At 49.7% G+C, this 56,876-nt stretch carries 60 protein-coding genes and 2 pseudogenes; 38 read left to right on the top strand and 24 right to left on the bottom strand.

Going from position 1 to position 56,876, the window contains the following annotated elements; translation table 11 throughout:
- Positions 1–53: 53 nt before the first annotated feature.
- The 6 genes from FAH67_RS00305 to FAH67_RS00280 all read right to left on the bottom strand — a co-directional run bounded on the left by FAH67_RS00305 (position 54) and on the right by FAH67_RS00280 (position 4,380).
- A complete protein-coding gene (locus FAH67_RS00305; protein WP_003680106.1) occupies positions 54–488 on the bottom strand; it encodes an ExbD/TolR family protein in 435 nt (144 codons plus the stop codon).
- Positions 489–491: 3 nt separating this feature from the next.
- Positions 492–1,151 (bottom strand): MotA/TolQ/ExbB proton channel family protein, encoded by a 660-nt coding sequence (locus tag FAH67_RS00300; RefSeq protein WP_003680108.1) that lies wholly within the window; start codon positions 1,149–1,151, stop codon positions 492–494.
- Positions 1,152–1,253: 102 nt separating this feature from the next.
- The gene (locus tag FAH67_RS00295; protein WP_003680110.1) at positions 1,254–2,183 is read right to left on the bottom strand and encodes an energy transducer TonB; all 930 of its coding nucleotides are present in this window, start codon (positions 2,181–2,183) and stop codon (positions 1,254–1,256) included.
- Between the two features lie 352 nt (positions 2,184–2,535).
- The gene (locus tag FAH67_RS00290) at positions 2,536–3,432 is read right to left on the bottom strand and encodes a tyrosine recombinase XerC (protein ID WP_039863761.1); all 897 of its coding nucleotides are present in this window, start codon (positions 3,430–3,432) and stop codon (positions 2,536–2,538) included.
- Between the two features lie 218 nt (positions 3,433–3,650).
- Positions 3,651–3,899 (bottom strand): hypothetical protein, encoded by a 249-nt coding sequence (locus FAH67_RS00285; protein WP_003680115.1) that lies wholly within the window; start codon positions 3,897–3,899, stop codon positions 3,651–3,653.
- Between the two features lie 61 nt (positions 3,900–3,960).
- Positions 3,961–4,380 (bottom strand): acyl-CoA thioesterase, encoded by a 420-nt coding sequence (locus FAH67_RS00280; RefSeq protein WP_003680116.1) that lies wholly within the window; start codon positions 4,378–4,380, stop codon positions 3,961–3,963.
- Between the two features lie 150 nt (positions 4,381–4,530).
- Between FAH67_RS00280 and fba the strand changes: the two genes are divergently transcribed.
- From fba to FAH67_RS11960, 3 genes are all read left to right on the top strand, one after another.
- Complete coding sequence (fba, locus tag FAH67_RS00275) at positions 4,531–5,595, top strand: class II fructose-bisphosphate aldolase (RefSeq protein WP_003680118.1); 1,065 nt, start codon at positions 4,531–4,533, stop codon at positions 5,593–5,595.
- Positions 5,596–5,723: 128 nt separating this feature from the next.
- Positions 5,724–6,446, top strand: coding sequence for a glycosyltransferase family 2 protein (locus tag FAH67_RS00270; protein WP_003680120.1), 723 nt, complete (start codon positions 5,724–5,726; stop codon positions 6,444–6,446).
- Entirely contained in the window at positions 6,410–6,652 is a 243-nt protein-coding gene (locus tag FAH67_RS11960; RefSeq protein ID WP_232500807.1) for a hypothetical protein, read from the top strand. Before FAH67_RS00270 ends, FAH67_RS11960 begins: the two co-directional genes overlap by 37 nt.
- A 3-nt stretch (positions 6,653–6,655) precedes the next feature.
- On the opposite strand, the pseudogene FAH67_RS11650 reads toward FAH67_RS11960, so the two are convergent.
- Together FAH67_RS11650 and FAH67_RS00265 are read right to left on the bottom strand one after the other, a co-directional pair.
- Positions 6,656–6,763 (bottom strand): annotated as a pseudogene (locus tag FAH67_RS11650) (IS5/IS1182 family transposase); the annotation flags it as partial.
- A 52-nt stretch (positions 6,764–6,815) separates the two neighbouring features.
- Complete coding sequence (locus FAH67_RS00265) at positions 6,816–8,492, bottom strand: formate--tetrahydrofolate ligase (protein WP_003680125.1); 1,677 nt, start codon at positions 8,490–8,492, stop codon at positions 6,816–6,818.
- A 178-nt stretch (positions 8,493–8,670) separates the two neighbouring features.
- Here FAH67_RS00265 and FAH67_RS00255 point away from each other — a divergent pair, with 178 nt between their 5' ends.
- Positions 8,671–9,102, top strand: a complete 432-nt coding sequence (locus FAH67_RS00255; RefSeq protein ID WP_003680126.1) for an EamA family transporter — start codon at positions 8,671–8,673, stop codon at positions 9,100–9,102.
- 74 nt (positions 9,103–9,176) lie between these two features.
- On the opposite strand, the gene FAH67_RS00250 is transcribed toward FAH67_RS00255, so the two are convergent.
- Positions 9,177–10,319 carry an extracellular solute-binding protein gene (locus FAH67_RS00250; RefSeq protein ID WP_003680128.1) on the bottom strand — a complete coding sequence of 381 codons (1,143 nt, stop codon included), beginning with the start codon at positions 10,317–10,319 and terminating at the stop codon, positions 9,177–9,179.
- Between the two features lie 308 nt (positions 10,320–10,627).
- Here FAH67_RS00250 and rpsT point away from each other — a divergent pair, with 308 nt between their 5' ends.
- The 12 genes from rpsT (at position 10,628) to lpxH (ending at position 18,927) form a co-directional block, all read left to right on the top strand.
- Positions 10,628–10,891 carry a 30S ribosomal protein S20 gene (gene rpsT, locus FAH67_RS00245; protein ID WP_002212556.1) on the top strand — a complete coding sequence of 88 codons (264 nt, stop codon included), beginning with the start codon at positions 10,628–10,630 and terminating at the stop codon, positions 10,889–10,891.
- Between the two features lie 168 nt (positions 10,892–11,059).
- Positions 11,060–12,199: a phospholipase A gene (locus FAH67_RS00240; protein WP_003680129.1), complete on the top strand. Its 1,140-nt coding sequence runs from the start codon at positions 11,060–11,062 to the stop codon at positions 12,197–12,199.
- 148 nt (positions 12,200–12,347) lie between these two features.
- Complete coding sequence (locus FAH67_RS00235; protein ID WP_003680130.1) at positions 12,348–13,049, top strand: DUF502 domain-containing protein; 702 nt, start codon at positions 12,348–12,350, stop codon at positions 13,047–13,049.
- A gap of 64 nt (positions 13,050–13,113) precedes the next feature.
- Positions 13,114–14,922 (top strand): aspartate--tRNA ligase, encoded by a 1,809-nt coding sequence (gene aspS / locus FAH67_RS00230; RefSeq protein ID WP_003680131.1) that lies wholly within the window; start codon positions 13,114–13,116, stop codon positions 14,920–14,922.
- 238 nt (positions 14,923–15,160) lie between these two features.
- Positions 15,161–16,018, top strand: coding sequence for a PIG-L deacetylase family protein (locus tag FAH67_RS00225; RefSeq protein ID WP_003680134.1), 858 nt, complete (start codon positions 15,161–15,163; stop codon positions 16,016–16,018).
- Positions 16,012–16,419 (top strand): hypothetical protein, encoded by a 408-nt coding sequence (locus FAH67_RS12355; protein WP_003680136.1) that lies wholly within the window; start codon positions 16,012–16,014, stop codon positions 16,417–16,419. Before FAH67_RS00225 ends, FAH67_RS12355 begins: the two co-directional genes overlap by 7 nt.
- A gap of 48 nt (positions 16,420–16,467) precedes the next feature.
- Entirely contained in the window at positions 16,468–16,677 is a 210-nt protein-coding gene (locus tag FAH67_RS12350) for a hypothetical protein (protein WP_003680138.1), read from the top strand.
- Complete coding sequence (locus tag FAH67_RS00215) at positions 16,658–16,966, top strand: hypothetical protein (RefSeq protein WP_081451152.1); 309 nt, start codon at positions 16,658–16,660, stop codon at positions 16,964–16,966. The genes FAH67_RS12350 and FAH67_RS00215 overlap by 20 nt, the downstream gene beginning before the upstream one ends.
- On the top strand, positions 16,944–17,270 hold the full coding sequence (locus FAH67_RS00210; protein ID WP_232500809.1) for a filamentous hemagglutinin: 327 nt from the start codon (positions 16,944–16,946) through the stop codon (positions 17,268–17,270). The genes FAH67_RS00215 and FAH67_RS00210 overlap by 23 nt, the downstream gene beginning before the upstream one ends.
- Positions 17,271–17,300: 30 nt before the next feature.
- Entirely contained in the window at positions 17,301–17,657 is a 357-nt protein-coding gene (locus tag FAH67_RS00205) for a hypothetical protein (protein ID WP_198400921.1), read from the top strand.
- Positions 17,608–18,063, top strand: coding sequence for a hypothetical protein (locus FAH67_RS00200; RefSeq protein ID WP_039863762.1), 456 nt, complete (start codon positions 17,608–17,610; stop codon positions 18,061–18,063). The genes FAH67_RS00205 and FAH67_RS00200 overlap by 50 nt, the downstream gene beginning before the upstream one ends.
- A 153-nt stretch (positions 18,064–18,216) precedes the next feature.
- On the top strand, positions 18,217–18,927 hold the full coding sequence (gene lpxH / locus FAH67_RS00195; protein WP_415881245.1) for a UDP-2,3-diacylglucosamine diphosphatase: 711 nt from the start codon (positions 18,217–18,219) through the stop codon (positions 18,925–18,927).
- A 71-nt stretch (positions 18,928–18,998) separates the two neighbouring features.
- On the opposite strand, the gene serB is transcribed toward lpxH, so the two are convergent.
- Entirely contained in the window at positions 18,999–19,829 is an 831-nt protein-coding gene (gene serB, locus FAH67_RS00190; protein ID WP_039863764.1) for a phosphoserine phosphatase SerB, read from the bottom strand.
- Positions 19,830–20,218: 389 nt separating this feature from the next.
- On the opposite strand from serB, the gene FAH67_RS00185 reads away from it, so the two are divergent.
- From FAH67_RS00185 to argC, 6 genes and pseudogenes are all read left to right on the top strand, one after another.
- Positions 20,219–22,426, top strand: coding sequence for a TonB-dependent siderophore receptor (locus tag FAH67_RS00185; protein WP_003680149.1), 2,208 nt, complete (start codon positions 20,219–20,221; stop codon positions 22,424–22,426).
- 137 nt (positions 22,427–22,563) lie between these two features.
- The gene (locus tag FAH67_RS00180) at positions 22,564–24,237 is read left to right on the top strand and encodes an ABC transporter ATP-binding protein/permease (RefSeq protein ID WP_003680150.1); all 1,674 of its coding nucleotides are present in this window, start codon (positions 22,564–22,566) and stop codon (positions 24,235–24,237) included.
- A gap of 351 nt (positions 24,238–24,588) precedes the next feature.
- A pseudogene (locus FAH67_RS00175) lies at positions 24,589–24,771 on the top strand (adhesin); the annotation flags it as partial.
- A gap of 210 nt (positions 24,772–24,981) precedes the next feature.
- Positions 24,982–25,218, top strand: coding sequence for a hypothetical protein (locus FAH67_RS00170; RefSeq protein ID WP_134982918.1), 237 nt, complete (start codon positions 24,982–24,984; stop codon positions 25,216–25,218).
- 3 nt (positions 25,219–25,221) lie between these two features.
- Positions 25,222–25,839 carry a hypothetical protein gene (locus FAH67_RS00165; protein WP_003680153.1) on the top strand — a complete coding sequence of 206 codons (618 nt, stop codon included), beginning with the start codon at positions 25,222–25,224 and terminating at the stop codon, positions 25,837–25,839.
- A gap of 232 nt (positions 25,840–26,071) precedes the next feature.
- The gene (argC, locus tag FAH67_RS00160; RefSeq protein WP_003680154.1) at positions 26,072–27,118 is read left to right on the top strand and encodes an N-acetyl-gamma-glutamyl-phosphate reductase; all 1,047 of its coding nucleotides are present in this window, start codon (positions 26,072–26,074) and stop codon (positions 27,116–27,118) included.
- A gap of 77 nt (positions 27,119–27,195) precedes the next feature.
- Here argC and FAH67_RS00155 read toward each other — a convergent pair whose 3' ends face one another.
- Positions 27,196–27,471: a hypothetical protein gene (locus FAH67_RS00155; RefSeq protein ID WP_003680156.1), complete on the bottom strand. Its 276-nt coding sequence runs from the start codon at positions 27,469–27,471 to the stop codon at positions 27,196–27,198.
- A 261-nt stretch (positions 27,472–27,732) separates the two neighbouring features.
- Between FAH67_RS00155 and FAH67_RS00150 the strand changes: the two genes are divergently transcribed.
- The 4 genes from FAH67_RS00150 to FAH67_RS11640 all read left to right on the top strand — a co-directional run bounded on the left by FAH67_RS00150 (position 27,733) and on the right by FAH67_RS11640 (position 29,732).
- Positions 27,733–28,419: a S24 family peptidase gene (locus FAH67_RS00150; RefSeq protein WP_003680158.1), complete on the top strand. Its 687-nt coding sequence runs from the start codon at positions 27,733–27,735 to the stop codon at positions 28,417–28,419.
- A 132-nt stretch (positions 28,420–28,551) separates the two neighbouring features.
- A complete protein-coding gene (erpA, locus tag FAH67_RS00145) occupies positions 28,552–28,890 on the top strand; it encodes an iron-sulfur cluster insertion protein ErpA (RefSeq protein ID WP_003680162.1) in 339 nt (112 codons plus the stop codon).
- A gap of 204 nt (positions 28,891–29,094) precedes the next feature.
- Positions 29,095–29,253 carry a transposase gene (locus FAH67_RS11645; RefSeq protein ID WP_112890726.1) on the top strand — a complete coding sequence of 53 codons (159 nt, stop codon included), beginning with the start codon at positions 29,095–29,097 and terminating at the stop codon, positions 29,251–29,253.
- Positions 29,254–29,270: 17 nt separating this feature from the next.
- Positions 29,271–29,732: an IS5 family transposase gene (locus FAH67_RS11640; RefSeq protein ID WP_112890756.1), complete on the top strand. Its 462-nt coding sequence runs from the start codon at positions 29,271–29,273 to the stop codon at positions 29,730–29,732.
- Between the two features lie 3 nt (positions 29,733–29,735).
- On the opposite strand, the gene FAH67_RS00130 is transcribed toward FAH67_RS11640, so the two are convergent.
- The 8 genes from FAH67_RS00130 to FAH67_RS00095 all read right to left on the bottom strand — a co-directional run bounded on the left by FAH67_RS00130 (position 29,736) and on the right by FAH67_RS00095 (position 36,712).
- Positions 29,736–29,990, bottom strand: a complete 255-nt coding sequence (locus tag FAH67_RS00130; RefSeq protein ID WP_112890757.1) for a hypothetical protein — start codon at positions 29,988–29,990, stop codon at positions 29,736–29,738.
- A 38-nt stretch (positions 29,991–30,028) separates the two neighbouring features.
- Complete coding sequence (locus FAH67_RS00125; protein ID WP_003682122.1) at positions 30,029–31,204, bottom strand: replication initiation factor domain-containing protein; 1,176 nt, start codon at positions 31,202–31,204, stop codon at positions 30,029–30,031.
- 301 nt (positions 31,205–31,505) lie between these two features.
- A complete protein-coding gene (locus tag FAH67_RS00120; protein ID WP_003682125.1) occupies positions 31,506–32,876 on the bottom strand; it encodes a chloride channel protein in 1,371 nt (456 codons plus the stop codon).
- 83 nt (positions 32,877–32,959) lie between these two features.
- On the bottom strand, positions 32,960–34,180 hold the full coding sequence (gene argJ / locus FAH67_RS00115) for a bifunctional glutamate N-acetyltransferase/amino-acid acetyltransferase ArgJ (protein WP_003682128.1): 1,221 nt from the start codon (positions 34,178–34,180) through the stop codon (positions 32,960–32,962).
- A gap of 42 nt (positions 34,181–34,222) precedes the next feature.
- Entirely contained in the window at positions 34,223–34,915 is a 693-nt protein-coding gene (locus FAH67_RS00110; protein ID WP_100066442.1) for an LrgB family protein, read from the bottom strand.
- Between the two features lie 5 nt (positions 34,916–34,920).
- A complete protein-coding gene (locus FAH67_RS00105) occupies positions 34,921–35,265 on the bottom strand; it encodes a CidA/LrgA family protein (RefSeq protein WP_003682131.1) in 345 nt (114 codons plus the stop codon).
- Positions 35,266–35,451: 186 nt separating this feature from the next.
- On the bottom strand, positions 35,452–36,198 hold the full coding sequence (locus tag FAH67_RS00100) for a HesA/MoeB/ThiF family protein (RefSeq protein ID WP_172459151.1): 747 nt from the start codon (positions 36,196–36,198) through the stop codon (positions 35,452–35,454).
- 49 nt (positions 36,199–36,247) lie between these two features.
- Entirely contained in the window at positions 36,248–36,712 is a 465-nt protein-coding gene (locus FAH67_RS00095; protein WP_003682134.1) for a cyclic pyranopterin monophosphate synthase MoaC, read from the bottom strand.
- 187 nt (positions 36,713–36,899) lie between these two features.
- Between FAH67_RS00095 and ppc the strand changes: the two genes are divergently transcribed.
- From ppc to tyrS, 4 genes are all read left to right on the top strand, one after another.
- Entirely contained in the window at positions 36,900–39,602 is a 2,703-nt protein-coding gene (gene ppc, locus FAH67_RS00090) for a phosphoenolpyruvate carboxylase (protein ID WP_115287598.1), read from the top strand.
- Between the two features lie 864 nt (positions 39,603–40,466).
- Positions 40,467–41,558, top strand: coding sequence for a redox-regulated ATPase YchF (gene ychF / locus FAH67_RS00080; RefSeq protein ID WP_003682141.1), 1,092 nt, complete (start codon positions 40,467–40,469; stop codon positions 41,556–41,558).
- Positions 41,559–41,561: 3 nt separating this feature from the next.
- Positions 41,562–42,110, top strand: a complete 549-nt coding sequence (locus FAH67_RS00075; RefSeq protein WP_232500837.1) for a hypothetical protein — start codon at positions 41,562–41,564, stop codon at positions 42,108–42,110.
- Positions 42,107–43,402, top strand: a complete 1,296-nt coding sequence (gene tyrS / locus FAH67_RS00070) for a tyrosine--tRNA ligase (protein WP_003682146.1) — start codon at positions 42,107–42,109, stop codon at positions 43,400–43,402. The genes FAH67_RS00075 and tyrS overlap by 4 nt, the downstream gene beginning before the upstream one ends.
- 170 nt (positions 43,403–43,572) lie before the next feature.
- Here the strand turns inward: tyrS and hslO are convergent, their stop codons facing one another.
- A complete protein-coding gene (gene hslO, locus FAH67_RS00065) occupies positions 43,573–44,469 on the bottom strand; it encodes an Hsp33 family molecular chaperone HslO (protein WP_003682148.1) in 897 nt (298 codons plus the stop codon).
- A 260-nt stretch (positions 44,470–44,729) separates the two neighbouring features.
- Here hslO and FAH67_RS00060 point away from each other — a divergent pair, with 260 nt between their 5' ends.
- Both FAH67_RS00060 and FAH67_RS00055 read left to right on the top strand, forming a co-directional pair.
- Complete coding sequence (locus FAH67_RS00060) at positions 44,730–45,359, top strand: C40 family peptidase (protein ID WP_003682150.1); 630 nt, start codon at positions 44,730–44,732, stop codon at positions 45,357–45,359.
- An 8-nt stretch (positions 45,360–45,367) separates the two neighbouring features.
- Entirely contained in the window at positions 45,368–45,589 is a 222-nt protein-coding gene (locus FAH67_RS00055) for a hypothetical protein (protein ID WP_004519529.1), read from the top strand.
- Positions 45,590–45,668: 79 nt separating this feature from the next.
- Here FAH67_RS00055 and FAH67_RS00050 read toward each other — a convergent pair whose 3' ends face one another.
- Positions 45,669–47,069: an L-serine ammonia-lyase gene (locus FAH67_RS00050; protein ID WP_003682156.1), complete on the bottom strand. Its 1,401-nt coding sequence runs from the start codon at positions 47,067–47,069 to the stop codon at positions 45,669–45,671.
- A 65-nt stretch (positions 47,070–47,134) separates the two neighbouring features.
- The gene (dxs, locus tag FAH67_RS00045) at positions 47,135–49,024 is read right to left on the bottom strand and encodes a 1-deoxy-D-xylulose-5-phosphate synthase (protein WP_003682163.1); all 1,890 of its coding nucleotides are present in this window, start codon (positions 49,022–49,024) and stop codon (positions 47,135–47,137) included.
- A 133-nt stretch (positions 49,025–49,157) separates the two neighbouring features.
- Between dxs and orn the strand changes: the two genes are divergently transcribed.
- The 6 genes from orn to FAH67_RS00015 all read left to right on the top strand — a co-directional run bounded on the left by orn (position 49,158) and on the right by FAH67_RS00015 (position 53,964).
- On the top strand, positions 49,158–49,715 hold the full coding sequence (gene orn, locus FAH67_RS00040) for an oligoribonuclease (RefSeq protein WP_039864333.1): 558 nt from the start codon (positions 49,158–49,160) through the stop codon (positions 49,713–49,715).
- A 63-nt stretch (positions 49,716–49,778) separates the two neighbouring features.
- Positions 49,779–50,201 (top strand): 6-carboxytetrahydropterin synthase QueD, encoded by a 423-nt coding sequence (queD, locus tag FAH67_RS00035; RefSeq protein WP_115287597.1) that lies wholly within the window; start codon positions 49,779–49,781, stop codon positions 50,199–50,201.
- Between the two features lie 73 nt (positions 50,202–50,274).
- Positions 50,275–50,646, top strand: a complete 372-nt coding sequence (locus FAH67_RS00030) for a DUF1304 domain-containing protein (protein WP_003682167.1) — start codon at positions 50,275–50,277, stop codon at positions 50,644–50,646.
- A gap of 106 nt (positions 50,647–50,752) precedes the next feature.
- Positions 50,753–51,388 (top strand): 7-carboxy-7-deazaguanine synthase QueE, encoded by a 636-nt coding sequence (locus FAH67_RS00025; RefSeq protein ID WP_003682169.1) that lies wholly within the window; start codon positions 50,753–50,755, stop codon positions 51,386–51,388.
- Between the two features lie 330 nt (positions 51,389–51,718).
- Entirely contained in the window at positions 51,719–53,305 is a 1,587-nt protein-coding gene (locus FAH67_RS00020; RefSeq protein ID WP_003682171.1) for an L-lactate permease, read from the top strand.
- A 296-nt stretch (positions 53,306–53,601) separates the two neighbouring features.
- Complete coding sequence (locus FAH67_RS00015; RefSeq protein WP_003682173.1) at positions 53,602–53,964, top strand: ACP-like domain-containing protein; 363 nt, start codon at positions 53,602–53,604, stop codon at positions 53,962–53,964.
- A 139-nt stretch (positions 53,965–54,103) separates the two neighbouring features.
- Here the strand turns inward: FAH67_RS00015 and dnaN are convergent, their stop codons facing one another.
- The gene (dnaN, locus tag FAH67_RS00010; RefSeq protein ID WP_003682174.1) at positions 54,104–55,207 is read right to left on the bottom strand and encodes a DNA polymerase III subunit beta; all 1,104 of its coding nucleotides are present in this window, start codon (positions 55,205–55,207) and stop codon (positions 54,104–54,106) included.
- Positions 55,208–55,313: 106 nt separating this feature from the next.
- Positions 55,314–56,876 carry a chromosomal replication initiator protein DnaA gene (gene dnaA / locus FAH67_RS00005; RefSeq protein ID WP_039864336.1) on the bottom strand — a complete coding sequence of 521 codons (1,563 nt, stop codon included), beginning with the start codon at positions 56,874–56,876 and terminating at the stop codon, positions 55,314–55,316.

The raw sequence follows: 56,876 nt of genomic DNA, 5'->3' as shown, positions 1-56,876 counted from the left end.
GGCCGTCTGAAACTTTACTCAAATTTCAGACGGCCTTTACTGTGCTCAAAAGATTATTGCGCTTTGGTTTCCGTTACAAAACCGATTTTACTGATACCGGCTTCGCGCGCCGCTTGCAGGGCTTGGTTAACGTAATCGTATTCAACCGCTTTATCCGCCGCAATCGCCACAATCACATCTTCGTTTTTCGCTTTAGCCTCTTTCAGCTTGGCAGTTACCGTTGCCAAATCCACTTTGGTATCCGAATCGCCGCCAACGACATAAGCACCACTGGCATCAATGCTCAAACGCAAAGGATCTTTAGACTGCTTATCCTCTTTTGCCGCTTTTTCCGAAGCAGTCGGCAACTCCAAAGGAATCGAGTGGGTCAGCACCGGCATGGTAATCATAAATACAATCAGCAACACCAGCATCACGTCCACCAAAGGTGTAACGTTGATATCCGACATCGGCGCATCATCGCCTGAATTCATTGATCCGAAAGCCATGGTTTAATCCTTTTGGTTCAGAAGGCGGACATGCAGGTCATGTGCAAATGCGTCCATATCTTGCGCGATGGTTTTTGTACCGCGGTTGAGGAAGTTGTACGCCAATACGGCCGGAATCGCCACAAACAGGCCGACAGCAGTCGATACCAAAGCTTCGCCAATCGGGCCGGCTACCGCAGCAATGCTCATTTGGCCGCTTTCGCTGATGCCGATCAGGGCATGGTAAATACCCCAAACCGTACCCAACAGGCCGATAAACGGAGCGGTTGCACCGATAGAGGCCAAAGCGGTCATACCGTAGTCGAACTGGCGCATGGTTTGGGTCAAACTGTTACGGATGTGAACAACCAAGTATTCGTTCAAAGGCAATTCGTCAATCAGCGATTTGCTTGTCGTTTGACGGTAATTTTGGTATGCGCGCAGAGACTCATCGGCAACATTGCTCATCGGAGCTTCTACCGCTTTGGCTTTTTGTACGGCATCAGCCAGCGTAAACGCATTCAGCATCAACTCTTTTACCTGAGCATTGCCTTTTTTCGCTTTGCGGTATTTGATGCAGCGGATCACAATGACGCTCCAAGTCACCACACTCATCAACAACATCAGGACAAATACACCAATCAGTACCACATCACCTGATTTGAAAACTAAACTTAAATCCATAATTTTTCCAAGTTAAAAATAAAATTAAAATTTCTATCGGGTCATTTAAAATCATTCCCCAACAGCATATATTTTCCAATCAATCAGCTTAGGCCTAGATACTTATTCGAGCATGAATTTGACAGGTACTTTAAATTCAGTCCAAACGCTTGCATGACAGCTGCCATTTTTAACGGCTTTACGCGCTGCATTATCCAGACGACTATAACCACTTGATTTATTCACACTAATTGAATCCACTTTACCGCTGGGACCAACCAAGACTTTCAAAACAACCAAGCCCTCTTCACCATTTTCAGTGGATAGTGAAGGATACGGAGGTCTTGGAATATGGCAGGTTCCTTTTGCAGGATTGCCTTTACTGCTGCCGGCACCTATACCGCTGCCACCACCTCCGCCACCGGTACCGGAACCATGTTCGCCTTTCGCACCACCGCTACCGGATCCGCTGCCTTCGCCACGGCCGCTGCCTGTACCTTTCGTACCGCCGCCGTTGCCTTTTCCTTCTCCACCTAAGGCTTTGCCTTCGCCGTTGCCTTTACCGTTTTCCGCAGTATTCGGCCCGGTTTTGCTGCCTGAGTGTTCAGATGCCTTGGGAGATGGTTTAGGTTCTGCCTTCGGCTCTGGTTTTGGTTCAGGTTTTGGCTCGGGCTTCGGCTCAGGTTTGGGTTCTGGCTTAGGCTCGGGCTTAGGTTTCTCAATAGGTTTCGGTTTTTCCTTTTGCTGTACGATATCCGCTTTTTCTTTTTTCGTTACCACAGGTTTGATAACGGGTTTGGGTGGCTCGACAGGCTTAGGTTTGGGTTTCGGCTTGGGTTTCGGTTGTTCGGGGGTAGGCTCGGGGGCGGCAGGTGCGCCTTCTCCCTCAGGGCTGCCGTCGCCACCGCCGAAATCGCCCAAATCGACAAATTCAATATTCGCCATTTCGACAGGAGGCGGTTTGTGCGCGTGCCATAAAAGTGCAACCAAACCGACGTGAATCAACGCAACGGAAGTCACGACGGCTGGAGTTAAAATTCGTTTTTTATCCATAATTCCGTTATGTTAATAGCAACAATTCCTGTTTGCAAGTCGTTTTGCAGTCAAAATAAGCATTAATGCTTATATAGAAAGTTTATAGACCTGCTGTTTTAAAGGCTGCATATCATAATATGATATTAGCTCTCATTACTAATATTATCAAACAAAAGGCCGTCTGAAAAGATAAGCGGTATTAAAAAAGCCATCGACTCTTACAATCTTTATGCCATCCGCACATCAGACCAATATTGAAACCTCATCAGACCGATAAAATTTCAAATGGTTTCAAATCATCTGTATTTTTTATCCATAAAACATCAGGCCGTCTGAAAACATTCTTTCAGACGGCCTGATTCAAACAAAATCATTTTTTCCGTTTCGCCCTTGGGTGCGCTTCATCATAAACACGCGCCAAATGGTCGAAATCCAGCTTTGTATAAACTTGCGTAGCAGAAAGGTTGCTGTGTCCCAACAATTCCTGCACGGCACGGATATCGCCCGATGCCTGTAAAAGATGGGTTGCATAGCTGTGGCGCATCATGTGCGGCGAGATATGGCTGGCACTGCCCACGCGCACCGCCCACGCCTGCAGGCGTTTTTGGATTTGACGTTGCCCCAGCCTGCCGCCGTTCTTATTGGTGAACAAGGCCTGCTCGCCCTCTTTGGCAATACGCACTGCCAGATAATCACGCAATGCCGCAATGCTTTTAGCCACCAAAGGCACTTGCCGCTGCTTGCCGCCTTTACCCTTCACACTGACCCAGCCTTCGTCCAAAACGATACCGTCCAGATTCAAACCTTGTATCTCGCTCAGGCGCAAACCGCTACCATACATCAATTCAAACATGGCCTTATCGCGCACATCCAGCTCGTCATCAACAGGCGCATGGTCAAGGATATGGTTTAAAGGTTCTTGCGGTAGTGCTTTGGGCAGGCGTTCGGGCAGGCGCGGCGCTTTCATATTAAATGTCGGGTCGCTTTCCATGACTTCTATCTGCACCAGCCAACTGCAATACTGCCGCCATACCGACAATTTCCGCGCCAAACTGCTTTCGCTCAAGCCCTTTTGCGACAGCTTTTTCAATACCGCCACAAAATCGCGGCGCGTCGGCAGGCCGTTTTCAAGATTATCGGGCAACAGGCGCATCAACTCACTCAAATCGCGCCAATAAGCGGAAACGGTATGCTCCGACTTGCCTTGTTGTAGCAAGGTTTTCAGATAGCGTTCAAGATGAAACGCAAAATGGTTTGATTCCGCCATTTCAGACGGCCTCCAATCTAGGGCATTATTCTCCACCGCATTCTGCCCCAGCACGCCCCCTACCTGTGCGTTGAACAGGGCATTGGTGTTGGTGCTGCCGCCGGCTTTCAGGCTGCTTTGCCGGCTTTGGCGGTAGTGTTGGTTTTGCTCTTTGCCGGCGGATTTAAAGCCGAAACCGGCTTCGACGGGCAGCAGGGCGGCGCCAAAAATTATCTGCGTTAAAGTTCATTTTCATAGTAAGGTGTTAAAAAAATATTCTCCTCTTCCCAAGGAGAAGATACGCCATTTTGATTCATAAATATTTCATAATTATAAAAATCTTTATCATAATCTCCATATGTAATTTTCATTCCTTTTAACCACATGGCATCACATTCGTCACATAGAATAATTTCTTTCAAAATGTATTTTGATTTAAAAATATACAATATTCCTTGGTTGCAGCGCGGACATATTTTTGGATTCATAATGTATCTCTAATCTATTTTATTACAGGGTAAGCAGAAATAATTTTCCCGGTATTAGGAACTACAATACCGTTTTCAATGCCGAAGGCAAACGGCAGACACGCTGCTTGCCATAATCGAAACACACCATGCCTGTCTGCACTTTCGCCAGTACAAGGCCGTCTGAAATCCTGCGGATACGGTACAGCAAAGAAAAGCCCACTCCGGCCACGCCCGCCGCCCCCATTTCTACCGACAGATCATCGCCATGATGACCTTGCGCCAAATACTGCACCGCCGCATCCGCCATAATCAGGCCTGCCCCACCGGCATCCATTTCGCTCCAACCCAGCGTCGCCAGCCAACGCATCCGCACTTCATGGCACAAACGCAACACCGCATCGTTCGCCAGATGGCCGCCATAGTTCACATCGCCCACCTGCACCGTCAAGGCCGTCTGAAACAAAGGCTTATCACACTCGGCCACCGAAATCCTATCCATTTTGCACACCCGTTTTCAATACCACGCCATTATAAACCGAGACCCTGTTCGTTAATATATAAAAACAATGTAACAGCTTGTAGTCTTTCATTTCAAAAAACATTATAATTTATCGGATAAATTTACCCTTCACTACTTCAGGAGCTCCTCATGGCACTCGTATCCATGCGCCAATTATTGGACCATGCAGCCGAAAACAGCTACGGCCTGCCCGCATTCAACGTCAACAACCTCGAACAGATGCGCGCCATCATGGAGGCGGCCGACCAAGTCAACGCCCCCGTTATCGTTCAAGCATCCGCCGGCGCGCGCAAATACGCGGGCGCGCCGTTTTTGCGCCACCTGATTTTGGCGGCAGTCGAAGAATTTCCGCACATCCCAGTCGTGATGCACCAAGACCACGGCGCATCGCCCGACGTGTGCCAACGCTCCATCCAACTGGGTTTTTCTTCGGTAATGATGGACGGCTCGCTGCTCGAAGACGGCAAAACCCCTTCTTCTTACGAATACAACGTCAACGCCACCCGTACCGTGGTTAACTTCTCCCACGCCTGCGGCGTATCCGTCGAAGGCGAAATCGGCGTATTGGGCAACCTCGAAACCGGCGAAGCCGGCGAAGAAGACGGCGTAGGCGCAGCGGGCAAACTTTCCCACGACCAAATGCTCACCGGCGTCGAAGATGCCGTACGTTTCGTTAAAGATACCGGCGTTGACGCATTGGCTATTGCCGTCGGCACCAGCCACGGCGCATACAAATTCACCCGTCCGCCCACAGGCGACGTATTGCGTATCGACCGCATCAAAGAAATCCACCAAGCCCTGCCGAACACCCACATCGTGATGCACGGCTCCAGCTCCGTTCCGCAAGAATGGCTGAAAGTCATCAACGAACACGGCGGCAAAATCGGTGAAACCTACGGCGTGCCGGTTGAAGAAATCGTCGAAGGCATCAAACACGGCGTGCGCAAAGTCAACATCGACACCGACCTGCGCCTCGCCTCCACCGGCGCCATCCGCCGCTTCATGGCAGAAAACCCATCCGAATTCGACCCGCGCAAATACTTGAGCAAAACCGTCGAAGCCATGAAACAAATCTGTCTTGACCGCTATCTTGCGTTCGGCTGCGAAGGTCAGGCAGGCAAAATCAAACCGATTTCTTTGGAAAAAATGGCAACCAAATACGCCAAAGGCGAATTGAACCAAATCGTTAAATAATCCGTATATCGGATTCACACTAAGGCCGTCTGAAAACTTGGCAATAAGGTTTCAGACGGCCTTAGCTTTTGGGAAATTTATAGTAAAATCTTCCACCGACCACACATCAAAACACATCGAAAGCAAACATGAAACTCGCCGTTATTTTGCCGGCCTATTGCGCCGAAGCTTATTTGCCCGAATGCTTGGATTCGGTATTGAATCAAACATTCCGCAACTTTTTCGTCATCGCCATCAACGATGCTTCAACAGACAAAACCGGCGAAATCCTCAAGGCTTACGCAGCCAAAGATTCACGTTTGCAGGTTTTCCACCTTCCGGAAAACAAGGGCGAGCCGTTTGTCTGCCAATTTGCCATGGATATGCTCAAAGACGTAGAGGTCGAATATGTGGCACGAATGGACGCGGACGATATTTGCGCCTTGGATCGTTTTGAAAAACAGATTCAATTCTTAGACAGCCATCCTGAAATCGATATTGTCGGCAGCCAAGCCACCATCTTTTTCGATGACCAAACCGGAAGAGAACCCTTTTTAAGCGACCTCCCCCTGCTCGACAAAGACATTAAAGCCTTTTTCTCCTTTGCCGCTCAAAACATGTTCAACCCCACCACCATGTGGCGGCACGACAGCATTAAAAACCTTGAGATAAACTACACCGCGACAGAAACCGCGCCCGATTTCCATATGTGGGTGCAATGTGCCCTACATGGCAAAACCTTTGCCAACCTGCCCGAGTCTTTGTTGTCTTACAGGATACACACAGCTCAAGAAAGCAAAAAAAAGACAAAATCAACCGATCCGTCCAATACACCATGGAATTGTGGTTCAGCCACCTTTTCCCTGAATTGAACCCAGTAAAAGTCACCCTCTTAAGCCGAATCTTGCATGAAAAGAAACTGAGTTTAACCACCGAAGAGCTGAAAACCATTTTTGCCGCTTATGACAGAATCAGCAAAGACCGCAGCATTTCATTGTTTGGCGAAGACCGCAATACAATGTTCGACATGATAGACAATTTCTTCAATCTCTTAAAAAGCCGGTTGAAATTCACTTAAATCATATAGTGGATTAAATTTAATCCAGTACGGCGTTGTCTCGCCTTGCCGTACTATTTGTACTGTCTGCGGCTTCGTCGCCTTGTCCTGATTTAAATTTAACCCACTATAAAAGGCCGTCTGAAACCTCGTTTCAGACGGCCTTTATCTATTTCAATCTAAATCAGAACAAGCCGTGAATCACGCCTTCTGCGTCCACATCGATTTTCTCGGCGGCCGGAACTTTCGGCAGGCCCGGCATTTTCATCATATTGCCGCACAACGCAACGATGAAGCCCGCGCCGGAAGAAACGGTAATACCGCGCACGGTAATGCGGAAGCCTTCGGGGCAGCCCAAGAGTTTGGCGTTGTCGCTCAAAGAATATTGGGTTTTCGCCATACAGACCGGCATTTTGTCCAAACCCAGTTTTTCCAGCGAGGCGATTTCGGCAGACGCTTCCGCGCTGAAATCGACATCTTCCGCGCCGTACACTTTTTGGGCAATCGCACGGATTTTGTCTTTAATGCTCAATTCGACATCGTAGGCGAAACCGAAGTTATTGGTTTGACTTTCAATGGCATTGACGACTTTGCGCGCCAAATCCGCGCCGCCCGCGCCGCCTTTGCCCCACACTTCGGTCAGGGAAACTTCAACGCCGTGTTCCGCGCAGACTTTTTCAATCATGGCCAACTCGGCATCGGAGTCGGACACAAAGCGGTTGATGGCAACCACCACAGGCAGGCCGAATACGTTTTTCAGGTTGGAAATGTGTTTCAGCAAATTAGGCAGACCTTTTGCCAAGGCATCGAGGTTTTCTTCGCCGAGGTTGGCACGCTCCACGCCGCCGTTGTATTTCAAAGCGCGGACAGTAGCCACGACAACAGCCGCATCAGGTTTCAAATCCGCCAGACGGCATTTGATGTCGCAGAATTTTTCCGCGCCCAAATCCGCGCCGAAGCCTGCTTCGGTTACGGCATAATCGGCAAGGTGTTTTGCCAGTCGGGTGGCGGTAACGGAGTTGCAGCCGTGGGCGATGTTGGCAAACGGGCCGCCGTGTACAAATGCCGGAGTACCTTCAATGGTTTGTACCAAATTAGGCTTAATCGCATCTTTGAGCAAAGCCGCCATTGCGCCGTGGGCTTTCAAATCTTTGGCGTAAACGGGGCCGCCGTCTTTGGCGTAGGCGACAAGGATGTTGCCCAAACGCTCTTTCAAATCACTGATGTCTTTGGCAAGACAGAATACCGCCATCACTTCGGAGGCAACGGTAATATCGAAGCCGTCGGGACGCATCACGCCGTCAACAGGTTTGCCCATACCGTCGATGATGTTGCGCAACTGGCGGTCGTTCATATCGACCACGCGCCGCCACAGCACGCGTTTGGGATCGATGTTCAACCCGTTGCCTTGATAGATATGGTTGTCGAGCATGGCGGCAAGCAGGTTATTCGCCGCACCGATGGCGTGGAAGTCGCCGGTAAAGTGCAAATTGATGTCTTCCATCGGCAAAACTTGGGCATAGCCGCCGCCCGCCGCGCCGCCTTTAACGCCGAACACCGGCCCCAAAGAAGGCTCGCGCAGGGCAATCACCGAGTCTTTGCCGATATGGCGCAATGCGTCCGCCAAACCGATGGTTACAGTGGTTTTGCCCTCACCCGCAGGAGTCGGGTTGATGGCGGTAACCAAAATCAATTTACCTTGTTTTTGCGGCAGCTTGAATGCTTCGGCAGGATTGATTTTGGCTTTGTAATGACCATAGGGCTCGATGTTGTCCACGTTCAAACCCAGCTTGGCGGCAATTTCGCCAATCGGGCGCATGGTGGAGGATTGGGCGATTTCGGCATCGGTTTTGAAGCTCATGATTTTCCTTTATTGAGAGAGGGAAAGGCCGTCTGAAACAATACAATAAAGACGGCTGGAAGAAAAAGAATATTAGTTCTATTATAGCGTTTTCCAAAGACAAACCGCAGTGAAAATTTCGATATTTCATCAACAAGCGGATTCATATTGTCAACAATTTGAAACAAAGGAATAAAATATGAGCAGCAACGCATGGCTGTTTTGGGCATTGGCATCGGCAGGCTTCGCCTCATTGACCGCCATTTTCGCCAAAATGGGTTTACAGGGCATAGATTCGGATTTCGCCACCTTTATCCGCACCTTGGTCATCCTCGCCGCTTTGGTATTGTTTTTAACCTACACCGGCAAATGGCAGGGCGTGAACGGCTTTACCGGCCGCAACTGGACATTCCTCATCCTATCCGGCCTCGCTACCGGCGCATCTTGGCTCGCCTACTTCAAAGCCCTGCAACTGGGCAATGCCTCGCAAGTCGCCCCCGTCGACAAATTCAGCCTGGTCTTGGTCGCCCTGATGGCCGTCGTTTTCTTAGACGAACGCCCAAGCACGCAGGAATGGATAGGCTTAGGCTTGGTAACCGCAGGCGTATTGACTTTGGCTTTGAAACGATAAAGATTGGGACATCAAAAAGGCCGTCTGAAAAATTTCAGACGGCCTTTGCTTTACTTCAAACAATCAGCTCAATATTAATTTGAACCGACTTTGATTTTTTGCCACAAGTTGACAGACAGTTTTTTCGCATCCGCGCTCATTTGAGGCATAACGAAACCGTCTTTCATGTCTTGCTCGTTCGGGAAAATAGAACGTGTGTTCACCAGCTCAGCAGGCATTTTTTCGCGCGCAGGTTTGCTGGCCGGTGCGAAGGTTACGGCAATACCGTTTTTCGCAGCCACTTCGGGATCAAGCGTGTAGTTGATGTATTTGTGGGCATTGGCGATGTTTTTCGCATCGGCCGGAATCAACCAAGATTCAATCCAAAAGCCCATGCCTTTCGGAGTCAACACTTCGATGCCGACATTATTCTTCACTTCTTCAGAACGCGCTTTGGCCAAGTTCAAGTCGCCGCCGTTACCTGCCGCCAAGCAGATATCGCCGCGCGCCAGCTCGTCAATGATGGAAGGGCTGAAACGTTTGACATCCGGACGGATAGACTTCAACACTTCCGCCGCCGCCTTCAAATCTTCAGGATTCGAGCCTTTGGGGTCTTTGCCCAAGTAGTTCAGCAAAATCGGGAACATTTCGCTCGGGGTGTCCCACAGGGCGATGCCACAGGATTTCAGCTTGTGGGTGTATTCGGGTTTGAACAGCAAATCCCAGCCGTTTTCGGGCAGCTTGCCGCCCAAAAGCTCCTTACCCTTCGCCGTAATCGCAATCGTATTCACGCCGGAGAAATAAGGAACGGCGTATTGATTGCCCGGGTCGGCGGTTTCCAACATCTTCAGCAATTCAGGGTCGATGTTTTTGTAGTTAGGAATCAGATCCTTATTGATTTTTTGGTATGCACCTGCCTCAATTTGGCGCGGCAGGAAGGCAATACCGGGTACAACCAAGTCATAGCCGGATTTGCCGGTCAGCATTTTGGCTTCCAGCGTTTCGTTGTTTTCATACAAATCGTAAGTCAGCTTCAAATTGTTGGCTTTTTTGAAGTCTTCGACTGTACTTTCGTCAACGTAGTTTGACCAGTTGTAGATATTCAAAGTATCGGTAGCGGCTGCCTCGGCATTGGCAGCAGGCGCGCTGCCTGCTTGAGGTTGCTCGGCTTTTTTCTCGCCACCGCCGCACGCGGCCAAAGACAATGCGGCCAATACGGCTAATACAGATTTTTTCATACGGGCAGATTCCTGATGAAAGAGTGGTTAATGTCAATAAATAAGAAACCCTGCACCCCATAAACACCCCGGTGCAGAGTTAGGCTATTGTAATGGAAACGTAAGCAAACGAAAAGCAATATCCATCTGATTTTTATTGAAATAAGACAAAGCAACATCATCTTTTTCCCAAAAGCGTTGCACCGGCTGTCGTTTTTGGGCAAAATACGGCTGATTTGCGCGCGTTTATAGAGAAAAAGCTTGCATACAAGGAAATCTGTCTTTAAAATTGCGCGTTTACAGAATTTATTTTTCAGGAGATATTCAATATGGCAAACAGCGCACAAGCCCGCAAACGTGCCCGCCAGTCGGTTAAACAACGCGCCCACAACGCCAGCCTGCGTACTGCATTCCGTACCGCTGTGAAAAAAGTGTTGAAAGCAGTTGAAGCCGGCGACAAAGCTGCTGCTCAAGCAGTTTACCAAGAATCCGTTAAAGTCATCGACCGCATCGCTGACAAAGGCGTATTCCACAAAAACAAAGCAGCCCGTCATAAAAGCCGTCTGTCTGCTAAAGTAAAAGCTTTGGCTTAATACTGACGCAGATGCCGGAAATCCTGACAACCAAAGCAGGATAATCGAGCTGATACGATGCCCCTGAGGTCTTGCCTTTCAGGGGCATTGCCGTATCCACAGCCCAAACCGACTAAATAAAACCATTTACCCTCTCATCAGGCCGTCTGAAAAATAACGGAAACTCTCATGAACAAGATGTTGAAACATTCCCTAAGTATCGGATTCATTGCCGCCGCTCCACTGGCCGCCGCCGATACCGCCCTACACTGCACCACCATTCAAGACAATGCCACCCGTTTGGCGTGTTACGACAACATCTACTCGGCGCAACTCCCCCCTCAATCCCCACTGCCGCAAGCGCAAACCGAAACCGCCAAAACATCGGTTGACCTCGAACAAAGCGTCCGCAAGAGCATTGAGAAAAAAGAAGCGGCCATCGTATTCGACAACCCTACCCATCCGAATATTTCAGATGACGTATTAAGCGAAACTGCCGACAGCTACACGCCTTTAAGCCTGATGTACGATTTGGATAAAAACGACACACGCGGCCTGTTGAGCGTACGCGAGCACAACCCTATGTACCTCATGCCCGTTTGGTACAACAGCAGCCCCAACTACTACCCGGAATCCCCCAGTCGCGGCGTAACCACGCAGGAAAAATTCAGCGAACAAAAACGCCTCGAAACCAAAATGCAGGTTTCCTTCAAAAGTAAGATTGCCGAAGATTTATTCAAAACCCGTGCCGACGTATGGTTTGGCTATACCCAAAAATCCGACTGGCAAATCTTCAACCAAGGCCGCAAATCCGCACCGTTCCGCAACACCGACTACGAGCCTGAAATCTTCATTACCCAACCCGTTAAAGCAGACCTGCCTTTCGGCGGCAAACTGCGTATGGTTGGCGCAGGTTTTGTTCACCAATCCAACGGTCAAAGCCGCCCGGAATCTCGATCATGGAACCGCGTTTATGCCATGGCCGGCATGGAATGGGGAAAGCTGACCGTTATTCCTAGAGTCTGGATGCGCGCCTTCGACCAAAAAGGAGATGACGACGACAATCCGGACATCAACAAATACATGGGCTACGGCGACTTAAAAGTCCAATACCGCTTCAATGACAAACAAAATGTTTATTCCGTCCTGCGTTATAACCCGAAAAGCGGACGCGGTGCCATTGAAGCTGCTTACACCTTCCCACTCAAAGGAAAACTCAAAGGCGTTGTCCGCGGCTTCCACGGCTACGGCGAAAGCCTGATTGACTACAACCACAAACAAAACGGCATCGGCTTCGGCCTGATGTTCAACGACTGGGACGGTATCTGATTTTCCCCTATATTGTTTCAGACGGCCTTTGCAATCAAAGCGGCCGTCTGAAACAACAAAACAAGCCATTCGTTTAAAATACTCGTTTCCTAGCGCCCAAACGCGTATAATGCGAAGTTTGGGCAAAACTTGCCGGAATGAAACAAAGATGACAGAAGCCGCAGCCGAAAGCGGAAAAATCGCCAAGGCTTTAAAGAAATACCTGATTACAGGCGTACTGGTTTGGTTGCCGATTGCCGTAACCATCTGGGCGATGACCTACATCATATCCGCCGCCGACAGACTGATCAGCCTATTGCCGGAAAGCTGGCAGCCCCAGCATTTCTGGGGATTCAACATACCCGGTTTGGGCATTGTTGCCGCTACCGTCGTCTTGTTCGTTACCGGCGTATTTGCCGCCAACGTTTTAGGCAGACGGATTCTCGGCGCGTGGGACAGCCTTTTGGGACGCATTCCCGTCGTCAAATCCATCTACTCCAGCGTTAAAAAAGTTTCCGAATCCCTACTCTCCGACAGCAGCCGCTCGTTCAAAACCCCCATACTGGTTCCCTTTCCACAACCGGGCATTTGGACGATAGCCTTTGTTTCCGGCCATATCCCTGACAAACTCAAAGGCAGCCTGCCGCAAGATGACGACTATATTTCCGTTTACGTCCCAACCACGCCCAACCCGACCGGCGGCTATTACATCATGGTTAAAAAAAGCGACGTTCGCGAGCTGGACATGAGTGTGGATCAGGCATTGAAATATGTAATTTCGCTGGGCATGGTCATGCCGGACGACTTACCGGTTAAAGCCCTACCCGCCCAAAAGCCGTCTGAAGACGGTGATACCGAACATAACAATTAAGGTCTTCTTTTTTCAGACGGCCTTTCCTTCTTTTTCAAATTGAACAATATAAAAAGGTGATTTTATGCGTACCAACTACTGCGGCCTGATCAGCGAGCAATACTTAGACCAAACCGTTACCGTCAAAGGCTGGGTACACCGCCGACGTGACCACGGCGGTGTGATTTTTATCGACCTGCGCGACCGCGAAGGCATCGTTCAAGTCGTTATCGACCCTGACACGCCCGAAGCATTTGCCGCTGCCGACTCCGCCCGCAACGAATACGTCTTGAGCATTACCGGCCGCGTACGCAACCGTCCGGAAGGTACAACCAACGACAAAATGATTTCCGGCAAAATCGAAATCCTTGCCAAAGAAATCGAAGTCTTGAACGCTGCCGCCACGCCGCCGTTCCAAATCGACGACGAAAACATCAGCGAAAACGTGCGCCTGACCAACCGCGTTATCGACCTGCGCCGTCCGGTGATGCAACGCAACCTGCGCCTGCGTTATCAAGTCGCTATGGGCGTTCGCCGCTACTTGGACGCGCAAGGCTTCATCGACATCGAAACGCCAATGCTGACCCGCTCCACTCCGGAAGGCGCGCGCGACTACCTCGTGCCGAGCCGCGTTCATCCGGGCGAATTTTTCGCTCTGCCGCAATCTCCGCAATTGTTCAAACAACTGCTGATGGTGGCCGGTTTCGACCGTTACTACCAAATTACCAAATGTTTCCGCGACGAAGACTTGCGTGCCGACCGCCAGCCGGAATTCACCCAAATCGACTTGGAAACCTCGTTCCTGAACGAGGATGAAATCATGGACATCACTGAAGGCATGGCTAAACAAGTCTTCAAAGATGCTTTGAACGTAGATTTGGGCGACTTCCCACGCATGCCTTACTCTGAAGCCATGTTCTACTACGGCTCTGACAAACCGGATATGCGTATCGACTTGAAATTTACCGAGCTGACCGACCTGATGAAAACGGAAGAGTTTAAAGTTTTCCGTGGCGCAGCCGATATGAAAGGCGGCCGCGTGGTCGCCCTGCGCGTACCGAACGGCGCGAAATTCAGCCGCAAAGAAATCGACGAATACACCAAATTTGTCGGCATCTACGGCGCGAAAGGTTTGGCATACATCAAAGTGAACGATGTCGGCAACCTTTCCAACGGCGAAGACAGCGGCCTGCAATCTCCAATCGTGAAATTCCTGTCCGAAAACGCCCTGAAAGAAATTATTGCGCGTACCGGCGCGCAAAACGGCGACATCATCTTCTTCGGCGCAGACAAAGCCAAAGTCGTGAACGAAGCCATCGGCGCATTGCGTATCAAAGTCGGTTTAGAACACGGCGCGGAAAACGGCTACTTCACAGACGAATGGAAACCTTTGTGGGTTGTCGATTTCCCGATGTTCGAATACGACGAAGAAGCCGACCGCTACGTTGCCGTACACCATCCGTTTACCGCGCCGAAAGAAGGCCATGAAGACCTGATGGTTTCCGACCCTGCAAACTGCCTGGCCCGTGCCTACGACATGGTGTTGAACGGCTGGGAAATCGGCGGCGGCTCTATCCGTATCCACCGAGCAGACGTACAAGAGAAAGTGTTTGCCGCGCTGAAAATCAGCCCCGAAGAGCAACAAGAGAAATTCGGCTTCCTCTTGGACAACCTGAAATTCGGTGCGCCTCCGCACGGCGGTTTGGCATTCGGCCTCGACCGTCTGGTTACCCTGATGACCGGTGCCGAATCTATCCGCGACGTGATTGCCTTCCCGAAAACCCAACGCGCCCAATGTCTGCTGACCAACGCGCCTAATGTGGTCGACGACAAACAACTTCGCGAGTTAAGCCTGCGTCTGCGTCAGAAAGCAGTTGAAACAAAAGAAGCATAATTTACCGGCTTAACCTTTAAAATATTAAGGCTGTCTGAAATTTTTGAAATTTCTTTCAAATCTTTCAGACGGCCTTTCTACATTTTGTTCGTTTATATATAATCAACCTGAAAACTGTTTTATTTTAAACGTTTACTTCAGTGACGTTAGAGTATTAAAAACAACCGTTTGTAAGAAAAACAAACAAATAGTCTTCGCAAGCAATATCATAGCTGTTATACAATAAAGGAACCTGACAATGTTTCTAATACTAACGGGGCTGATACTGACTTTTTTTGTTATATTGTTTATTATTACTTCAATTATTCATAAAAAACAGTTTGCCTACAACACACACCAAGACTATAACTATCCCTCCCTTCCCTCTACCGCGCATGCTACCCTCAAGGGTGGCAGCCTGACTTTGCCCGCCACTATCAGCGGGCAAGATACCGTTATTGCCAAAATCCGTATCAAATCCACTTGGACAGGATTGCTGGTATTGCCTTTTGTGGAAACCATTTCATCTAAGGGCAAATGGAAGCAATATTTCGAATACGGTGCAAAAGGCGTGCGCTATATCAATCTGAGTGATACCTTCTCCGACAGCGATAAAACCATCCGCCTGGAAGGCAAATACCTGACCTTGCCCGATCAAGAAATCGAACTCTCTATTTATCCGCGTGAAAACCTCGACGGCAAAAAAATCCTTGTCCTCGCCCCCCATGCTGACGATGCCGAATTAAGCGCATACGGTTTGTACGAAAAACACGCCGCCAATTCAATGATCTGCACCTTAACCGCCAGCGAAGGTGGCAGCTTCCACTATGGCAACCTTTACGGCACATACGACTGCGACACCCAGGCACAATATCTGCAAAAAGGCAGGATGTGCGTTTGGAACAGCCTGACCGTTCCCCTTTTAGCCGGTGTGCCGTCTGAAAACATCCTGCAACTGGGCTACTTCGACAGCACATTGACCGCCATGCGCCAAAATCCGGAAAAAGAGATTAAATCGACCAAAATCGATACGACCGACGTCGATATTTTCCGCCGTGCCAACACCTCCCCATTGGCGAACACCTCAAGCCCGGTTCGACTTGGAACAGCTTGGTAGACAACCTTGGTTATCTGATAGAAACGTTCCAGCCGGATATTATCGTGACGCCGTCTCCCAACATCGATGCGCATCCCGACCACCAACATAAAATGGGTAACGGCTGGTCGGTTGATACCAGTAATCACAGTCGTGGGGGAATTACAGCAAGCGTTTCCTTAAAAGATTGGGTAAACAATCAAAAACAAAATGGCATTGCCCCAATCAGAAAAGCACGTTTCTATGGTACAGCCACAAATGTGAAGAATGATTACGCCGATGTTTTACAGAAAAACGGCTATACCTATACGGGTGCAGACGGCAAAACTTATAACAGCGGAGCCTACTCAATCGTGCATAATAAGGATTTTGTGAGGAACAAATGGATACCTTTCTTGCTAGGAACCAATGACACCACATAAGGTGCATGTAAGGGATTGTGCTATTCGCACAGTTCATATTCTGCAGAAGTGCCCGAACAGTACCAAAGGGATAAGAATGGGGATATTTTTGAGAAAAATGGCGAACCTGTTTTAACGGAAACTTGGAAAGATTATAAGTTAATATGGAGCGAACCGACCGAAAAAGATGAAAATGGTAAATACATCAACAAATATATTCCTAAATTAATCAACCCAAACAAACCAAATGGAGAAAAATATGAAGAAAAACCATTTTAATATAGCATTACTTTTTGTTTCCACCATGATGCTAACAGGATGTTTTGGTCATTGTGCGGATTTTAATTGCACGAGACTTAATCCACGCTGGGTGAAATCAGTTCATAATTGTCGATCAAATAACTATAAAGTTGTGTTATCGGCAATAGGAAGTAAATTTAACTATCAATCAACAAGCCAAGTTCAAGATAGTGACATTGGGCAACATATTTCTGGACAATGTACTTACTATGATGGCAGATACGATGTTCGCAAAGATAAGCAGTATGGACATTTGTTTGCAAAATGATTACGCCGATGTTTTACAGAAAAACGGCTATACCTATACGGGTGCAGACGGCAAAACTTATAACAGCGGATCCTATTCGATTGTGCATAATAAGGATTTTGTGGGGAACAAATGGATACCTTTCTTGCTAGGAACCAATGACACCACACAAGGTGCATGTAAGGGATTGTGCTATTCGCATAGCAGTTATTTTGCAGAAGTTCCTGAAAAAGGTACAAAAGAATGGGATGATTATGTTGAAAAATGGGGCACACCAGAAAAAGGGCAGATGGTAAATATATCAATCATGCTATTCCAAAATTAGTCAATCCCAATAATCCGAATGGAGAAAAATATGAAACAAATCCTTTTTAAATATTTTATGCTAATTACTTGTGTTTTTGTATTAAGCAGTTGTGGTTATTTATTATCATTTGGGCAGTTAATGTTTGATGGCAGTTGTGCAGATTGGAATTGCTCCAAGCATACTCAAAGATGGACACAAGCAGTTCATGCTTGTTATGACTTAAACTTTGAAATTGCCAAGCAAAAATTGGGTTACGAAAATTTAGAAGAAGTACAGGACAGCGAAATTGGACGAAATATTTATAATCAATGCGTTCAAAATGCTGGTAAATATGACATTCGCAAAGATAAGCAGTATGGTCATTTGTTTGCAGACTGCGCTGGCCGCCATCGAAGCCCTGCGTAAAATCGATTACCGCCGTGGCAATCTGTTTTTGCACACCATACATTACCTGAGCGACGACTTCCCTATCGGCAAAGTAGGTTCTTCCCTCAGCCTGCCGCCGCCATCCGAGCAACCGTTTTACTTCCAAAGCATCTATTCCCATCCTTTGGATAAAGAGGAGCAAAACCGCAAACTCCTCGCCCTTGATGCCATGAACGACATCCGCCCCAATTCGGACGGCTATATGCGTTGGAGCACCATGATATTCAAAGGCTTAAACAAACTGCGGCACCACATCCTCCATCTCGACAAAGACCTGGTCAATCGCTTTGTCCGCAGCAACGAATTCTTCTATACCGTCCCCATTAGCGACTTGTACAAAGAAGAGACGCTGAAACAAATCACCTATCAGGGCAAAGCCCAATAAGCCACAAAGGCCGTCTGAAAAGATGTTTCAGACGGCCCTTATCACACCAAATCAAAACAATAAAATCACCGCATTACAAACGAAAAACACCAAGCCCAAATCCAAACGCGGCAACCCAAGTTATAATAAAACCCTTCCCACACGTCCCACATCATCATGCCGATTTACTTCATCGCCGATTTGCACCTGAGCGAATCCCATCCTCAACTGACCGCACTCTTCCAAAAATTTATCCAAGAAAAAGCCGTTCACGCCCAAGCCGTATACATTCTTGGCGATCTTTTCAATTTTTGGATCGGCGATGACGAAAACAGCCCTTTGGTTCAAACCATCAAACAAACCATCCGCAGCCTGACCGAGCGCGGCATTGCCTGCTATTTTATCCATGGCAACCGCGACTTCCTCATCGGTAAAACCTTCGCCCGCGATACCGGCATGACCTTACTGCCCGAGTACGCCGTTATCGACCTGTTCGGCACACCCACCCTGCTCTGTCACGGCGACACCCTCTGCACCGACGACCATTCTTATCAAAAATTCCGCCGTACCGTCCATCAAAAATGGCTGCAACGCCTGTTCCTGCTCCTGCCGCTCACACTCCGACTGAACATCGCCACCAAAATCCGTAAGCAGAGCAAACAGGACAAGCAACACAAAACTGCCGACATCATGGACGTCAATCCAACCTTTACCCACGAAACCGTCCAACGCTTCCACACGCCCCTGCTCATCCACGGCCATACCCACCGCGAAAACATTCATTGCAACGCCAGTTACACCCGCATCGTACTTGGCGACTGGCGCGACAATTACGCCTCCATTCTCGAAGCCGATACTGAAGGCTACCGTTTTATCGCCTTATAAAACATCAGGCCGTCTGAAAACCGGTTTCCCGATTGTTCAGACGGCCTGACTGACAAACATCCTCAAACAGTTTACGCAAACCAACCGCGTATCCGTTCCAAACCACCAAAGCGCACACACGCATCCGCATTCGCTTCGGTTTTCGGTTTCGCCCGATAAGCAACGCCGAATCCAGCTTCCAATATCATCGGAATATCGTTCGCACCATCACCCATCGCCACCACCTGCCACGAAGCCAAACCCAGTCGCTCACGGTATTCACGCAACAAATCCGTCTTAGCCTGCGCATCGATAATCCGTCCTTTCAGACGGCCTGTCAGCTTGCCGTTTTCCACTTCCAACACATTCGCAAAATGGAAATCCAAACCCAAACGCCGTTGCAGGCGTTCCGTAAAGAACGTAAACCCTCCCGACACCAGCATAAACTTCACATCATTCCGTTTGCACTCTGCCAACAAAAATTCCGCGCCCGGCGACAGCTGCAACATATTCTCGTACACCTCTTCCAACACGCGCTCGTCCAAACCGGCCAGCAAAGCCACACGCTTACGCAAAGACTGCTCAAAGTCCAGCTCGCCGCGCATCGACTGCTCCGTAATCGCAGCCACCTGATCTTTCAGCCCAACACCGGCCGCAATCTCATCTACACACTCAATCGTAATTAGCGTTGAATCCATATCGCTGACAATCAGTCCCAAATCAGCAAAAGCCACATCCGGCAACAGCGCGCCATCTATCTGCTGCGCAATCAACGCCGCACGCATCTCGTCCGTCAATTCAAAATCATCATCAACCGGCACGCGCAACACCGACTTCTCTGATGGCGCAGACACCAAACCGCCAAATGCCGACCAGTCGCAAGCACCCAAATCCCCATGTTGCAACACCAAAACTTTCTTCATCTCATTCTCCTCATACCCCAAAACATTTACAAACATATCGGGTACACATTCAGCCTAAAACAACGAAACCGTATTTTGCAAAGGCCTTAAAAAACCAAAACAGCATTATAGCTGAACAACTCCGGCAATTTTCAGACGGCCTGTAAACAATTCAACTAGAGCTACCAATACCAATCCCTGCATCAATTAAACAAGTAATTGCTCAAAAATTTGATTTAGGACAAGCTGTTTGAAAAACTTTGCAAGCAACAGATAACTTGTTGTTGCTTTTTCTTAGAACCCGTATTCACAAACAACTATTTGATAAATTTTAATATTTGTGAAATAGTTGTTTGTGAATACGGGTTCTTAAAAACAAACATACCTTTCTTTATCAAGGACCTCATCAAATGCATCATTCTAAGAAACTATTTAAACTGAGCACACTTGCCCTCTGCCTTGCCGCATTGCCCCAAGCCGCACAAGCTGCCGAAGAGGTACAACAGGCTGAAGTGGAACAAGTTACCGTAGTGGGTAAAAACAAAAGCCTGCGCACTGAAAGCCAAAACAGCTACACAGTATCCGCCCTGCGCTCAACCACGGGGCTGGTGCTCTCTCCGCGGGAAATTCCCCAATCCGTCAGCGTCATTACTAAAAAACAAATTGAAGACCAAGGCATTACCGACTTAGAAGGTGTATTGCAAAACGCTACGGGAATCAATGTTTTCAAAAGCGGCGGACGCACGCATTTCATGTCGCGCGGCTATTTTATCGAACAGTTTGAAGAAGACGGCATTGCCACGCAACTCGGTTCGCCCGGCGGATTCGGCTTAGGCGGCCCGGCCGGCGACCCGACCAGTGCAACCGATATGGCAATGTACGACCACATTGAAGTGGTGCGCGGTGCGGCAGGTTTGACACAGGCAAACAACGAACCCGGCGGCACGGTAAACGCCGTCCGCAAAAAGCCGACTGCAAAAAGCCAGCTTTCCGCCGACTTGATGGCAAACTCATGGGGCAAAGTAAACAGCGTCTTTGATGCATCCGGCACCTTAAGCCAAGAACACGGCCTGCGCGGACGCTTTGTCGGCTCAGTAGGCAGCAACAAAACCTTCAAAGACCAATCCGGCGGCCGCGACGTCCTTCTGTATGGCGTGATGGACAAAGACATCGGCGACAACAGCAAACTTACCTGGGGCGCAAGCTATCTCAACCAAACCGAAACACCCGATCCGGACGGCCTGCCTATGCGTGCAGACGGCAAAGAATGGAAACGCAGCCGCTATCTGGGTGCGGATTGGAACGAAGCCCGCCTGAAAAAATACAATCTTTTTACTGAGTTTGAACATTATTTCAACGACAACTGGAAACTGAGCAGCAAGTTGGACTGGCGTAAGAACACCAGTTCAAAAGAATATTACACGCTGGGCGGCACAGGTAACGGCATCGGTACAGACGGCCTGGGAACCACATACAGCTTCGACCGTTACGATGCAGGCAACCGCCAGTTCACTTTCCAAAACAACCTGACTGGCCGCATCTTCGCGTTCGGCCAAAATCACGACCTCTTCTTCATGCACAGCTATTCCAAAGAGAACGTGAACTCAAGCAACCGCTGGCTCGACGACAGCAGCACCTATGACGCAGATGCCTTTAACGGCAGCGAGAAAGCCAAACCCGATTGGGATTCCGCCACAGCCAAAGCCCGTGGCGGCGACGGCCGTTATACTACCCATGCCTTTGGTTTGGGCGCGCGCATCAATCCTACCGACAAACTACACATCATCGCAGGCGGACGCTATACCATCTGGAAACGCGACTTCTATTGGGATCGCGACCTCAAAGACGGGGTAGCAGGTTCATCAGACTCGCTCAAACGCAACCGCTTCGTTCCTTATGCCGGCATCACTTACGACATCACGCCTAAACAAAGCGTTTACGCCGCCTACACGTCCATCTTCAAACAAACGATGAACCGCGACTCCAACGACAACCTGCTGCCGCCGATTATGGGGCGCAACTACGAACTCGGCTGGAAAGGCGAATGGAACGAAGGCCGTCTGAACACCTCGGTCGCCCTCTACCGTACCGACAAAGACAACAACAACCAACGCGTCAATGCCAAACCACACGCCTACTGGGAACCGCTCAACCAAAGCAGCCGCGGCTTGGACGCTGAAATATCCGGCAGCCTGACCGACCATTGGCAGGTTTACGCAGGCTACACCTTCAACCGCAGCACCAACCGCAACAGCGTCGGCGACAATGTTGAATCGCGCCGAAAAGGCTACAACTTCAGCAGCCATACGCCGAAACATATGTTCCGCCTCTACACCAGCTACATCCTGCCGGTTGATGACGGCAAATGGACGGTCGGTCTTGGCTTGAAGAGCAGCAGCAAAACCGCCAATTCTTCCGGCTCACTCAAGCAAGGCGGCTACACGGTTTGGAACACCAACGTCCAATACCGCCCGAGCAAAAACCTGCAACTGGGGCTGGCAGTCAACAACCTGACCGACAAACGCTACTACGAAAACCAATACAGCCGCGGGTTAAACAGTGGCAACTTCTACGGCGAACCACGCAACGCCGTGTTCAGCCTGAAATGGAAAATGTAAATAGCGGTAAACCGAAAGTAGATTGCCCTCCACTCTTCAAAAGCATATAAAAACCAATCATTTCTTATAAACAAGGCCGTCTGAAAGCAAAATTCTGTTTTCAGACGGCCTATCACGCACATTTACAAGCATTCATCATGAATACGCTCAAAAAATTCTTTTACCTTGCCCGCCCTTTTTGGTCAGGGGCACACGGTCGCCTCCAATGGCTGATGCTCGCCGTTTTGATAGGGTTTACCCTATTCTCCATCACCATCAGCGTTTGGATTGCCGCGTGGGACAAACGTTTCTACGACGCGCTCGCTGCGTTTGACGGCGCATCCATGCCTTCGCTCATTGTCGAATACCTCGGCTATATGGCGATGGTTATCGGCTGTATCGTTTGTGCCGACTGGCTGCAAAAACGCCTCATCTTCCGTTGGCGCACCCATCTGACCGAGCAATTTCAAAAAAACTGGCTCGACGGCCACAAACACTACCGTCTGCGCCTGACCGGCGAACCGGACAACCCCGACCAACGTATCGCCGAAGACATCTACCTCCTCGCCGACAAAAGCATCAGCCTCTTTCGCTCCTTCATCAACAACGTTGCCAAATTCAGCGCGTTCGTCGCTGTACTGTGGACGCTCTCCGGCGTGCAGACCTTCAACATCGGAGGACACAACATCACCATACACGGCTACCTCGTCTGGGTTGCCCTGATTTATTCCATCTTCAGCACCGTCATCGCCCATCTTGTCGGCCGCAAACTGAAAAACCTCAACATCGACCGCCAGCACCGCGAAGCCGACTACCGCGCAGCCCTTTTACGTGTACGCGACCATGCCGAACAAATCGCCTTCTACAACGGCGGCGAAGCGGAAACAGGCCGTCTGAAACAACGTTACCTCCGCATCCGCGACAACTGGCGACGGCTGACCAACTGCGAATTCCGCCAAGAAACCTTTTGGGCGACCTATGTGCGCATCAGCATCTTCATCCCCATTCTCGCCACCCTGCCCATGTACCTCGCCAAAACCATGACCTTCGGCGACATGATGCAGACGCGCACATCATTTGCCCGCGTTCAAGACAGTTTTGGCTGGTTTACCGATGCATACCGCCGCCTGATTGAATGGGCGGCAGTCATCGAACGGCTTTCCGGTTTTCAGACGGCCTTGGAACAAGCAGAACAAAAAAGCCCCTCCCTTCAGTCACACCAAACAGATTTGCCGCATCATAGCGGCAAGGCCGTCTTGCAAAACCTTACCGTCCACACCCAAACCGGCAGCCCCCTGCTTACTGATATTCACCTCCAAGCCCGTTCTCCGGAATGGGTATTACTTAAAGGCAGAAGCGGCATCGGTAAATCCACGCTGCTTCGCGCCCTCGCAGGCTTGTGGCCGTATTACCAAGGCAACTTCGCCCTCGAAGGTAGCCGCCTGTTCTTCCCGCAACGCCCTTACCTGCCTGCGGACACATTGCGTCAAACTGTCAGCTATCCCTATACGGCCTGCCAAGACGACCATTTGATTCAAACCGTCTTGGAACAAGTCGGCTTAAGCAGCCCAACGGGTAGGTTGCACACGTTGATGAACGATTTGGACACTTCATACGAATGGCACGGCATCCTTTCCGGCGGCGAACAGCAACGCCTCAGCCTTGCACGCGCGCTGCTGCACAAACCGCAGATCCTGTTCCTAGATGAAGCCACCAACCAGCTTGATGACGAATCCGCCCTGATGTTGATGCAGACCCTCAAGCAACATTTGCCCGATACTTTGGTCATCGGCATCAGCCACCAACCCAAAATTCAAGCCCTGTTTGTTTGATAGCTCTTTGAATTTGAATGAAAAAATTATTTAAATGTTAAAATGTGCAAAACGCTTGCTTTCAATCCTAACAAGAGATATAGTACTAAGTAACTAGTTCTTATTGATGAGAGCTACTCCTTGGATACTTGCCTCCGGTTCTCCAACCCGGGGGCATTTTTTTGCGTTTTTATTTTGTGTCTGTATGAATAGGATAAAGACGAAATATAAAAGGTTTTCAAAACACGAGGCCTAGAATATTTATAAAATACTGACTATAAATAAAAAACACCAATCTCAAATCGATAGTTAAATAAAACCGCAAACCGCGTTTTCCCAAACTTTCAGGCCGTCTGAAATCCTCTCTTCAATGCGGTAAAAGGAACAACCGTTACCTTGGCACAGGAACAACGCCTGGCCAACGGAGAGCTGATACCGAAAGGCTCTGTGGTAACGTGGTCGGACAATGCGGTGAAGGTTGTGCGGCCTGATGGGAAAAAGCGGAGATTTAATAGTCGGGATTGGGAACAGAAGGCATTGCCGAAACCTTCTCTATCATCATTAGCCAACTTAACCAGCAAAGAACAAAAAGTAATCAGATAGTTAGCTAGAGATAATGGTAGAATTATTGTTAACGGCGAACAAATTCCTGTCAATCGGCTTCCGCAGGACATTAATGTCAAACCAACTCCGCCATCTCCCTTAAATGGTAGTGGAAGAACCATTGGTAAGAGCAAGTCTCAAAACCAAATTATGCAGGACGATGTGGCTTACTTGCGCTCAATGGGTGCAAAAGATATTAGGATCAACCAACAGCAGGTAAACAACCAAATGTGCCGGGTAGGGATCTGCCGCCCGGATGTCCAAGCCACCTTGCGTGATTCTAATAAACGAATTTATATCGAATACGATCGCGCCAGTTCGAACCGTGGAGCCGGACATGCATCAAGAGCATTGAGTAATGATCCGGATGCTATTGTAATTTTAAGAACCGTGGATTAAATTATGAATGTAAACAAAGATTTTTTTCTTGCAAAAGACGGCCATCCAAGCCTGAAACAGTTTTATTTTATTGGCGCGCCATTTGAAAAAGCACTGGATCTCTATTTGAAAAGATTAATGGATTTAAGCGACTTTTATCAGAATTTAAAACCGAAACTATCGTATTTGGATGAGGAATATACCCTCAGTCAGAAATTGGATTTCTTGAATCCGCTTGAGATTACCGGATCATCCAAATATTTATTGTTGGAAACGCAGTCTGATTGGTCATTGCTAATAGGTAATAACCGGAACGGCACAGACTTTTCAAGTGTGCCGTATGAAGCCTTGCTGTGGAAAATCAGATTATTGACTATGTATTTACGTCCATATTTTGGCAAAGACGAATTCGGTGCGGTCTCATTTACCCTGTATGAGGGCAGCAAACAGGTTTCCCGTCATGACTGCGAAACCAGAAATGTTATGCTGCATAAAGAAACCAGTCGTGTCGAGTTTATGGAATATGGCACGCCGCTGCCGTTTGAACAGACAGAAAAATATACCGAAAGACTCAAAAAAAAACAGGCTGACTGTGGAGATGATCGAAGAATATTGCAAACATTTAGGCATTTCATTATTTGATTTGGACTTCTACCAGTCCAAAGCCGCCCTTATTGAGATATTGAGAAACAAATAACTTTCATCTCTTCAAAAAGACAGTCTGAAAAATATCCAGGCTGTCTTTTATCGTTAATCCCATATTTTAGACGGCCTGTTTAACCCTCTATTGCAAAGCTTGGCACAAGCCCGCTGACCGACGGCAATTAATTACTATATAATCAAACGCATTGTTACCCTACAAAGGAGCCACACCATGACCACAAAAATTAAAATTGGTATCGTCGGTGCAACCGGTTACACAGGCGTTGAATTGTTACGTCTGCTCAGCAATCATCCTAACGCAGAAGTTACTGCCGTCACCAGCCGAAGCGAAGCCGGTCTTGCGGTTGCCGACTACTTCCCCAGCCTACGCGGCATTTACGACCTTACATTCCAAACGCCCGAGGATGCAGGGCTTGACCGTTGCGACCTCGTGTTCTTCGCCACGCCCAACGGCGTAGCCATGAAAGAAGCACCGGCCCTTGTCGAAAAAGGCGTACGCGTGATTGACCTGTCTGCCGACTTCCGCATCCGCGACATTCCCACATGGGAAAAATGGTACAAAATGACCCATGCCGCGCCGCAACTCGTTTCCCAAGCAGTGTACGGCTTGTGCGAACTTCACAAAGACGACATCGCCAAAGCCATGCTGGTGGCCAACCCGGGCTGCTACCCTACCTGCGTTTCCCTGCCCTTATTGCCGCTGCTTCAGGCTGGCCGTCTGAAAGCCAACGCGCCTCTGATTGCCGACTGTAAATCCGGTGTTTCAGGTGCAGGCCGAAAAGCCAGTACCCACGCCCTATTGTGCGAAGCAGGCGACAACTTCAAAGCCTATGGTGTCGGCGGCCACCGCCATCTGCCTGAAATCCGACAAACCCTGTCCGGACTGCAAGACCATGTTTCAGACGGCCTGATTTTCGTGCCACACCTTGTTCCGATGATACGTGGCATGCATGCCACCCTTTATCTGCACCTGCAAGAACATACTGATCCTGAAGCATTGCTGCGCGAATACTACCGAGACAGTCCTTTTGTCGATATTTTGCCTTCAGATTCGACACCTGAAACCCGCAGCGTGCGCGGTGCTAACCTTTGCCGTATCAGCGCTCAAAGAGCGCCCGATCAAGACGATGTATGGATTGTTCTTTCCGTCATTGACAACTTGGTTAAAGGCGCAGCCGGTCAAGCCGTGCAGAATATGAACATCATGTTTGGCCTACCCGAAACCACCGGCCTGACTAATGCACCATTGATGCCTTAATATCATCCTGATTAAAAACACAAGGCCGTCTGAAACTTTGATCATTCAGACGGCCTTTATCGATTCATTCACAAACATTACTCATACACCACGCCGGCAAGCATTTCTTCTTCATTCAAGTTGCCGTACTGCTGCTCCCAATCGTGGGTAGCCTCCACCATATCGCATTCTTTCGCAAAAGCCAGCAGCCTGCCATCCATCTGATCCAAACTCAAGCTGCCCAAGCGTTCGCATTCCGAAGCCGTCAGATTACCGTCCGCCTCATGCGCCTCCGAAGATCCGAAAGGCAAAGCAAAAAAACCCAGTACCAACGCCAGCAGCACCCAAAAAGTATTTTTACGCGAACGAGTCATTTCACACCTCTCATCATAATCATATAGCAGGTTTAAATTAGAAAAACTAAACCAAATAAAATCAAACTAAGAAAAATCGAATATAAAATTAGAAATATCGATTTATCTAAGACAAAACGAATAATACTAAGAAAAAATAGAATATGCAATACTTTTTCTTAGATGAAGTAATTTTTTTCTTACAATTTTATAAAAACTAAGGTAAAATACACTCAAATCGTCCAAACCATATAAAAAACATACCTCCATAAAGGCATAAACATGGATACCTTTAAAGACCGCCTGGCTTTCTTATGGAAAGATGAAGCCCGCCAAGCCAAAATTGCCGCCGACATCGATATGACCATCGCCGGATTCAGCCGTATCTGGAACGAAGGCGGCCTGCCTAAATCGGAAACGCTAAAAAAAATCAAACAACTTAAAGGCTGCAGCATCGACTGGCTTTTGACAGGCGAAGGCTCCCCCTTCCCCGATTCCGAAGCCCCAAAAGCCACGGCAACCGACACACTGGGCAACCCAGTCGATATAGACGAATTTGTCTTCGTACCGCGTTACGACATCCAGGCCGCGGCCGGACACGGTCAGCTCGTCGGCGACGAACAGCCGATGTTCGCCATGGCGTTCCGACGTTATTGGATTGAAAATTATGTAACGCGCGACATCAAAAACCTTTCCGTTATCTCAGTCAAAGGCGACTCGATGGAAGGCGTGCTGAATGATGGCGACACCATCCTCATCAATCACGGCCAAACCACGCCGCGCGACGGCCTCTATGTTTTGCGCCTCAATGAAAACCTTTTGGTCAAACGCCTGCAACTGATACCCGGCGGCATCGTCAACGTCATTTCTGCCAACGAAGCCTATCCTACTTTTGAAATCGACTTGAAAAACCCGACCGACGACGTTGCCATCATCGGCCGTGTCGAATGGTTTGGCAGAAGTATCTAAATCTGACATACTGGTGCTTGAAATTTCTGCCATGCCCTCCATGTAAGCTGGCAGACCCTGTCTGCACAAACTTGCCTTGACTAACGGTTTGCGCGACAATAGTAAAAATATTCATATAAAAGGAATCACATCATGTCAGACGAAAGCCCTATTATCTTTACTGACAGCTGCTGCACCAAAGTTGCCGACCTGATCGCCGAAGAGAACAATCCCGATTTGAAATTGCGCGTATTCGTCAACGGTGGCGGTTGCTCCGGCTTCCAATATGGTTTTACCTTTGATGAAATCAAAAACGACGACGATTTTGAAATCCAAAAAAACGGCCTGACGTTCTTGGTTGACCCGATGAGCTACCAATATCTGGTTGGTGCGGAAATCGACTACACCGAAAGCCTGCAAGGTTCTCAATTCGTCATCCGCAATCCAAATGCAGAGACAACTTGCGGTTGCGGCTCATCCTTCTCCGTATAAACAATCTGTTTTTGCCACAAAAAACAGGCCGTCTGTATCTTCAGACGGCCTTTTGTGTGAATTTAGAACCTGTATTCACAAAAATGATAAAATATCTTTATGACTGGAAAATCCTACCCAACAGACTTAACAGATGCCCAATGGCAAGCGATTGAGCCACATTTTAACCGGCTACGCCACTACAAATGGGATAAACGTAAATGAGTGAATGCCGTTTTGTACATTACCAAAACAGGTTGCCAATGGCGCATGCTGCCCAATGATTTTCCACCTTATCCGACCGTATGGAGTTTCTATCGCAGAGCCAACCAATCAGGCTTATGGGATAGGATTCTTTTGGCATTGGTTCAAAAAAACGTTTAATCCATCAAAAACAAGCGATGCCGACTTATGCCATTATTGATTCGCAAAGTGTCAAAACAGCTTCCGGCGCACATGATAAAGGTTTTGACGGAGGTAAAAAAATCAAAGGCCGTAAGCGACATATAGCTGTTGATACGTTGGGTAACCTATTGTCTGTTGTGGTTCATGCAGCCAATATTCATGACACAAAAGCAGGTATTTTTGCAGCAAAAAAAGCGTTTGAGACCTATCCGGGTTTAAAAGGTTTCTGTGCAGACGCAGGTTATCGGAATACATTTGAGCGCGAAGTATCGGAGCAATTGGGTTTAACTGTTGAGATTTCAAAGAAAATTCAAGATATTTCTTGGCATATTCTGCCCAAACGTTGGATTGTAGAACGAACGTTTGCATGGTTGGGTTGGTCTCGACGTTTGGCAAAAGATTTTGAGCAGACGAATTTATCTGCTGAAAATTTTGTCAAACTAGGGTATATTTCATAAATATTAAAATTTATCAAATAGTTGTTTGTGAATACAGGTTCTCAGATTTGCATCGATTGGAAATTGTGCTGTTTTAAATTGTTCAAAATTTGCGCTTGTGCCAAAATCGTATTCCGTGGCTGAGCTTCCCAAAGCGTTGCCTTGGGTGCTGTCTAAAGGAGTTGCTACGATCAGACGGCAGTAGTCAAAGGCTTTGCCCTCAATTTGTCCGCTAAATTTTTTAACGCCAACGATTTGGCCTTGCATTGTGAAAATCATCTTTTTTTCCTTTTTTTAAGCCTCTTTTCGGGCAGAAACTAATAAGCCCATGACATCGGCAGTTCTGCATGTTTCGAATACACATGATTTAAATACGATTCTTCATTGACTTCATATTTTTGATTTTCAAGATGTTTTTCCATATTTAGATAATATTCATACATAAAATATGGATCTGCTTTTCCTTTATCCTCTTGTAACTTTTCGTTATGAATAAAGAGCATTTCGGACAGTTTGCAATCAAAATTATTCAGGCTTAATGATTTTGGTAATTTTTGGTGATCGGGTTCGATCAATTCAAAAAGTTCATCTTTTTTAAGATCAGGAAAAATCGCCTTCAATCCGTTGGCTGCTCTTCCAAATTGTTTTTTAACCCATTCGACATATCTATCAGCGGAAATGACCTTATTTTTTTCAACCGCCTGAATACGGCTTGCCTGATTGGCGAATTTTTCACAGATCGGATATGCTCCGCCAAAATAAAGACCGGGGTTTTGCAAGACCTCGAAGGGAATCACAATATCTTTTGACTTAAGCTCAATTTCAAAGCGTGTCCAAACACTGGACTTGTCACCCAGTTGTTTGCCTTTTTCATAGACGCGGACATATTTTGAGGACTCACGAGAACCTATCCCGTAGGTTTTGCCCTTCGTCATTTTTTCTTCGTCTTCTTCTTCCCAGTCTGAGCCTATACATTCGCCTTTCGGTTTGACGTGATGGCAGGTGAAAAGACCTTTGTTTCGATCCTCTCTGGCTTGGTTTGGGCTGTATTCGCCATTAAAAAAGTCTTTTGCAATATCTACACGTGTAATTTTTGGCCGTACCGCTTGAGTCAAAAACTCATAAAGTCTGAATTCCCAGCCGTTTTTTGCCGCTGTACAACCTGTTGCGGTAAGCTCTACAAGCATTGTTTGATTTTGTCCGCCGAAATGGACGCGGCCATAAAGTACATCTTCATCACCCATCAGCCAGCATCTTTCATAAAAACGACCGCCCGAACCTTTTGATTCTTTGTAGATGCCGAAGCCCATAATTTCATACATCAGCATTGATGCTGCTTTTACAAAATCTTCATCTGCTAAAAGGCCGATTCTTGTACCGTACTTGTCAAAAAATGTACGCTCATGAAATGAAAAACTGATTTGATCGATAAAGGAAGAATCTGAAACACCACGACGGAGCGGAACACCTAAAATATTTCCTTTGCTGTCCATTATGTATGTTTCATAACATTCAAAGGATTCTTGAAATACCGTTAGGTCTTCGGTTTCTGTACCCCCCTGTTAGATGAGGGGGGAGAATAAGAAGCGACACCGTCCGTTTCGCCGTCCGCTGGCGCGGCCGCCAAACCGTCCGTTGCCGCTTCTCTCTCTAAAATCTCTTTCTTCATGGCGTATCCCTTAAATAAAAACCCTTTGAAAATAATACTTTTACGTTTGTAAAGGTATCATTTACAAAGGGCAATATATAAGGCCGTCTGAAATCTGATTTTCAGACGGCCTTTTATATGTCGACCTATTCTTTTTTCTCGTGCTGAACATGTCCGCTTTCGACTTCGATATGCCGTCTGAAGCGCAAACCTGCAGCATGGTAAAACGGATGCGGCGAGAATTGGCGCGAGACTTGCGAAGCGAAGATGCAAGTCAGCAGCATCCAAAACAGTAAATTCTGTCCGCCCGTCATTTCCATGACCACCACGGCGGCGGTCAACGGCGATTGGGTCGCGGCGGCAAGGAATGCGGCCATACAGAGCAAAACCGCGACATTGGACGCGTCGCCCAGTTGCGCGAAAGAAGCCATGTGTTCGCCTATCATCGCACCGATGGTTAAAGAAGGCGTGAAGATACCGCCGGGAATGCCTGCCCAATAGCTGAACACGGTTGCCGCCCATTTTGCGGCGGCCAAGCCAAACGGCGCTTCATACGCACCTTTGAGTGCGGCTGCAGCTTCATGATAGCCCGTGCCATAGGTTTTGCCTTGATAAAACGTACCGAGCAACGCCAGCAAAATACCCATTGCAAAGGCGACCACCAACAAATGACGGCGGATGAAACTGCGCCAGCGTACCGGTGCGAATGCCGCCGCGCCGCGATACAAAAAGCTGCCAAACAATCCGCCTGCCACACCGCAGACGATGCCCGACACCGCCGCCCACATCAGCATATTTGGCAGCTCATGCCCTTGAAAACCTGAGAAATATGGGTTGTTGCCCTGTATCGCCACTTGAATGAAACCGGCCGCCAACACGCCCATCAGGATTTGACGTTCCCAACGCAAAAGCACGCCGCGCCCCAATTCTTCGATGGCAAACACCACGCCGGCCAAAGGCGCGTTAAACGCCGCTGCCAAACCGCCGGCCGCGCCTGCGGCAATCAAATCGTTTTCCTGCATACCCCTAAACGCCAGCCCATGCTTTTTACACCACGCGCCCCAAGCGTTCATCACCGCCGCGCCCACTTGCACAGACGGCCCTTCCCTACCGACAGACGCACCCAACAGCATGGCGCAAAACGTCAGCGGAATTTTGAAAAAGGTTTCGCCCAAACGAATCAAACGGGTTTTCTGCGCACCATAAGGCAAAGACAAAGAGGCGATGACCTGAGGGATACCGCTGCCGGAAGTATATGGCGCAAATTTACGCGTAAACCATGCCAAAAGCGGCAAACCCAGCGGCAAAGCCACCCACGCAAACCACGGATATTTCCCCACCAACAAGGCGTTCCATTCCAAAGCCAAATCCGCCAAGTACGCAAACATCAAAGCCGTCAGGGCAACCAGTGCCGAGCCTGCCAGCAAAAACAGAAAGGCAATGCTCTTTTTCGACAAGCGTTTGGTTTGGCGGATTTTGTGGGCAAGGCGCGCCGCCCAAGTCTGGGGAAATTTCATAATAGACACGCAGTCAATGTGTTCGTGTTCAGACGGCCTTGATACTTTTCTCAAAGGCCGTCTGAACACAAGAATAAAGGTTTTTAAGAACGGTAATCCGCGTTGATCGACACATATTCGTGCGACAAATCGCAGGTATAAACAGCCGCCGTCGTATCGCCGCGTTGCAAATCGATGCGGACGGTGATTTCCGGACGGTTCATCACCGCTTGTCCTGCTTCTTCGGTATAGCTTTCCGCGCGGCCGCCGTTTTCGGCCACCAACACCTCATCCAGCCACATTTTCAAAGCATCGACGTCCAAGTCTTCAATACCGGCATAGCCGACGGCTGCCAACAGACGGCCCAAGTTCGGGTCGGAGGCAAAGAAAGCGGTTTTCACCAAAGGCGAATGGGCGACGGCATAAGCCACTTTGCGCGCCTCTTCGCGGGTTTTCGCGTTTTGCACTTCAACCGTGATGAACTTGGTCGCACCCTCGCCATCACGGACAATCGCCTGCGCCAGTTCCAAAGCCAGCGAACCGAGCAAGGCCTTGAGCTGAGCATAGCGCGGATCGGCGGTATTGTCGATTTCGCTCTGACCGCAACGGCCTGTCGCCATAATCACGAAGCTGTCGTTGGTGCTGGTATCGCCGTCCACGGTAATCGTATTGAAACTCTCATCTGCGATTTCTTGCGTCATCAGCTGCAAAATCGGTTGGGACACTTTGGCATCGGTGGCGATAAACGACAACATGGTCGCCATATTCGGATGAATCATGCCCGAACCTTTGGCGATGCCGGTGGCGCGGACTGTGTGTTTTTCGCCGACCAAGCCCGTGCGTGAAGCGGCTTTCGGTACAGTATCCGTCGTCATGATGGCACGCGCCGCGTCCGACCAAAATGCAGGGCGTACTTGCGGCAAAGCGGCCACAATTTTATCCACAGGCAGCGGCTCTAAAATCACGCCGGTCGAAAACGGCATAATCTGATTGGACTGGCAGCCGACCTGTTCTGCCGCCGCCGCGCACACTTTAATCGCGTCCAGACGGCCTTGTGCGCCGGTACCCGCATTGGCATTGCCCGTATTGATGACTAAGGCACACACGCCGTCTTGGTCAAACAGATGTGACTTGGCGATATGCACCGGCGCGGCGCAGAAACGGTTTTGCGTAAACACCGCGCCCACCGTATGTTCGCCGCCCAACACCATCAGCGCCAAATCGTCGCGGTCTTGTTGCTTGATGCCGGCACGACCTGTAAACAGACGGATGCCGTCGATTTCCAACAATTCGTCTGCACGTTTTTCAGTCAAATTTACAGCCATATCATTTTCTCCTGTTTACACTATTTTCAGACGGCCTAAACGCTATACGCCCAATAAGGGAATCAAGATAGGCACCAATATCGCCGTCAACACGCCGTTGAGCGTCAAGCCCAAGCCGGCATATGCGGCCATACGGCGGCCGTACTCCAAAGACGCCGCAATACCCATCGCATGTGAGGCCGTACCCAAAGACATTCCCACTGAAGAAGGCATATACAACGCCCCTTTCAACACTTTATATCCGGCTATCTGTCCAAAAAGTCCGGCAATAATCACCGTTGCCGCCGTAATCGCCGGAATACCGCCGACAGACGCCGTGATTTCAATCGCAATCGGGTTGGTCACGGATTTGGAAGCCAGCGACAAAATCACTTCGCGCGAAGCACCCAGCCATTTGGCAAAATACACGCCCGTAACAATGCCTGTCACGCTGCCCGCCAACTGCGACAACACCACCGGCAACCACTGGCTGCGGATACGGTCCCAATTTCGATAAAGCGGCACGGCCAGCAACACGACTGCCGGTTTCAACCAAAAATCAATAAAGCGCGAAGCAGAATGGTACAGCTCGTAATCGATGGCAAATACCTTCAAATACCCCATCAACACCAGCGTACTGATCAATACCGGATTACACAGCACATTCCCCGTGCGCGTCCGAATCTGCACCGCCAAAGCATATACGGCCAAAGTCAGGAACAGCATGACCGAGGGCATGCGCAACAGCTCGTCTATATTCATCACATCCGCCTCCTGATCCACTCATGCACTTTGCCGGTCACCAACAATACGCAGATCGTACTGCCGATTGTGGCTGTCAAAATCGAAAACCAGTCGTTTGCAATCACATCCAAATAGCTGATGACGGCCACGCAAGGCGGCACCAAAAACAAAGTCAGGTTTGCCATCAAAATGTCTGCCAGCTCGCCCACCCAAGACAATTTGACCCAGCCGGCCTGAAGCGCGGCAAACAGCAAAGCCATGCCAACAATACTGCCCGGCAGCTTCAACCCCAAAATCCAAACGGTTGCCTCGCCCAAAGCCAGGCAACCCAATACCACCAATAAGGCACGAATAATATTCATTAAGCCGGTTTCTCCTTATCCTTTTTCAGACGGCCTCAAAAAATTTATTAATCATTGAATCATATCGTGCCACAGGCCGTCTGAAAAGGGAAGAAACGCCTTCCTTCAAGTTTAATGAAAGATAAGCATGATTACTCTAGCGGATTGGCTTAGGCAATATTGAAACCCCTACCCTGCTTCTTGTCTTTAACGGCCGCCGCAAACTGGGCATTCGGGATTGCGTCTCACCCCATATTGCTGCCATTTTCCGCTCAACGCGTTGTAGGTAGAAAGTTTGCCGTACGACGGCGTACCGATACCGATCAGCACTTTAAGCGCTTCAGCGGCTTGGGTCGTTCCGATAACGCCGACCAATGGCGAAAAAACGCCGAACAATGCACAAGCGCCGTCACTGGCTTGTTCGCCGTCAAACAGGCAGGCATAGCAAGGCGTATCGGGAAGATCGGGACGGTACACGGCGATTTGTCCGTCAAAGCCGACGGCCGCTGCGGAAACCAAAGGCGTGCGCGTGGCAACGGCGGCGCGGTTGACCGCTTGGCGTGTGGGATAATTGTCGGAACAATCAAGGATGATGTCGGCGGCGTTTGCCAATTTGACAAGCCCGGCCTCATCGAGAAATTCGGCAATGGCTGTAATGTGTGTTTGACTGTTGATCTGTTTCAGACGGCCTTGCATCACCAAAGCCTTGTTTTTACCGATGTCGGCTTCGGTAAACGTGATTTGGCGTTGGAGGTTGGTCTCGTCGATGGTATCGGCATCGGCAATCGTCAGGCTGCCGATACCGGAGGCGGCAAGATACGGCAAGGCCGCCGCACCCAGCCCGCCACAACCGACAACAAGCACATGGGCGGCCAAGAGTTTTTCTTGGCCTTCGATACCGATTTCGTCAAGCAGGATATGGCGGCTGAACCGCAGGAGTTGTTGATCGTTCATCATAATAATAAGGCCGTCTGAAACCCAATGTTCAGACGGCCTGAATGGTTTAGAAATTAATATTTTCGTATGCGTTGTCAAACAGGAAAGGACGGCCTTCGCTACCGGTTTCGGATTCGAGGCGGATGCCGCTGAGCATCATATTGCGGTCAACGTCTTTCATCATGTCGTAAACGCTCAAGAGCGCCAAATTGAGGCCGGTCAGGGCTTCGGTGGCAATGCTGTCGTTGCTGTGCGCTTGGACGGTCAGCGTGGCCTTCAGGCAGGCCAACTCAACGTTAATATCGAAATCAACCTGCACACCGATGATGCGGCCGGGCAGGTGCAGCGGAATCAGGTTGGCGGTCTGTTTGATGCTCTGAATGGCGGCAACGCGGGCGATGGTCAGGATACTTGCCTTTTCGGTGGCATTCTCTATCAACACCCTTATCGCCTGCCGGCTCATGTTGACGGTGCCGACGGCAACGGCGGTGTGTTGTTCAGGAAAATCGGGCTGGTTGGGAAATTCAATCATGGGTTTCTCGCCTCTGTTTTGATGGGCAATATTTTACGGCATTTTACAGACAGCGACCACGCGGCGGATACAGACGGCCGTTTTCCGGTTTGAAATGTATCGGATGTTACCATTGGCAGTTTATAAAAATCTGCTATACAATGGATTCACGATACACTCAAATTAACATTTAAATAAGAGAAAAATCATGCAACTGCATATCTTAAATAATCCGAAAGATGCCGCTTTGGCGGCGGATGCGGAATTTTTAAAACAGTCGTTGTTCAACCTTTTGCACGAGGAAGCCTCGCCTTTGGTGGTGGAAACCGTTAAGTTGTTATCGGTTTCGGACGACAGCGCGGCACTGATTGAAAAAGTATTGCCGCAGTTGGACGAATGGCAGACCTACGACCTGACGCTTGCCTGCGGGCTGTTCGCACAAATTTTGAACATCGCCGAAGACGTGCACCACGAACGCCGCCGCCAAATCCACGAAGAAGCCGGACACGGCGGCGCGGAAGGCAGCCTGACGGAAACCGTCCGCAGGCTCAAAGCGGGGAAAACCGACGGCAAAACGGTGCAGCGGCAGTTGGACAATACGTCCGTTACTGCCGTTTTGACCGCGCACCCGACCGAAGTGCAACGCCAGACCGTCTTGAATTTCAACCGCCGCATCCGCGCGCTGCTGCCGCAACGCGAACGCTGCACCAATGCCGATGCGCTGGCACGGCTGCGCCGCGAAATCGACACCGTGCTTTTGGGCTTGTGGCAGACCAGCGAAACGCGCCGCCACAAACTCAGCGTCAACGACGAAATCAACAACGGCGTGTCCATCTTCCCGATGAGCTTTTTTGAAGCCCTGCCCAAGCTCTACCGCAAGATGGAACACGACTTTCAGACGGCCTATCCTGGCGTCCGCGTTCCGGACATCCTCAAAATCGGCGGCTGGATCGGCGGCGACCGCGACGGCAATCCGTTTGTTTCTGCCGAAACCCTGCGCTTTGCCTTCCGCCGCCACGCCGATGCCGTGTTCCGCTTCTATCGCGACGAACTCGACAAACTCTACCGCGAACTGCCGCTCTCCATCCGCCGCGTCAAAGTCAACGGCGATGTAACGGCGTTGTCCGACAAATCGCCCGACGAAGAAATCGCCCGCGCCGAAGAACCCTACCGCCGCGCCATCGCCTACATTATGGCGCGCGCTATGGGCAAAGCGCGCGCGCTCGGTTTGGGTATGGGCTGCAAATTCGGCTTTCTCGAGCCTTATGCTTCGGCACAAGAGTTTCTGGATGATTTGAAAAAATTGCAACGTTCCCTTATCGACAACGGCAGCCGACTGCTGGCGGAAGGCCGTCTTGCCGACATTATCCGCAGCGTATCCGTGTTCGGCTTCCACATGATGCCGCTCGACCTGCGCCAACACGCAGGCAAACACGCCGATGTGGTTGCCGAGCTTTTCCAACACGCAGGCTTGGAAGACTACAACAGCCTGAACGAAGAGCAAAAACAAGCCGCCCTGTTGCGCGAACTGGGCCACCAACGTCCGCTGTACAGCCCGTTTATCACATACAGCGACCATACCCGCCACGAATTGGCGATTTTCAACGAAGCGCGCAAAATCAAAGACGAATTCGGCGAAGATGCCGTAACCCAAAGCATTATTTCCAACTGCGAACAACCCAGCGACCTGCTCGCCTTGGCGTTGCTGCTGAAAGAAACCGGCCTGTTGGTGGTGGAAAACGGCAAACCGCACAGCCGCATCAACATCGTGCCGCTGTTTGAAACCATCGAAGCACTCGAAAACGCCTGTCCGGTCATGGAAACCATGTTCCGCCTCGACTGGTACGACGCACTGCTCGAAAGTCGCGGCAACATCCAAGAAATCATGCTCGGCTACTCCGACTCCAACAAAGACGGCGGCTACGTTACCAGCTCATGGTGTCTCTATCAGGCGGAATTGGGTTTGGTCGAACTCTTCAAAAAATACGATGTCCGCATGCGCCTGTTCCACGGACGCGGCGGCAGCGTCGGACGCGGCGGCGGTCCGTCTTACCAAGCCATTCTTGCCCAACCGACCGGCAGCGTTGCCGGACAAATCCGCATTACCGAGCAAGGCGAAGTCATTACCGCCAAATACGCCGACCCGGGCAATGCCCAACGCAACTTGGAAACCTTGGTTGCCGCAACGCTCGAAGCCAGCCTGCTGCCCGATCAAAAAGACCCTGATGCCAAACTGATGCAGGCATTGTCGGACGTATCGTTCAAATACTACCGCGAACTGATTACCCATCCCGACTTCATCGACTATTTCCTGCAAACCAGTCCGATTCAGGAAATTGCGACCCTCAACCTCGGCAGCCGTCCTGCCAGCCGTAAAACCTTGGCGCGGATTCAGGACTTGCGCGCGATTCCGTGGGTATTCTCTTGGATGCAAAACCGGCTGATGCTGCCGGCTTGGTACGGTTTCGGCAGCGCGGTGGAAACCTTGTGCGAAGGCAGTCCCGAAACCCTCGCCGCCCTGCGCGAACACGCCCAAAGCAATCCGTTCTTCCAAGCCATGCTCTCCAATATGGAACAAGTCATGGCGAAAACCGACATCACCCTGGCGGAAAACTACGCCGGCTTGAGCGAATCGCCGGAAAAAGCAAAAGTCATCTTCGGCATGATTAAGGAAGAATACCAACGCAGCCGCAAAGCCCTGCTCGACCTGTTGCAAACCGAAGAACTTTTGCGCGACAACCGCAGTCTCGCCCGCTCGCTCGCCTTGAGGATTCCCTACCTGAACGCGCTCAACGGACTGCAAGTCGCCATGCTCAAACGCCTGCGCAAAGAGCCCGACAATCCGCACGCCCTGCTGATGGTTCATCTGACCATCAACGGCGTAGCACAAGGTTTGCGCAATACCGGTTAAAGCAGTACAAAAAAGGCCGTCTGAAACAGTTTTTCAGACGACCTTTAAACTAATTGCGAACCGCAGCAAAGGTTTTACCTGTAAACCCCATAATGTTTCCCAACCTGCTTGCCACTCTTCCCCCCTATTCATTAAGCTCATCCTGTATTTCGGACTATTGCGGGCAAAAGCAGATAATCCACTGCCAAATCAAAGTGTTCATTTAAGTATAGCAACTGCTTCAGCATGGTGGATGGTCGGCCTACTGACATACCTTACCGCGGCACTACCCCATACGCCGCACAATACGCTTTCAGACAATCCTGAGGCCGTCTGAAAACAAAAACATCTTACGCCAAGGCAACTATCATTATGTTTGACATTGTATTTATCTTGTTATTCGGCAGGCTTCAACCCCACAAAATACCCGATTCATCCGACACGCCCGTCCCTTTTGGGCATTCGGCGGCAGGCTCGGCTTTAATTTATTTATGCATACGCATAGGGACAATCATCCTTCATGATTCGATTTCCGGAGCCATTAACAGCCTCCCCCTCATTCTGTTTCAAACAATCTGCATGTTCAGCTGTCTGGTTTTGTATTTTAAAATGTTGCGTACCACATCCGACCCGAAATACCGTCAGATGATTTATTGGGTACTGGGCATTCTTTCAGGTTTGATCTTAAGCCTCCTGTCCGAAAAATTGTTTTATTTAACGGCTTTATTCATTTACTCATTCTTCGGAGACACAATAAGCTGAATGCCTGCTCCTCTTTTTCGGACGGCCTTTTATCATAAGAACACACCAGCATTGCGGCTGTGTTGAGTACCTCCACAATATGCTATAATCCGCCGTTAAACTTTTATCTTTTCAGGAAAAACCATGAGCTTGAAATGCGGCATCGTCGGTTTGCCCAACGTCGGCAAATCCACCCTCTTTAACGCGCTGACCCAATCGGGTATCGAAGCGGCAAACTATCCTTTCTGCACCATCGAACCCAACGTCGGCATCGTTGAAGTCCCCGATCCGCGTATGGCAGAGTTGGCAAAAATCGTCAATCCGCAAAAAATGCAGCCTGCCATCGTCGAATTTGTCGATATCGCCGGTTTGGTTGCAGGTGCGAGCAAAGGCGAAGGCCTGGGCAACCAGTTCCTCGCCAACATCCGCGAGACTGACGCGATTGTTAACGTTGTACGTTGCTTTGACGACGACAACATCGTTCACGTTGCAGGCAAAGTCGATCCGATTGCCGACATCGAAACCATCGGCACCGAGTTGGCGCTTGCCGACTTGGCCAGCGTCGAAAAAGCCATCGTCCGCGAAGAAAAACGCGCACGCTCAGGCGACAAAGACGCGCAAAAACTGGTCGATCTGTGCAAAAAACTGCTGCCTCATCTGGACGAAGGCAAGCCTGTACGCTCCTTCGGTTTGGACGCAGAAGAACTCGCCATGCTCAAGCCGCTGTTCCTGCTGACTGCCAAACCGGCCATGTATGTCGGCAACGTTTCCGAAGACGGTTTTGAAAACAACCCGCACCTCGACCGCCTGAAAGAATTGGCTGCAAAAGAAAACGCGCCGGTTGTGGCCGTTTGCGCCGCGATGGAAAGCGAAATCGCCGAATTGGAAGACGACGAAAAAGCCGAATTCCTCGCCGAAATGGGCTTGGAAGAACCGGGCCTGAACCGCCTGATCCGCGCCGGCTACGACCTCTTAGGCCTGCAAACCTACTTCACCGCCGGTGTCAAAGAAGTCCGCGCTTGGACCATCCACAAAGGCGATACTGCGCCACAAGCCGCCGGCGTGATCCATACCGACTTTGAACGCGGCTTCATCCGCGCACAAGTCATTGCTTACGATGATTTTGTCTCGCTCGGCGGCGAAGCCAAAGCCAAAGAAGCCGGAAAAATGCGCGTGGAAGGCAAAGAATACGTCGTGCAAGACGGCGATGTGATGCACTTCTTGTTTAACGTATAAACCATGCCCAGTAGTTACATAGCATTCTCTTTGCTAATATTCATTGGTGTATCATTAGCATTCATATTGATTTCTTTGGCTTTTTTAGCAATCTCAAGCCATAAATCATTTAGAGAAATAAAATCAACATCCCTATGGATGTTGATTGGCTCATTTTTATTAATAACCACAGAAATCATGTTGAGTGTAGGTGATGATTCCTTAGCACTTATCCCTACACCATCTATTCAAGCACAATTTGGTATTTTATTGTGCTTATTAATAAATTGCGCCTTACTACTATATTCCTTCGGCAAATATCAAAATAATGCAAAATATGTTTCATTAAATGAATCCATACTTATATTAGGCATTATGCAAGTTACTATCTGCATGAGCATTGCCTCATCCTTTAAAGAAGTAATGTTTATTTTACAAATAGCAATCAATGCCGTTTATTTACTGTTACCTGCTTTAGCAATCTATGAATTTAGTAAAACATCTTCCATCTCCCCAAAAGGAAAATATTTACTGAATCAAGCGAAAAAGAGAAAGGACAAAGATTCTCAATGAGCGTCATCCAAGACCTACAATCACGCGGCCTTATCGCGCAAACTACCGACATCGAAGCCTTAGACGCTTTGTTAAACGAACAAAAAATCGCCCTTTACTGCGGCTTCGACCCCACCGCCGACAGCCTGCACATCGGACACCTGCTGCCCGTATTGGCATTGCGCCGTTTCCAACAGGCGGGGCATACGCCGATTGCCTTAGTGGGCGGCGCGACCGGCATGATCGGCGACCCAAGCTTTAAAGCCGCCGAACGCAGCTTGAATTCTGCCGAAACCGTTGCCGGCTGGGTAGAAAGCATCCGCAACCAACTGAAACCGTTTTTGAGCTTTGAAGGCGAAAACGCAGCCATTATGGCCAACAACGCCGACTGGTTCGGCAGCATGAACTGCCTCGACTTCCTGCGCGACATCGGCAAGCATTTCTCCGTCAACGCCATGCTGAATAAAGAATCCGTCAAACAGCGTATTGAGCGCGACGATGTGGGTATTTCCTTCACCGAGTTCGCCTACTCCCTGCTGCAAGGCTACGACTTTGCCGAATTGAACAAACGTCATGGCGCAGTTTTGGAAATCGGCGGTTCCGACCAATGGGGCAACATCACTGCCGGTATCGACTTGACCCGCCGTCTGCACCAAAAACAAGTATTCGGCCTGACCCTGCCTTTGGTAACCAAATCAGACGGCACCAAATTCGGTAAAACCGAAGGCGGCGCGGTATGGTTGAATGCGAAAAAAACCTCTCCGTATCAGTTCTACCAATTCTGGCTGAAAGTGGCCGATGCCGATGTGTATAAATTCCTGAAATACTTTACCTTCCTGTCCATCGAAGAAATCGACGCTATCGAAGCGAAAGATAAAGCCAGCGGCACCAAGCCCGAAGCGCAACGCATCCTCGCCGAAGAAATGACCCGCCTGATTCACGGCGAAGAAGCCCTTGCCGCCGCGCAACGCATTTCCGAAAGCCTGTTTGCCGAAGACCAAAGCCGGCTCACCGAAAGCGACTTCGAGCAGCTCGCCCTCGACGGCCTGCCGACTTTTGAAGTTTCCGAGAGCCTCAACGTGGTTGAGACTTTGGTGAAAACCGGTTTGGCATCTTCCAACAAAGAAGCGCGCGGCTTTGTAAACAGCAAAGCGGTTTTGCTCAACGGCAAACCTGCTGAAGCCAACAATCCGAACCATGCCGCTGAAAAACCTGACGATGCCTATATGCTGACCGACGAACACAAACGCTTCGGCAAATACACCATCGTCCGCCGCGGCAAACGCAACCACGCTTTGTTGGTTTGGAAATAATCTTTAAACATTAAACGCATCGTTTAAAACAATCATGCCGTCTGAAATCAGCCACGCTTTTTCAGACGGCATTTTCTATTGATGATATTCAATATTTCCAAAAAGAAAGGACAGGTTTTGCACCTGCCCTTCTATTAAGCCAATTTCCTTAAGAAACTTTTATCCCCTGTTTACTGCAAACTCTCATTTTCTTGGCGGACGGCATTCACCACATCCGCGCCAAACAAAGCGTTGACATCGGTTTCATCAAACACATACTTGGTATGGCAGAAATCGCAATCGATTTGAATGCTGCCTTGTTCCGCCACCACGCCGCCGACTTCCTGACCGCCAAGCATCAACAGCATATCGCTGACTTTGCCGCGAGAGCAGGTGCAGGCAAATTCAATGGCTTCCGGTTCAAAAACGCGGGGCGGGGTTTCATGGTAAAGGCGGTAAAGGGCGTGATGAGCGTCCAAACCGGTCAATTCTTGCGGAGTAATTGTTTGCGCAAGCGTGGTCACATGCTCCCACGCGGCATCATCCAATTCTTCCTCCGGCAGACGTTGCAGCAATAATGCACCTGCGGCTTGGTCGTCGACGGCAAGCGTAATATAGGTATCGAGCTGCTCGGAACGTTTCATATAGTTGACCAGCATTTGCGCAATGCTGTCGCCTTCCAGAGGGACAACACCTTGCCATGGGTCGGCATCTTTAGGCTGATGGGTCAAAACAAACACGCTGTTTTCGCCCAACAGCGCAGTCAGGCTTTCGTCATCACGGATTTCAGCAGTTTCGTCCCAACGCGCGGTAGCACGGACAGTATTTTCAGAAGTCGCTTCCACCACCAACATTTTCAGACGGCCCTGACCTTGAACCTGAACAATCAGCGCGCCTTCGTTTTTAAGGTTGGCAGACAACAAAGAACCGGCGGCCAACAATTCGCCCAATGCGCGACGGATGGCGACAGGATAATGTTTTTGGTTGACGATGTGGTGCCAAACCTTTTCAAGGCGGATGTGCATACCGCGGATAGGCATATCGTCGAAGATAAAGCGTGTACGGATATCGCTGTGATTTTGTGTCATGTCAGTCTCTGAAAATAAATCAATGAATGCCGCTTATATGGTTGCAGTGGCGGATAAATCAAGCGAAACCGCATTTAATGTTTTTCTAGTTTGTTTGGAAACAAGGGTTTAACGCAAAATAACAGCAGTTTTTTTGCCAAAAAGACGGTTTTTGAATACAATCAAGCAGATAACAAGAGAATGATACGGGATAACATCTCAGAAACCGGCAATGTGCCTGCAATCGGCAGGGAATGCCTTCTGAAACGGAAGTTTTTATAATGAATTTTTTACTCCGGCTCGCAGCGGTTTGGACTTCGGTCGTCATGCTCGCGAGCGTCAATTTTTCTTACGCCGATGATTTGGAAAACCTGATTACCACCCGTCAGCGTGTTTTAAACCAATTCAACGACAATGCCAACGTTTACGGCAATACGCGTCAGGCAACCCCTGTCCACCCCATCAATACACGCCCCGTTCCAAGCAACAATACGCGCGCACCTTCAGGCAATGCAGACGAATTGATCGGCAGCGCCATGGGCTTGCTCGGCGTGGCCTACCGCTACGGCGGCACATCGGCTTCTACCGGCTTTGACTGCAGCGGCTTCATGCAACACATCTTTAAACGCGCCATGGGCATAAACCTGCCGCGCACCTCTGCCGAACAGGCACAAATGGGCGTTGCTGTGAGCCGTTCGGAATTGCAGCCGGGCGACATGGTCTTTTTCCGCACCATGGGTCCCGGCCGTATTTCCCACGTCGGCCTTTACATCGGCAACAACAATTTCATTCACGCACCGAGAACGGGCAAACGTATCGAAATTACCAGCCTCGGCCACAAATATTGGAGCGCGAAATACGCCTTTGCCCGTCGCGTGAAGAAAAACGATCCATCCCGTTTCTTGAATTGAGGTACATGATGGCGATGCCGCAAATGCCTAAATGGTATGACGATGACGGTCAGATTGTTTCCTGCACCGAAAAAGTCAAAGTCATGACCGAAAACTTGAACGAACTGTACCAAATAGCGCAGGACGCATTTGAAGACGCGCTGCTGATGGGGTGTTCCGAAAAACAGTTGCGCGAATACTTCCGCGACTTAATGGCCGGACTGGAAAACCCTTATCAAAAAAACGGTTAGTTATTCGATCCATACAAAAAAGGCCGTCTGAAAGTTTTTCAGACGGCCTTTTTTATCGGGCAGATCCACTTCCCTATTGCTAACATTCCACCACGCGCACGGATACCGGCACGGCTTTTTTCTGCAAGGTAATGGCCAGGCCTGCGAGTGAGGTTTCTTTATAGGTTGCCTTCATATCACGGCCGGTTTGCAACATGGTTTGAATCACTTCATCAAGTGAGACTTTTTTGTCTGTGCCGTCTTCCAAAAGCGCAAGGGTGGCGAGCTTGAGGGCTTTTTCGGCGGCGATGCCGTTGCGCTCGATACAGGGGATTTGCACCAAACCGCCGACAGGATCGCAGGTCAGGCCCAAGTGGTGTTCCATGGCCATTTCGGCGGCGTTTTCCACTTGTTTTGGTGTACCGCCGATAACTTCGGCGTATGCACCCGCCGCCATGGAACACGCCACGCCGACTTCGCCTTGGCAGCCGACGTCCGCGCCGGAAATCGACGCATTGGTTTTATACAAAATACCGATGGCACCGGCAGTCAGTAGGAAGTCCTCGACACGCGATTGGTTGGCGTGCGGATTAAATTTGCGGAAATAGTGCAAGACGGCAGGAATAATGCCTGCCGCGCCGTTGGTCGGTGCGGTGACGACACGGCCGCCGGCAGCGTTTTCTTCATTGACCGCCATGGCGTACACCATCGGCCAAAGTTGGGTATTGACGATTTCGCTCTCGCGCAGGACTTTGAGTTTGGCCGCCAACTGCGGCGCACGGCGGCGGACGTTCAAGCCGCCCGGCAGCTGCCCTTCCGCACCCAAGCCGCGCTTGATGCAGTTTTCCATCACATCGGCCACAGCGGCCACACGGCGGCGTACTTCCGCTTCATCGCAACCTGCCAACGCCGCTTCATTGGCCAACACAACTTCGGAAATATTCAACTGGTTCAGACGGCATTGTGCCAGCAACTCGTCGCAGTTTTTGTAAGGATATGGCACGTCTGAATTTTCCTGCGCTTCTTGTGCGAACCCTTCGTCTGTTACGATAAAACCGCCTCCGACCGAATAATAAATCTGCTCTTTCAGCTTCAGGCCGTCTGAATTGTAGGCGATAAAGTTCAGGCCGTTCGGATGTTTGGGCAACACTTTGTCGCCGCGGATATCCAAATCTTTTTCAGGATTGAAGGCCATTTCTCGGCCGTTGAGCTTTAAAACGTGCTGCGTGCGGATGCGTTCCAAGCGCTGGGGAATGTCTGCAAGTGGGATATCGTGCGGCAGACTGCCTTCCAAACCAAGCAATAATGCGTCGAATGTGCCGTGTCCGATGCCGGTCAAAGCAAGCGAGCCGTACACTTCAATGACAATGCGCGCCACTTGTGTATCCAAGTTTTCGGCATGCAGCAAATCGGCAAAAGCGGCAGCGGCCTTCATCGGACCGACGGTGTGCGAGCTGGACGGGCCGATGCCGATTTTAAAAATATCAAAGATACTGATCATGGGGTTTTCCCTTATAGTCTGAAAAGGCCGTCTGAAGATTTCAGACGGCCTGTTGTTTGTGAAACTTAAACAGCCTCTATCCAACCGACAATGCGTTTTTCAACGGCTTCGGCATTCAGCCCCAAATCGGCTAAAAGTTTTTTCGGATCGCCGTGTTCGGTCACTTTGTCTTCTACACCCAGCAGCAATACCGGTTTGCAAATGCCGTGTTTCGCCAACACTTCCAACACCGCGCTACCCGCACCGCCTTGTTCGGCATTTTCTTCGGCGGTAACGATGTAATCGTGGCTTCGGGCAAGACGGACGATCAGTTCTTCATCTATCGGTTTGACAAAGCGCATATCGGCAACGGTCGCATTCAGCTTATCGGCGGCGGTCAATGATGGGGCAACCATGCTGCCAAAGGCGATAACGGCAATTTTCTCGCCTTCACGACGGATGATGCCTTTGCCGATTTCAACGGTTTCCAGGCCGTCTGAAATGGTTGCGCCCGTGCCTGTACCGCGCGGATAACGGACGGCGGACGGAGAGTTTGCCTGATAGCAGGTTGAGAGCAGCAGGCGGCATTCGTTTTCATCGCTCGGCGCGGCGACAATCATATTCGGAATGCAGCGCAAAAAGCTCAAATCGTACAGGCCGGCGTGGGTCGGACCGTCCGCGCCGACGATGCCCGCACGGTCGACGGCAAACAAAACAGGCAGGTTTTGCAAGGCAACATCATGCACCAACTGGTCGTAAGCGCGTTGCAGGAAAGTGGAGTAAATCGCTACGACAGGCTTGATGCCTTCGCATGCCAAACCGCCGGCAAAGGTAACGGCGTGTTGCTCGGCGATGCCGACGTCGAAATAACGGTCGGGGAATTGCTGTTCAAACTCAACCAAGCCGCTGCCCTCGCGCATGGCAGGCGTGATGGCAACCAAACGCTCGTCCGCCGCCGCTTGGTCGCACAGCCATTGGCCGAACACTTGCGTATAAGTCGGTTTGGCCGCTGCAGGCTTGACTTCCGGAGCAGGTACTTCGCTCGGCAACTTGGCGACGGCATGATATTTGACAGGATCGTTTTCGGCGAATTTGTAGCCGTTGCCTTTTTTGGTAATAACGTGCAACAACTGAGGGCCTTTGCGGCCACGCAAGTCTTTTAATACGTCTACCAGATTTTCAACGTTGTGGCCGTCCACCGGGCCGGTATAACGGAAACCGAAGTTTTCAAACAAAGACAGCGATTGTTTGGCGTGTTCCGCTTCGCCTGCCAAGGTTTTGATTTTGTTTTCGACTTTTTGGGCAAGCTCCATCGCGCCGGGTAATTTATCCAATACTTTGCTCGATTGGGCTTTTATGGTACTCAACAGGCCGTGCATATCGCGCACGACGTTGCTGGCGAGGTATTTCGGCAACGCGCCGACATTGGGGGAAATCGACATTTCGTTGTCGTTGAGGATGACCAGCAAATCGACATCCATATCGCCTGCGCAGTTCAGGGCTTCAAATGCCTGACCCGCCGTCATGGCTCCGTCGCCGATAATGGCGACGCTGCGGCGGTTGTTGCCCAACTGTTTGTCCGCAACGGCCATGCCCAACGCCGCGCCGATGGAAGTGGACGAATGCCCCACGCCGAACGCGTCGTATTCCGACTCGCAACGTTTCGGAAAACCCGCCAAGCCGCCGTATTGGCGCATCGTGTGCATCTGGTTTTTACGGCCGGTGAGGATTTTGTGCGGATAACTTTGATGCCCGACATCCCAAACCAATTTATCTTCGGGCGTGTTGTAAACATAGTGCAGGGCCACCGTCAGCTCGACCGCGCCCAAGTTACTGGCGAAATGGCCGCCCGTCTTACCGACGGAATCCAACAAAAATTCGCGCAATTCGGCGGCGACTTGCGGCAGCTGTTTTTTCTCCAGGCGGCGCAAATCCTGAGGCGTATCGATAATATCGAGCAAAGGGCTTGGGTTCATGATTTTTGGCGGTGAATTTTTGTGTAACGGACGATTATATCAAGAGATTGCACAACTTGTTACAAATGCTTTCAGACGGCCTGAACCTTTATCCTTTATAATACTGCCAACTGAAAACACAAGGCCGTCTGAAATGACCCAAAACGCAAACAATCTCTGCTGGCTCGATATGGAAATGACCGGCCTCAACCCGGAACACGACCGCATTATCGAAGTCGCCATGATCATTACCGATTCCGATTTGAACGTACTGGCGCAATCGGACGTTTACGTTATCCATCAAAGCGACGAGTTGCTCGACGGCATGGACGAGTGGAACACCGCCACCCACGGCCGCACCGGCCTGACCCAACGCGTGCGCGAATCCAAACTGACCGAAGCCGAAGTCGAGCAAAACCTATTGGATTTCATGTCCGCATGGATACCCGAGAAATCCACGCCCATGTGCGGCAACTCCATTCATCAAGACCGCCGCTTCATGGTCAAATACATGCCGCATTTGGAAGCCTATTTCCACTACCGCAACTTAGACGTATCCACGCTGAAAGAATTGGCCAAACGCTGGAATCCTGCTGTCGCCAAAAGCGTGGTCAAACGCGGTTCGCACAAGGCATTGGACGACATCCTCGAAAGCATCGAAGAAATGCGCCATTATCGCGAGCATTTCCTCAAACTCCCTTCCGAACAATAATCCCAAGGCCGTCTGAAACAGGTTTTACACCGTTCAGACGGCCTCATCGGCTTCCTTCATCTCATGAAAATCACCAAAATCTTTACCTTCGATTCCTCGCACATGCTCGACGGACATGACGGCAAGTGCCAAAACCTGCACGGCCACACCTACAAACTCGAAATCACCGTCTCCGCGCCCGTTATCCAAGGCGGCGCAAAAGACGGCATGGTGATGGACTTTACCGACCTGAAAGCCATCGTCAAACAACACATCACCGACCCGTTCGACCATGCCTTCATCTATCACGGCAACAACGAACGCGAAAGCCAAATCGCCGCGCTTTTGGAAGGCTGGAACATGAAAACCCTGCGCCTACCCTGCCGCACCACCGCCGAAAACATGAGCGTAGAAATATATGGCCGTCTGAAAAACGCCGGTGTCAAAGTGTGCCGCGTGAAATTATGGGAAACGCCGACTTCGTGTGCTGAATATGAAGGGGAATAAACCGGCATTTTGTATTTTTCAGACGGCCTGTTCCCCAAACACACCCATCCGCTAAACATCAAAAGGAATCTTCATGAAACTCCTCTCCACCCTCCTCGTTCTCTTCGTCGCTGTCGAACATTTCTACATCGCCTGGCTCGAAATGACGCAAATCCCAAGCGAAAAAGCGTCAGAACTGTTCAACATGCCTTACGAATTTATGGAACAAAAGCGCGTACAAACCCTGTTTTCCAACCAAGGCCTGTACAACGGCTTCCTCGCCATCGGCTTGGTATGGACGCGCTTTGCCGCACCCGACAACGCCGTTTACGGCGCGACCATCCTGTTCCTCGGCTTCGTCCTCATCGCCGCCGCATGGGGCGCGTTTTCATCCGGCAACAAAGGCATTTTGCTCAAACAAGGCTTGCCGGCATTTCTGGCCGCCGCAGCCGTCATTAACGCTTAAACACACCAGCCATTCTTTCCCCTCAACCTAACAGAAAGAATGGCTGCCTCAACCGATTTCTCAAAACGCTTCACCACAACAACTAAATCCCGCACACCCAATATTCATGACCATTCAAATCACCCCAAACAATCCCCAATACCGCATTGTCGAAATCTTTGAAAGCCTGCAAGGCGAAGGCTGGAATACAGGCATGCCCGCCGTTTTCATCCGCTTGGGCAAATGCAATCTTGCGTGCAGCTGGTGCGATACCGACTACCTTAAATTCGGCATGATGAGCCTGTCCGATATTTTAGGCCGTCTGAAAACCTACACGGCGCGCAACATCATCATTACCGGCGGCGAACCCACCATCCAACCGCATTTGGATACCCTGCTCAATGCACTCAAAACCGAAGGCTATTTTCTGTGTATCGAAACCAACGGCCTCAATCCCGCGCCGCCGCAAATCGACTACGTTGCCACCAGCCCTAAGGCCTGTTATGTCGCCAAATATGAATTTAGTTGCATCGAAAAAGCCGACGAAGTGCGCATCGTTGCCGACGGCGATGTCATTGCGTTTTGCCAAGAGATGGAACGCAAAATCCGCGCCCAGCATTACTACCTCTCGCCTTGCGAACAAGACGGTGTGATGAATATCTACGACACCATCCGCCAAATCGGCGTATTAAACAGCCGACCCGACGCCCCCGTCCATTGGCAACTGAGCGTACAGACGCATAAATGGGCTGGAATAGAATAATTCGTTTGAAATCAATTAAAAACAAAACCTTTACAAAATATTGAATGTAAATACCATTCGATATTCGACCAAATGCACTACTGGCAATGCTCTCAGGCCGTCTGAAACCCAATTTCAGACGGCCTTTTTTGTTACAAACCTCTTGACCGATTACATAAGATTACGTAAAGTGTGCAACAGTTTTCATAAATTGGTAAAACCAATTTACCTGATAACTGGTTGCATCTAAAAAGTGGCAATCCTTATTCGAAAAACATCTATTACTCAACACATCGCATCAAACCGCCATTGATTGACGGTTATGGTGCCCGTTGCCCCGAGGATAATCCCATGGCTCTCTTTCTCAGTATTTTTCCCATCGTGCTGCTGATCTGGCTGATGGTTAAGAAAAACAGTATGCCGTCCTACATCGCGCTGCCGATTACCGCCGCGCTGATTTATGCCATCAAACTGTTTTATTTCGGCAACGATGCTATGTTGCTCAACGCAACAGTCGCGTCCGGCCTCGTCTCTACCCTGACCCCGATTACCGTGATTTTCGGTGCCATTATGTTTAACCGCATGATGGAAACCACCGGCTGTATCGACGTCATCCGCAAATGGCTGGCTACCATCAGCCCGAATCCGATTGCCCAGTTGATGATTATCGGCTGGTCTTTCGCCTTTATGATTGAAGGCGCATCCGGTTTCGGCACACCTGCCGCCATTGCCGCGCCAATCCTGATGAGCTTGGGCTTCAACCCATTAAAAGTAGCCATCTTCGCTTTGGTCATGAACTCTGTACCCGTGTCCTTCGGTGCAGTAGGCACCCCGACTTGGTTCGGCTTCGCGCCTTTGGGCTTGGATCAAAAGAGCATTATGGAAATCGGTATGCAAACCGGCGTAATGCACTTCTTTGCCGGTTTCATCATCCCTGTAATCGGCTTGAGCTTCATCGTACCTTGGGCTGAAATCCGCAAAAACTTGGGCTTCATCGGTATCGCCGTATTCTCCTGTACCCTTCCTTACGTCGCATTGGCGATGGTTAATGAAGAATTCCCATCTCTGGTTGCCGGCGCAATCGGCCTGATGGTGTCCGTATTCGCAGCAAACCGCGGCTGGGGCTTGAGCAAAGATTACGCCAAAGACCCGAATGCAGAAAAAGTACCTTTCGCACAAGTTGCCAAAGCACTGGCTCCTTTGGGTATGCTGATCGGCATGCTGGTGGTCACCCGTATCAAACAGCTGGGCATCAAAGGCCTGCTGACCAGCAAAGAAGAATGGTTCAGCTTCCAACTGCCGTTTGATTTGTCCAAAATCACCGTCAGCGACTCCCTGACCATCACCTTCGGCAACATCTTCGGCCAAGGCGTAAACGCTTCCTACCAAACCCTCTACGTTCCGGCTTGGATTCCGTTCGTCTTCACCGTTTGGATTTGCATCCTGCTGTACAAAACCAAATTCAAAGATGCGTGGTCTTTCTATGCTGCAACCTTCAACCAAACCAAAAAACCTCTGCTTGCCCTGATGGGTGCGTTGATTATGGTTCAACTGATGATGGTTGGCGGCGACGACTCCATGGTGAAAATCATCGGTAAAGAATTTGCCAATGCGGCTGGCGAACACTGGGTGTACTTCTCCCCATACCTGGGTGCAATCGGTGCATTCTTCTCCGGTTCAAACACCGTATCCAACCTGACCTTTGGTCCGATTCAACAACAAATCGCGCTTGATACCGGCCTGTCCGTTACCCTCATCCTCGCCCTGCAATCTGTCGGCGGCGCAATGGGCAACATGGTCTGCATCAACAACATCATCGCCGTGTGCAGCGTATTGAACGTGAACAACGCCGAAGGTGCGATCATCAAGAAAACTGTCATCCCTATGACCATCTACGGCATCATCGCCGTGACTGTGGCTGCAATTTTCTTCTTGTAAACCGCTTCATATCAAAGGCCGTCTGAATATTCAGACGGCCTTTTTTGTATTCTTTCGCTATATTTCTTAAAGAATCATTAATGTATATATTCCGCAACAACCCGTATAACTACTTTGCAACATCAAATTACAAACAACTTTCTATTAATAAACAATCGGGTAACCATAAGTAAACACGGTTTTGCAATTTACCCAATTGCCACTACCGACAAAACGCCTAAAATACGCCTCATCTGCAAACGGAAACCCTTTCTCACTTTGCAAGATAACACACAACCCTCATTGGAGCTTAGATCATGAAATTACTTTCTGTTATCACTGCAGCCGCATTGGCTACTGTTTCCTTCTCCGCTGCCGCTGCACCTGCCGGCTTCGTTTCTTACCGTTGTGACGGTGGCAAATCACTGAACGTGATGTACGGCTTTGACCGTAGCGGCCGTGCAGTTACTGCTGACGTAAACGCCGGTGGCAAAAAAGCCTCTTTGGTTGTCAACAAAAAACGTTCTGACAGCACTGGCACTACTTTCACCAACCGTCAAGGCTATGTAATGTCTGCCGGTTTCATCGACAAAAACACCCACACTACTTCTGAAGTAGTTGGCGTGAACGCCCCTAACGGCTCATTCCTGGTGAAAAACTGCGAACCACGTCCACGTTAATCCCAGTTTTCCTATTTAACCGAATCATCCCGGTTTGATAGAAAGGCCGTCTGAAAAACAATTTCAGACGGCCTTTTGATTCAAGCCTATAAAAAAGAGCGTGTACCGTACACGCTCTTTTTGTTTGTTCACACACCAATTAAATACGCATCGGCATTACGATGTATTTGAAGTTCGGATTATTCGGCATGGTAAACAGCGTTGAACGGTTGGCATCGCCGAAAGCAAGCTGCATATCGTCGGAGTGGATGTTACGCAACACATCCATCAGGTAGCCGATGTTGAAACCGACTTCGAGTTCTCCTCCTTGGTAAGCGATTTCCAGCTCTTCGCGCGCTTCTTCCTGCTCGTTGTTGCTACATACGACACTCAGCAAACCAGGCTGCAAGAACAGTCGCGCACCGCGGAATTTTTCATTGGCAAGAATGGCGGCACGCTCGAGCGCACCCAAAAGCTGGGTACGGGATACAAGGAAAATCTTGTCATTATCCAAAGGAATCACGCGGTTAAAGTCAGGAAATTTGCCGTCGATGACTTTGCTGACAATGGTCGTGCCATTGCATTGGAAGCGTACTTGATTGTCCAAAAGCTCAACGGTGATGGACTCGGACGGATTGTTCAACAGCTTGAAGAGTTCCAATACCGTTTTGCGCGGCAGGATTACTTCCGTTTTCGGCAGTTCTGCTTCAATTTGGCTTGCCGCATAAGCAAGGCGGTGGCCGTCGGTTGCAACAAGGCGCAGCTGGTTTCCTTCGACCTGCATCAGCAAGCCGTTGAGGTAATAGCGGATATCTTGAACCGCCATGCTGTATTGCACTTGCGAAAGCATGGTTTTGAAGGTTTCTTGAGTCAGCGAGAAAGTCGCACTGACGTCGCTGCCAACATTCATCAACGGAAAGTCTTCAGCCGGCAGGGTTTGCAGGGCAAAACGGGATTTGCCCGCGCGCAGAGTCAAACGGTTGTCTGCCCAATCCAGTGACACCAGCGCACTGTCAGGCAGGGCGCGCAAGATGTCTTGGAATTTTTTAGCGTTGGTCGTAATACGGAAATCGCCTGCCTGACTTTCAGGGCCGGCGGTATTGATTTGGATTTCCAAGTCGGTTGCCAAAAGTTTGGTTTGTCCGTCTTTGCTTTCCAGCAACACATTGGACAAAATCGGCAGAGTATGGCGACGTTCGACAATACCGGTAACGGCTTGCAACGGCTTGAGCAGACTGTCGCGATCGGCTTGTAAAATCAGCATGTTCCATTCCTTTGAATTTGAAATCGGTTGATTTGGGTATTTTAAAATATTTTTTGTATTCAGACGGCCTCACATTGACATCAGGCCGTCTGAATATTGCATTGGGTCAGTTCTGAATCAGAATCAGCAGTTTTTCGTAGTCTTGCGCCAATTCGGGATCTTCTTCACGCAGTTTCGCCACCGCTTTGACACCGTGCATTACGGTCGTGTGGTCGCGACCGCCAAAGGCATCGCCGATAGAAGGCAGACTGAGCGTGGTCAGCTCTTTGGTCAGGCTCATGGCAACTTGGCGCGGACGGGCAATATTGCGCGTACGTTTTTTGCCCAATATATCACTGATTTTAATACGGTAGTATTTGGCTGTCGCATCGATGATGATGTCGGCGGTAATGACTTTGTGTTTCTCGGCAATAATATCCTGCAAAGCCGTACGCGCCAAATCCATGTCGATGACAGGACGGTTCATAAAACGGCTGCTGGCACTGACACGGTTGAACGCGCCTTCCAGCTCACGCACATTGGAGCGGATCAGATTGGCAATAAACAAAGCAGCTTCGTCTTCGATACTGATACCGGCCGCTTCTGCCTTTTTCTGCAAAATCGCCACACGCATTTCCAATTCGGGCGGTTCGAGTTCCAAAGTCAAACCCCATGAGAAACGGGACTTGAGACGGTCATCCATACCCTCAATTTTGGCAGGCAATACGTCGCACGTCAGGATCAGTTGTTTTTTCTCGTTGTGGAAATGGTTGTACAGATAAAAGAACTCTTCCATCGTACGGTCTTTGCCTTTGATGAACTGGATATCGTCGATAATCAGCAGGTCATACTGTTTGTATTGTTGCTTGAACACATCATAAGTGTTGTTGCGCACAGCCTTCATAAAGCTGCGGATATAGTCGTCCGAGTGCATATAGCGCACTTTGGCATCAGGACGGTTTTTCAGCAATTCGTTGCCGATGGCCTGCACCAAGTGGGTTTTACCCAAACCGGTACTGCCGTATAAGAAAAACGGGTTGTAGCCCTGCCCCGGATTTTCAGCAATCGCTTGGGCGGCTGCGGCGGCAAGGCGGTTGCCCTTACCTTCTACCAAAGTTTCAAATGTATAGTCACGCGACAGATTGGTCTGTTCGTAACGCGCTTCTTCCGCATCGTGTTGCGCGTCGGTTTTAGCTTTGGCAACTGCTTTAGATTCAGCCGGAGCAGCAGTTTGCACTTGAGGCTCATGCGGCAGGTTTTTCATGCGTTGCGCCAAAATCTCGGCAGCCGTCATGGCAGCGGCAGGCTTAACCGTTTTAGACGGCCTATCTTCTTCTATTGCAGCAGTTTGCAAAGGCATTTGAACAGGCTCTACAAATTCTTCAACTTCAATGACTTCTTGCACTTGCACCGGCGCAACAGCCTGAGCCGCCATTTCATAATGCGCACCTACACCCGGCTTAAACGCGAAAGCAGCCTGCTGAGGCACCAATTCGGCACGCACGGCATCAATTTTGGCGGCAAACTGGCTTTTGAGCATATTGCAGGCAAATTGGTTTTTACCATACACCACCCATACGCCGTTTTCTTCGCCCACGGTCAAAGGCGCAATCCATTGCGCAAACTGCCCGGCAGGCAACATTTCGTGAAGGCGGCAAAGGCACAGCGGCCAAAATTCAGCTAACGTCAT

The sequence above is a fragment of the Neisseria flavescens genome, from assembly GCF_005221285.1.
Lineage (GTDB): Bacteria > Pseudomonadota > Gammaproteobacteria > Burkholderiales > Neisseriaceae > Neisseria > Neisseria flavescens.
The sequence above is the reverse complement of the archived record's forward strand: the minus strand, read 5'-3'. Positions and strand labels throughout refer to the sequence as shown.

Coding starts and splice junctions, on each gene's coding strand:
- FAH67_RS00200 (WP_039863762.1), top strand. CDS start 17,608: ATGGTCATTTGTTTGCAGACTGCGCTGGCCGCCATCGAAGCCCTGCGT.
- erpA (WP_003680162.1), top strand. CDS start 28,552: ATGTCAGACGAAAGCCCTATTATCTTTACTGACAGCTGCTGCACCAAA.
- ppc (WP_115287598.1), top strand. CDS start 36,900: ATGCAACTGCATATCTTAAATAATCCGAAAGATGCCGCTTTGGCGGCG.
- dxs (WP_003682163.1), bottom strand. CDS start 49,024: ATGAACCCAAGCCCTTTGCTCGATATTATCGATACGCCTCAGGATTTG.
- FAH67_RS00290 (WP_039863761.1), bottom strand. CDS start 3,432: ATGGCGGAATCAAACCATTTTGCGTTTCATCTTGAACGCTATCTGAAA.
- argJ (WP_003682128.1), bottom strand. CDS start 34,180: ATGGCTGTAAATTTGACTGAAAAACGTGCAGACGAATTGTTGGAAATC.
- FAH67_RS00240 (WP_003680129.1), top strand. CDS start 11,060: ATGAACAAGATGTTGAAACATTCCCTAAGTATCGGATTCATTGCCGCC.
- FAH67_RS00050 (WP_003682156.1), bottom strand. CDS start 47,069: ATGATCAGTATCTTTGATATTTTTAAAATCGGCATCGGCCCGTCCAGC.
- argC (WP_003680154.1), top strand. CDS start 26,072: ATGACCACAAAAATTAAAATTGGTATCGTCGGTGCAACCGGTTACACA.
- FAH67_RS00165 (WP_003680153.1), top strand. CDS start 25,222: ATGAATGTAAACAAAGATTTTTTTCTTGCAAAAGACGGCCATCCAAGC.
- dnaN (WP_003682174.1), bottom strand. CDS start 55,207: ATGCTGATTTTACAAGCCGATCGCGACAGTCTGCTCAAGCCGTTGCAA.
- tyrS (WP_003682146.1), top strand. CDS start 42,107: ATGAGCGTCATCCAAGACCTACAATCACGCGGCCTTATCGCGCAAACT.
- aspS (WP_003680131.1), top strand. CDS start 13,114: ATGCGTACCAACTACTGCGGCCTGATCAGCGAGCAATACTTAGACCAA.
- ychF (WP_003682141.1), top strand. CDS start 40,467: ATGAGCTTGAAATGCGGCATCGTCGGTTTGCCCAACGTCGGCAAATCC.
- FAH67_RS00255 (WP_003680126.1), top strand. CDS start 8,671: ATGAGCAGCAACGCATGGCTGTTTTGGGCATTGGCATCGGCAGGCTTC.
- FAH67_RS00300 (WP_003680108.1), bottom strand. CDS start 1,151: ATGGATTTAAGTTTAGTTTTCAAATCAGGTGATGTGGTACTGATTGGT.
- serB (WP_039863764.1), bottom strand. CDS start 19,829: ATGAAGAAAGTTTTGGTGTTGCAACATGGGGATTTGGGTGCTTGCGAC.
- FAH67_RS00055 (WP_004519529.1), top strand. CDS start 45,368: ATGGCGATGCCGCAAATGCCTAAATGGTATGACGATGACGGTCAGATT.
- FAH67_RS00125 (WP_003682122.1), bottom strand. CDS start 31,204: ATGGACAGCAAAGGAAATATTTTAGGTGTTCCGCTCCGTCGTGGTGTT.
- FAH67_RS00060 (WP_003682150.1), top strand. CDS start 44,730: ATGAATTTTTTACTCCGGCTCGCAGCGGTTTGGACTTCGGTCGTCATG.
- queD (WP_115287597.1), top strand. CDS start 49,779: ATGAAAATCACCAAAATCTTTACCTTCGATTCCTCGCACATGCTCGAC.
- FAH67_RS00215 (WP_081451152.1), top strand. CDS start 16,658: ATGAAGAAAAACCATTTTAATATAGCATTACTTTTTGTTTCCACCATG.
- FAH67_RS00280 (WP_003680116.1), bottom strand. CDS start 4,380: ATGGATAGGATTTCGGTGGCCGAGTGTGATAAGCCTTTGTTTCAGACG.
- FAH67_RS00305 (WP_003680106.1), bottom strand. CDS start 488: ATGGCTTTCGGATCAATGAATTCAGGCGATGATGCGCCGATGTCGGAT.
- FAH67_RS00155 (WP_003680156.1), bottom strand. CDS start 27,471: ATGACTCGTTCGCGTAAAAATACTTTTTGGGTGCTGCTGGCGTTGGTA.
- FAH67_RS00185 (WP_003680149.1), top strand. CDS start 20,219: ATGCATCATTCTAAGAAACTATTTAAACTGAGCACACTTGCCCTCTGC.
- fba (WP_003680118.1), top strand. CDS start 4,531: ATGGCACTCGTATCCATGCGCCAATTATTGGACCATGCAGCCGAAAAC.
- dnaA (WP_039864336.1), bottom strand. CDS start 56,876: ATGACGTTAGCTGAATTTTGGCCGCTGTGCCTTTGCCGCCTTCACGAA.
- FAH67_RS00075 (WP_232500837.1), top strand. CDS start 41,562: ATGCCCAGTAGTTACATAGCATTCTCTTTGCTAATATTCATTGGTGTA.
- FAH67_RS00235 (WP_003680130.1), top strand. CDS start 12,348: ATGACAGAAGCCGCAGCCGAAAGCGGAAAAATCGCCAAGGCTTTAAAG.
- hslO (WP_003682148.1), bottom strand. CDS start 44,469: ATGACACAAAATCACAGCGATATCCGTACACGCTTTATCTTCGACGAT.
- FAH67_RS00225 (WP_003680134.1), top strand. CDS start 15,161: ATGTTTCTAATACTAACGGGGCTGATACTGACTTTTTTTGTTATATTG.
- FAH67_RS00285 (WP_003680115.1), bottom strand. CDS start 3,899: ATGAATCCAAAAATATGTCCGCGCTGCAACCAAGGAATATTGTATATT.
- FAH67_RS00030 (WP_003682167.1), top strand. CDS start 50,275: ATGAAACTCCTCTCCACCCTCCTCGTTCTCTTCGTCGCTGTCGAACAT.
- orn (WP_039864333.1), top strand. CDS start 49,158: ATGACCCAAAACGCAAACAATCTCTGCTGGCTCGATATGGAAATGACC.
- FAH67_RS00150 (WP_003680158.1), top strand. CDS start 27,733: ATGGATACCTTTAAAGACCGCCTGGCTTTCTTATGGAAAGATGAAGCC.
- FAH67_RS00020 (WP_003682171.1), top strand. CDS start 51,719: ATGGCTCTCTTTCTCAGTATTTTTCCCATCGTGCTGCTGATCTGGCTG.
- FAH67_RS00105 (WP_003682131.1), bottom strand. CDS start 35,265: ATGAATATTATTCGTGCCTTATTGGTGGTATTGGGTTGCCTGGCTTTG.
- FAH67_RS00180 (WP_003680150.1), top strand. CDS start 22,564: ATGAATACGCTCAAAAAATTCTTTTACCTTGCCCGCCCTTTTTGGTCA.
- FAH67_RS00025 (WP_003682169.1), top strand. CDS start 50,753: ATGACCATTCAAATCACCCCAAACAATCCCCAATACCGCATTGTCGAA.
- FAH67_RS00130 (WP_112890757.1), bottom strand. CDS start 29,990: ATGATTTTCACAATGCAAGGCCAAATCGTTGGCGTTAAAAAATTTAGC.
- FAH67_RS00100 (WP_172459151.1), bottom strand. CDS start 36,198: ATGAACGATCAACAACTCCTGCGGTTCAGCCGCCATATCCTGCTTGAC.
- FAH67_RS00095 (WP_003682134.1), bottom strand. CDS start 36,712: ATGATTGAATTTCCCAACCAGCCCGATTTTCCTGAACAACACACCGCC.
- FAH67_RS00270 (WP_003680120.1), top strand. CDS start 5,724: ATGAAACTCGCCGTTATTTTGCCGGCCTATTGCGCCGAAGCTTATTTG.
- FAH67_RS00015 (WP_003682173.1), top strand. CDS start 53,602: ATGAAATTACTTTCTGTTATCACTGCAGCCGCATTGGCTACTGTTTCC.
- FAH67_RS11960 (WP_232500807.1), top strand. CDS start 6,410: ATGGAATTGTGGTTCAGCCACCTTTTCCCTGAATTGAACCCAGTAAAA.
- FAH67_RS00205 (WP_198400921.1), top strand. CDS start 17,301: ATGAAACAAATCCTTTTTAAATATTTTATGCTAATTACTTGTGTTTTT.
- FAH67_RS00295 (WP_003680110.1), bottom strand. CDS start 2,183: ATGGATAAAAAACGAATTTTAACTCCAGCCGTCGTGACTTCCGTTGCG.
- FAH67_RS00210 (WP_232500809.1), top strand. CDS start 16,944: ATGGACATTTGTTTGCAAAATGATTACGCCGATGTTTTACAGAAAAAC.
- rpsT (WP_002212556.1), top strand. CDS start 10,628: ATGGCAAACAGCGCACAAGCCCGCAAACGTGCCCGCCAGTCGGTTAAA.
- FAH67_RS00250 (WP_003680128.1), bottom strand. CDS start 10,319: ATGAAAAAATCTGTATTAGCCGTATTGGCCGCATTGTCTTTGGCCGCG.
- FAH67_RS11640 (WP_112890756.1), top strand. CDS start 29,271: ATGCCGACTTATGCCATTATTGATTCGCAAAGTGTCAAAACAGCTTCC.
- FAH67_RS00120 (WP_003682125.1), bottom strand. CDS start 32,876: ATGAAATTTCCCCAGACTTGGGCGGCGCGCCTTGCCCACAAAATCCGC.
- FAH67_RS00265 (WP_003680125.1), bottom strand. CDS start 8,492: ATGAGCTTCAAAACCGATGCCGAAATCGCCCAATCCTCCACCATGCGC.